Origin of the sequence: Streptomyces sp. TSRI0107 (genome assembly GCF_001905845.1) — a bacterium.
Classification (GTDB): Bacteria; Actinomycetota; Actinomycetes; order Streptomycetales; family Streptomycetaceae; genus Streptomyces.
This window is the reverse complement of record NZ_LIVZ01000004.1, coordinates 1-54,868: the sequence shown is the minus strand read 5'-3', so window position 1 is coordinate 54,868 and position 54,868 is coordinate 1. Positions and strand designations below refer to the sequence as shown.

Sequence of the window (54,868 nt, the reverse complement as noted above, 5' to 3'; positions counted from 1 at the left end):
TGGATTTACACGTTCCCCTGCTCTGTGCCCCTAATGTCCCCGGGTCTTGGAGGTGAGCCGCCGTGGCACTCTCGATTTCGGCGGTGGTGCTGCTGGCGATCATCGTCTTCCTGCTCATCAAGAAGTCAGGACTGAAGGCCGGGCATGCGGTGGTCTGCATGCTCCTGGGGTTCTACCTCGCCTCCTCGACGATCGCCCCGACGATCAGCGAGCTCACGACCAACATCGCCGGGATGATCGGCAGCATCAAGTTCTGACGCCCTTCTTGCGCCCTTAGGGTGGGCCTATGACGGACCTGCCCTCTCGGCGTCTGCTGCTGGTGCACGCGCACCCGGACGACGAGTCGATCAACAACGGCGCCACCATGGCGCGGTACGCGGCCGAGGGTGCCCATGTGACCCTGGTCACCTGCACCCTCGGCGAGCGCGGCGAGGTCATCCCGCCCGCGCTCGCGCATCTGACCGGCGCCGCCCTCGGCGCGCACCGGCTGCGCGAGCTGACCGCCGCCATGGCCGAGCTGGGCGTCACGGACTTCCGCCGGCTCGGCGGCGACGGCCGCTACGCGGACTCCGGGATGATGGGCATCCCCGACAACGACGACCCTGCCTGCTTCTGGCAGGCCGACGTCGACGAGGCCGCCGGACACCTCCTGAAGGTGATCCAGGAGGTGCGCCCCCAGGTCCTCGTCACCTACGACCCCCACGGCGGCTACGGCCACCCCGACCACATCCAGGCCCACCGCGTCGCCACGCGCGCCGTCGAGCTGGCCGACGAGGCCGGCTGCGCGCCCGCCAAGGTGTACTGGAACCGGGTCCCGCGCACGGTCGGCGAGGCCGCCTTCGCGCGCCTCCGGGAGGCACTGCCGGGCCTGTCCTTCGCCGAGGCCGGGGTCCTGGAGGACGTCCCGGGCGTCGTCGACGACGAGCGCGTCACCACCGAGATCGACGGCGGGGACACCCACGCCGCCGCCAAGGCCGCCGCGATGGCCGCGCACGCCACCCAGATCGAGGTGGACGGCGACTGGTTCGCCCTCTCCAACAAGCTGGCGCAGCCGGTGTTCCGCACCGAGTACTACGAGTTGGTGCGCGGAGAACGCGCGGGCGCGCGCGAGACCGACCTGTTCGCCGGGATCGATGCCGAGGAGGCGTCATGACGGACCGCGGCTCCCTGCTGGCCCAGCCCCTGACCCGCCCCTCCCTCGGGCGGATCGCCGCCCACCTGGGGCTCTTCCTGCTCGGCGTGGTGGTCGGCGGCGCCGGAGCGCTGGTGCAGGGCGGCTGGTTCCCCGCCGGGCTGCTGCTCGGCCTCGCGGGCGCGGCCGGGCTGTTCCTGGGCGGAGCGCGGGCCACCGGTGGCCGGGCCGGGGCCGTGTCGCCCGCCGCGGGCTGGCTGGTCGCCGTCGTCCTGCTCACCGCCAGCCGTCCCGAGGGCGACTTCGTCTTCGCCGCGGGGATCGGCTCGTATCTCTTCCTGCTCGGCGGCATGGCCTTGGCTGTGATCTGCGCCACCCTTGGTGCGGGGCGGCAACCTTCGGGGTCTTCCGTCCGACTTGGCAAGTGACGTACCACTTCGCTGTCAAGCCGACGTGCGAGTCCCGTGTGGTTTTCCCTGGCGGTCATGGGATAAGCGCCGGAAGTGGCCAGTATGGTGGTGCGCGCCGCCGAGCCTCCCCCAAGCACTCGACTCCGCTCGGGCAGGGGGGACCCCCATCTCGCAGTGTGAGGTAGTAGGTCGGGAACGGGCGGCGGAGCCAACCGGGAGAACCTGCCTTGAGTCGTGAAACTGACAGTCCGTCCTCCGGGCCCAACGGGCGCGGCGGAGCCGCATACCCCTCGGGCACGCCGCCGTACGGTACCCCCACGGTTTCCGACGGCGGCGCGGACGGGGGCCGTTCGGCCGCACAGCCGGAGGAACGCAAGACCGAGACCACGCTGACGACCCGGATCCGGATCAACATCCCCGGATCGCGGCCGATTCCGCCGGTCGTCGTGCGCAAGCCCGTCGCGGACGCCGAGTCCGCCGCGGCCGACGACACCGAGGCCGAGGCTCCGGCGCCGAGCGCCGCCACGGCCACGGGGACCGTCGAGCCTCCCGCCGAGCCCGCCCCGCAGGCCGAGGAGAAGACCAGCGACTGGTTCGCGCCCCGCAAGTCCGCCCAGGCCAAGGGCGGTCAGGGCGGCCCCGCCGCCAACGGTGCGAGCGCACCCGGCGGTTCGGGCGCGCCCGGCGCCGCCCCGGCCGGCGGCGCGCGGCCGGCGGCCGGCTCCGGCCGCCCCGGCGGTGTCGTCGGCTCCGTGAACGCGCCCGGCGGCAGCCGCCCCGGCGGCACCAACGGCTCCGGGCTGCCCGGCGCCACCGGCGGCCCCGTCGCGCCCGGCCACGGCGGCGGCACCGGCTCCTTCGACGTCACCGAGGCACTGGCGGCCGGCCCGCTGGGCAGCGGCTCGCGCACCGGCGAGACGCGCCGCGACGACCTGCCGTACTTCTCGGAGAACGCGCAGAACGGTCAGGCCTCGCGCAACGGCCAGTCCTCGCAAGGCACCCAGAACGGCCAGAACGGGCAGGCCGGTTACGGCGGACCCCGCGGCGGCGGCCCCAGCGGCCCCACCAGCGGCCCGGTCACCGGCGACGGCCCCGTCGTCCCGCCCACCGCCTTCACCGCCCCCAACCCGCTCGCCGGCGCCCCCGCCCCCGGCGGCGGCCTCAGCGACGACACCGCGATCCTCACCCCGCAGAAGCAGGTCCCCGAGCCCCCGGCCGGCGCCTCCTTCACCGCCCCGCACGACAACGTCTCCGGGCACACCGTCACCAGCGGCATCCCGGTCGTGCCGAGCCCCGACCACGACGCCGGGTTCCCGCCGGCCCGCTCCGGGGCGGCCCCGGCCGCGCCCAAGCCGCCGGCGCCCGCCGTGCCGGCCCAGCAGAGCGCCCCGGCCGCCGCGCCCCGCAAGAAGAAGGGCCGCAACAAGCTGGTGCTGCTCGGTGGCGGCGTGGTCGCCGTCGCCGGTGTCGCCTACGGCGCCGGCCTGCTGATGAACCACTCCGACGTGCCCAAGGGCACCACCGTGCTCGGCGTGGACATCGGCGGCGGCACCCGCGACGACGCCGTGAAGAAGCTCGACGAGGCCCTGAGCGACCGGGTCGACAACCCGGTGAAGCTGACCGTCGACGGCGACACGGTCACCCTCAAGCCGGACCAGGCGGGCCTGTCGTTCGACGCCCAGGCCACTGTCCGCGAGGCCGCGACCAGCGACTACAACCCGGTCTCCGTGATCGGCTCGCTCTTCGGCGAGCAGCGGGTCGTCGAACCGGTCATGCCGGTCGACGAGGAGAAGCTGCACTCCGCCCTGGAGGACGCGGCGGGCGGCGCCGGCAGCGCCACCGACGGCACGATCAAGTTCGTCTCCGGCAAGGCCGTGCCCGTCTACGGCAAGCCCGGCAAGGGCATCGACGTCGACAACGCCACCGACGCGGTCGCGAAGGCCTACCGGACCCAGGTGGAGACCGGCACCGGCGAGGCGGTCGCACTGCCGACCACCACCAGGCAGCCGACGGTCTCCGACGCCGAGGTCGACCGGATGATGAAGGAGTTCGCGCAGCCCGCGATGTCGGGCAGGGTCACGGTCCAGACCGACCCGGCGCACGCGATCCCCCTCAGCCCGGAGAACTCCCTCTGGAAGTTCCTCCGCGTGCAGGCCGTCGACGGCAAGCTGGTCGAGAACCCGGACCTCAACGCCCTCGAGGAGCTCTACGGCAGCACCTTCGACGGCGTCCTCATCACCCGCGGCACCGGCCAGAAGACCGAGGTGACCCCCCAGGACGTCTACCAGGCCCTGCGCACGGTCCTGACGAGCAAGACGAACAGGACGGCGGTCATCAAGACCAGCTGACGCGCGAAGACACAAGACGAGGGGCACCCCGCGAACGCCGGGTGCCCCTTGTCGCGCCGCACGGCGAGACGCCCCCTAGTTCAGCAGCGCCCGAGCGGCCCGCGCCTCCCCGAGAAGCCGTTCCCCGGCAGCCTCGTCCACCGCGGAGACGACTTCCGCGTACGCCTCCAACTCCTCGGCGCCCGCGGCGAACTCCCCGCGCTGCACCATCAGCCGGGCCCGCTCGTACCGCAGCCGCGCCGGGTGCGACGGCAGCAGCAGCGACAGCTCCACCGCCCACAGGGCCACGTCCGACCGCTCCGGACGCGCCGCGGCCCACGCCCGGACGTTGTTCAGGATCCGCAGGACCACCTCCGTCGCCGCCGCGGGCTCCAGCAGCGACGGATCGAGCGGCGCCCCCGTCGCGCCGACGACGAGCAGCTCCGCGTCCATCCCGGTCAGCACCCGCCCCCCGTCGAACGGGTCCACCAGCACCCGCTCCCCGGCCGTGCCGAACCCGACGACGAAGTGTCCCGGCAGCGCCACCCCGTACACCGGAGCCCCCGCCCGCCGCGCGACCTCCATCCACACCACGGACAGCAGGATCGGCAGCCCCCGGCGCCGCCGCAGCACCTCGTGCAGCAGCGACGACTCCAGCCGCCGGTAGTCCCCGGCGGTCCCGCGGAAGCCGAGCCGGTCGCCCAGCAGCTCCCGGGTCGCCTCGGCCCAGTCGCGTGCCCCGCCGGGCCGGAACGGCAGCAGCCCCGCCAGCCGGTCCAGCTCCATCTGCGCGCCGTCGATCCCCGCCTCGTCCAGCGCGGCGTCCCCGGACGCCGCGACCAGCAGGCACAGCAGGGCCAGATCGGGCCGCTCGGCCCGGGCCTCGTCGGCGAACCGCAGCCGCAGGTCGGCGGCCCGCTCGGGCGGCGGGGGGAACGGAGGAAGCAGCACGGCCCGCACCACCCCTCAGCCCCGCCCGGCGGCGGACGCGCCGTCCGCGGCCGGCTCCCGGTAGTGGTGGTAGGCGTGGTGCGCGGCGAACCCCAGCCCGCCGTACAGCGCCCGCGCCTCCGCGTTGTCCGTCTCGACCTGGAGCCACGCCGCGGAGGCGCCCTCCTCCAGGGCCCGCCCGGCGAGCGCGGCCATCACGGCGGTGGCCAGCCCCCGCCGTCGCAGCGCCGGATCGACCTCCACGGCGGCGAACCCGGCCCACCGCCCGTCGACCACACACCGCCCGATCGCGGCGGGCGGCGCGCCCGCCTCCGCGCCGGGCACGGTCGCGAACCACACGGACGGCCCTCCCCCACGCTCGGCTTCGCTCGCGCGGGGGGACCCCGCCCCCAGCACCCGCAGCGCCACCTCGCCGAGCCCCTTGCGCTGATAGCGGGCCAGCCACGCCTCGTCGGCCTCCCGCGACAGCAGCACCTCGGCGGTGACCTCCCGGTCCGCGACCGGCGCCAGGGAGGCGATCCACAGCTCGGCGGTCACCTCCCGCACCCAGCCGCGCTCCGTCAGCTCCGCGCACAGCAGCTCCTGCGTGCCCTCGGCGCCGGTGGCGGTCTGGACGTACGCGGGCAGGCCCCGGTCGCCGTACCAGCGCCGTACGGCGGTCAGGGCGTCGTCCAGGGGCATGCCGGGGTCGCCCAGGGGCAGCACCGAGTTGGCGCGCCGGGTGAATCCGGCGGCGGCCCGCAGCTCCCATTCACCCAGCCGCTCGCTCTCCACCGGACGCCACGCCCGCGCGGAGATCCGCGCCAGCTCCGGGTAGGTGGCGGCGGGGCCCCTGCGGCGGGCCGGGGCGGCGGGCACCACCTTGCCCGCGACCAGCGAGGATTCCGCGATACGGACGACTTCCCCGTCCCGCCGTGTGATCACGAGCACACCGTTGTCCCACGATGTGAGAACACCAACCGTGTCGGTGAATTTCTCCTCGGTGACCGCACTGGCGCTAGGGTGGCCAACGCGCCGTACGGAGACGCGTTTGCCCACGTCAGCAGCGGTGATACGGACCTCAAGGCGCCCTGCCGCAGAGATTTCCACAGGTCGGTTCACCCCTCCTGTTCGGATCTTGCCCAAGAACGGAGATACTAGGGGCGGGCATCGACGACGCCGCGCTCCCGCGCGCCAGGCGGCGGAGCCTGAGGAGGCCCGCCAGCGCCCTATCGAGGAGGAACGACAGCGTGACCTACGTCATCGCGCAGCCTTGTGTCGACGTGAAGGACAAGGCGTGCATCGAGGAGTGCCCGGTCGACTGCATCTACGAGGGCCAGCGGTCCTTGTACATCCACCCGGACGAATGCGTCGACTGCGGTGCCTGTGAGCCGGTCTGCCCGGTCGAGGCGATCTTCTACGAGGACGACGTGCCGGAGGAGTGGAAGGACTACTACAAGGCGAACGTCGAGTTCTTCGACGAGCTGGGTTCGCCCGGCGGTGCCAGCAAGCTCGGTCTGATCGAGCGCGACCACCCGTTCGTCGCCGGTCTGCCGCCGCAGGCCGAGTAACACCCGTGTCCGCCCCGGCGGACCGCCAGCAAGCGCCGCCTCGGTCCCGTACGGTCTGATCGCCCCGATCGCCGCACGGGACCGAGGCGTTTGCCCGACCGTTGAGAGTGAGCGAGAAACCGTGTCCGCAGTCTCCGACCTCCTGCCCACCTTTCCCTGGGACAAGCTCGCGCCCTACAAGAAGACGGCCGCCGCGCACCCCGACGGCATCGTCGACCTGTCCGTCGGCACGCCGGTCGACCCGGTGCCCGAGCTGATCCAGAAGGCGCTGGTCGACGCGGCCGACTCGCCGGGCTACCCGACGGTGTGGGGCACTGCGGAGCTGCGGGACGCGATCACCGGCTGGCTGGAGCGCCGGCTCGGCGCGCGCGGCGTCACCCACCACCACGTCCTGCCGATCGTCGGCTCCAAGGAACTGGTCGCCTGGCTCCCCACCCAGCTGGGCCTCGGCCCCGGCGACCGGGTCGCCTACCCGCGCCTGGCCTACCCGACGTACGAGGTCGGCGCCCGGCTGGCGCGCGCCGGGTACGAGGTGTACGACGACCCGACCGAGCTGGATCCGGCGGGCCTGAAGCTGCTGTGGCTGAACTCGCCGTCCAACCCGACCGGCAAGGTCCTCTCGAAGGAGGAGCTGACCCGGATCGTGGCCTGGGCCCGCGAGCACGGCGTGCTGCTGTTCTCCGACGAGTGCTACATCGAGCTGGGCTGGGAGGCCGACCCGGTCTCGGTGCTGCACCCGGACGTCAACGGCGGCTCCCACGAGGGCATCGTCTCGGTGCACTCGCTGTCCAAGCGGTCCAACCTGGCGGGCTACCGCGCGGCCTTCCTGGCCGGTGACCCGGCCGTGCTGGGTCCGCTGCTGGAGATCCGCAAGCACGGCGGCATGATGACCTCCGCGCCGACCCAGGCGGCCGTCGTGGCGGCCCTGGGCGACGACGAGCACGTGCGGGTGCAGCGGGAGCGCTACGCGGCCCGCCGCACCGCCCTGCGCGAGGCGCTGCTCGGCCACGGCTTCCGCATCGAGCACAGCGAGGCCAGCCTCTACCTGTGGGCGACCCGGGACGAGTCCTGCTGGGACACCGTGGCGCACCTCGCCGAGCTGGGCGTCCTCGTCGCGCCGGGCGACTTCTACGGCCCGGCGGGGGACCGGTTCGTACGGGTGGCGCTGACCGCCTCGGACGAGCGGGTCGCGGCCGCGGTGGCACGGCTGGCGCGCTAGGGGGCGTCTCGCCGACACGACGAAGGGGTCCGGGGACGAGTTCCCCGGACCCCTTCGCCGTACGTGCCGTACCGGCGTCAGCCGATGGGCAGGCCCTGCGTCGGCAGTCCGCCGCCCTTGGTGAGCGAGTCGGTGGGCAGGCCGCCCTTGGAGGCGGTCTTCGCGGTGTCGCCGACGATGTCCCCGGCGGAACCGGCCACGTCCCCGGCGGCCTTCTGCGCGGCCGGCGTGGCCTTCTTCGCGGCCTTGCCGGTGGTCTTGCCCGACTGCTTGACCGCCTTGCCGCCGGCCTCGCCCGCGAGCTCGGTGACGTTCTGGGCGGCGCCGTCGACGGTGGTGCCGACGTTCGCGCCGTCCAGGGCGGTCAGCCCGCCGAGGTTCGGCGTGGCCGGCAGCTCGGGGGCCGCGGAGGCGGCACCGGCCGCACCGACCACGGAGGCCGCTCCCGCAGCGGTGAGCAGCGCGGCACGGGCCATCCGGCGGGTCAGGGGGAGGGACATGATGCTCCTTCGACGGAGAAGAACGTGAACAGGACGTGCGCCGTGACTACCGCTCGACCCCCCGCCGAGGTTGCGCAGACCGAACGTAAAGAGTTGGCAATGCGTCGCATTATCGGCTGTGGATAAATGCGGACAAAGGGCCTGCGGTGCGAAAGTCCGCCGAATCCTTACAGCTCTTTGTTCCCAAGGGTTTCCACGGACACCGGGGTGACCGGGCGAAAACCTGCGCACACCGTCGTGCGCGCACCTCGCGCATTAGCCCGTCCGGGTGATGGCCCGTCTACTGCGCAGTGACGATCCGGACCGCGTCGGCGCCCTCGCCGCTCTTCGCGTCGGACTCCGGCCCCGTCGCGCGCCACTCGCTCCCGGTGGTCCCGGCGACCCACTCCCGGCCCGCGTACGAGACCCGCTCGATGTGCAGCGCCGAGGCGTTGGCCACCGCCCAGTGGGCCAGCTGCCAGCCCCGCTCCCGGCCGTCACCGGCCCCGCGCTCCGGGGCCACCGGCACGGTCACGGTCCGCCCGCTGGTCCGCGCGGTCACCGTCGGAGTCGGCGTCGCCGGCGCCGCGGCGCCCACCTCCGCGCCGGTCTCCTCCATCGCGTCCCGGCCGAAGTCCCGCACCAGCGCCGAACGCACCGCGTCCGGCCCGCTGACCCGGGTGGCGTCCGGGCGCCCCTCACAGGTCAGGGTGGCCTCGGCGCGGCCGGTGAGGGCGGCGGCGAGCAGCGTGGCGTCCGGCTCGTGCTTGGCGTACGCCTGCGGGAAGCCGCTGCGCTGCACCCGCTGGGCGGCGACGGTGAGCGGCAGCCGGGTGTAGCCGGGCACCTCGACCAGGTGGTCGTAGAACATGCCCGCCGAGTAGATCGGGTCCATGATCTGCTTCTCGGTGCCCCAGCCCTGCGACGGCCGCTGCTGGAACAGTCCGAGCGAGTCGCGGTCGCCGTGGTGGATGTTGCGCAGCGCCGACTCCTGGAGCGCGGTCGCCAGCGCGATCGTCACCGCCCGCTCGGGCAGCCCGCGCGCGGTGCCGACGGCGGTGATCGTCGCCGCGTTCACCGCCTGCTCCGGGGAGAACTCGTAGGACGCCCCGTCGCCCTTGCCGGACACCACCTTGCAGCCCGGACCGCCCGCACCGCCGGTGACGTACTGCACCACGAGATAGCCGGCGACGGCGAGCAGGACGACGAAGGCCGCCCCGAAACGCAGGAGTCGGCCACGACGCTTGGGAGAAGGGGACGGCTCTGGCACGCGTACAAGGTACTGGAGCCCGTGGGACATGAGATGCCCGGTGCGGCAGCGAGCCGCGGGCGCGACGGCCCCCGGGGCGGGAACGCTAGGGTCGGGGCATGGCCGATACCCCGCTTGACCTCACGCTGGACGCCGCGCGGCTGACCGCGCAGCTCGTCGACTTCCCCTCGGTGAGCGGCGGTGAGAAGCCGCTCGCGGACGCCATCGAGACCGCGCTGCGCGCCCTGCCGCACCTCACGGTCGACCGCTTCGGCAACAACGTCGTGGCGCGCACGGACCTGGGCCGGCCGGAGCGCGTGATCCTCGCCGGGCACATCGACACCGTCCCGATCGCCGAGAACGTGCCGTCCCGGCTGGACGAGGACGGCGTGCTGTGGGGCTGCGGCACCTGCGACATGAAGTCCGGGGTGGCGGTGCAGCTGCGCATCGCCGCGACGGTCCCCGCGCCCAACCGCGACCTGACCTTCGTCTTCTACGACAACGAGGAGGTCGCCGCCGACCTCAACGGCCTCAAGCACGTCTCCGAGGCCCACCCCGAGTGGCTGGCGGGCGACTTCGCGGTGCTGCTGGAGCCGTCCGACGGCCAGGTCGAGGGCGGCTGCCAGGGCACCCTGCGGGTGCTGCTGAAGACGTCCGGCGAGCGGGCCCACTCGGCGCGCGGCTGGATGGGCTCCAACGCGATCCACTCGGCCGCCCCGATCCTGCAGCGCCTGGCCTCCTACGAGCCGCGCTGGCCCGTCATCGACGGCCTGGAGTACCGGGAAGGCCTCAACGCGGTCTTCATCTCCGGCGGGGTGGCCGGCAACGTCATCCCCGACGAGTGCGTGGTGACCGTCAACTTCCGCTACGCGCCCGACCGCACCCCGGAGGAGGCGGTGGCCCACCTCCGCGAGGTGTTCGCGGACTGCGGGGTGACCGAGTTCGTGGTCGACGACCACAGCCCCGGCGCGCTGCCCGGCCTGTCCCACCCGGCCGCCGCCGCCTTCATCGAGGCGGTGGGCGGCACCCCGATGCCCAAGTACGGCTGGACGGACGTCTCCCGCTTCTCCGCGCTCGGCGTCCCGGCCGTGAACTACGGTCCCGGCAACCCGCACTTGGCGCACAAGCGGGACGAGCGGGTGGAGACCGCGAAGATCCTCGCGGCGGAGGAGCGGCTGGCGTCCTGGCTGACCGCCTGACCTGACCGGCTGACCGGCTGACCGCCTGACCCGACCGCCTGACCGCCTGACAGCCGCGGATCGCCCGCGGCGCTTTGTGGCGGACACGTCCACGTCCCCCCTCCGTAACCCGCGTAGATCTACGCTGAGACGGAAAGACGTGGCAACCGGAGGGAGCGCACATGGCTACCGGCAACCCTGAGGGCAAGAAGCAGCCGCCGGAGGAGCAGCGTCTCGGGCCGGTTCTGCGACGGCGGAGCCAGGTCACGGCGAGCACCACGGACCAGCGGCTGCTGGACGCGGGCGGGCCGTCCGACTGGGTGCACACCGACCCCTGGCGAGTGCTGCGCATCCAGTCGGAGTTCATCGAGGGCTTCGGCACACTCGCCGAACTCCCGCCCGCCATCAGCGTGTTCGGATCGGCTCGGACGCCGGCGGACTCGCCTGAGTACGAGGCGGGGGTGCGGCTGGGCCGCGGCCTGGTGGAGGCCGGCTTCGCCGTCATCACCGGCGGCGGGCCCGGCGCGATGGAGGCCGCCAACAAGGGCGCCTGCGAGGCGGGCGGGATCTCGGTCGGCCTCGGCATCGAGCTGCCCTTCGAGCAGGGCCTCAACCCCTACGTCGACATCGGGCTGAACTTCCGGTACTTCTTCGTCCGGAAGATGATGTTCGTGAAGTACGCCCAGGGGTTCGTGGTCCTGCCCGGTGGCCTGGGCACGCTCGACGAGCTCTTCGAGGCGCTCACCCTCGTCCAGACCCAGAAGGTCACCCAGTTCCCGATCGTCCTGTTCGGCACCGAGTACTGGGGCGGGCTGGTCGACTGGCTGGAGAACACGCTGATCGCCCAGGGGAAGGCCGCCGCGAAGGACCTCAGCCTCTTCCACCTCACGGACGACGTGGACGAGGCGGTCGCCCTGGTCTCGAAGGAAGCGGGCCGGTAACCCGCCCACGGTCGGCCCGCCCCGGTGGTCACGCCAGGCCGCGGCGGGCCACCGCCGGGGCGCGGTGCCCGGCGATCGACGCGACCATGTCCAACACCTGCCGGGTCTCCGCCACCTCGTGCACGCGGTACACCTGCGCGCCAAGCCAGGCGGACACCGCCGTCGTCGCCAGGGTGCCGATCAGCCGCTCCTTCACCGGGCGGTCCAGCGTCTCCCCGACGAAGTCCTTGTTGGACAGCGACACCAGCACCGGCCAGCCCGTCTCGGCCATCTCGCCGAGCCGCCGGGTCGCCTCCAGGCTGTGCCGGGTGTTCTTGCCGAAGTCGTGCCCGGGGTCGATGAGGATCGACTCCCGCGGGACGCCCAGCGCCGCCGCCCGCTCCGCCAGCCACACGGTCACCCGCAGGATGTCGGCCATGACGTCGTCGTACGTCACCCGGTGCGGACGGGTCCGCGGCTGTGCACCGCCCGCGTGCGTGCACACCAGCCCCACGCCGTAGCGGGCGGCGACCTCCGCGAGCCGCGGGTCCACGCCGCCCCACGCGTCGTTCAGCAGATCCGCGCCCGCCTCGCAGACGGCCTCGCCGACCTCGGCCCGCCAGGTGTCCACGCTGATCACGACGTCCGGGAAGCGCCGCCGCACCTCGGCCACGAAGCCGACCGTGCGCCGCGCTTCCTCCTCGGCCGTCACCTCGTCGCCGGGACCGGCCTTGACCCCGCCGATGTCGACGATCGCGGCCCCCTCGGCCACCGCCTGCTCCACGCGCGCCAGCGCGGGCTCGTCGCGGAACGTCGCCCCCTGGTCGTAGAAGGAGTCCGGGGTCCGGTTCACGATCGCCATGATCACCGGCTCGTGCGTGCCGAATTCACGCCTGCCCAGCCTGAGCATCCCCTGTGACCTCTCCTAGTGCGTCCCACGTACGTCGGGCCTTTCGGCCGCCTGCGACCTTAACCGTCAGACTCGCATGGCACGATCGGACCCTGACACATTCGACTCGACGCATCGGGCGGGACTCGTCCGACTCGACCGATCCGACCGTGGGGACCACAGCGATGGTTATGTTCTTGTTCCTGGTCGTCGCGCTCGCCGTGGTGGTCGCCGCGGTGACCCTCGCCGTGGTGGGCGGCGGCGAGCAGGCGCCGCTGCCGGACGCGGCACCCGAGCGGCTCTACGACCCGCTGCCCACGGACCGCCCCGTCACCCGCGCCGACGTCGACGACCTCCGCTTCCCGCTCGCCGCGCGCGGCTACCGCATGGCGGACGTCGACGACGCCCTGACCCGCCTCGCCGCCGAGCTCGCCGAGCGCGACGCGCGGATCGCCGACCTGGAATCCGCCCTGACCGGCGCCCGGGCCGCCGCCGACGGCGTCTCCATGGAGAAGCGGCGCGAGGAGGACGGCGACCGATGACCGACGGCATGTCCCTGACCGGCCCGGACGGGGCCCGCCGCTGCCCCTGGGCGCTGTCAGCGCCCGACTACCTCGCCTACCACGACGAGGAGTGGGGCCGCCCCGTCCACGGCGACGACGCGCTCTTCGAACGCCTCTGCCTGGAGGCCTTCCAGTCCGGCCTGTCCTGGATCACCATCCTGCGCCGCCGCCCCGGCTTCCGCGCCGCCTTCGCCGGCTTCCGGATCGCCGAGGTGGCCGTCTTCACCGACGAGGACCGGGAGCGCCTGCTCGCCGACCCCGGCATCATCCGCAACCGGGCCAAGGTCGACGCGACCCTCGCCAACGCGCGCGTGCTGGCCGGCTGGGACCCGGGCGAGCTGGACGAGCTGATCTGGTCGCACGCCCCGGACCCGGCCGGCCGCCCCGTCCCCAAGACGCTGGCCGACGTCCCGGCGGTCACCCCGGAGTCGACCGCCCTCTCCAAGGCCCTGAAGAAGCGGGGCCTGCGCTTCGTCGGCCCCACGACGGCGTACGCGCTGATGCAGGCGTGCGGCCTGGTCGACGACCACCTCGCCGACTGCACCGCACGCCGCGCCGGCTGACCGGGCCCGCTACCGGCCCAGGTACTTCGGCTGCTCCTTGTTCACGAACGCCCGCACCGCGATCGCGTGGTCCTCGGAGGCACCCGCCCGCGCCTGCAGCTCGTCCTCCTTCTCCAGCGCCTCCTCGAAGGAGTGGGTGAGCGCGTAGGCCATGGACTCCTTCAGCGACGCGTACGCCACCGTCGGCCCCGCGGCCAGCTCGCGCGCCACCTTCTCCGCCTCGGCGCGCAGCTCGGCGGCCGGCACCACCCGGTTGGCGATGCCCAGGTCGTAGGCCTCCTGCGCCTTGACGCTGCGCGGGAACAGCAGCAGGTCGGCGGCGCGGCCGGGGCCGACGACCCGCGGCAGGGTCCAGGAGATGCCGGAGTCCGCGGTGAGCGCGACGCCGGCGAAGGAGGTGTTGAAGGCCGCCGTGTCCGCGACCACCCGGTAGTCCGCGGCGAGCGCGAACCCGAACCCGGCGCCGGCCGCGACCCCGTTCACGCCCGCGACCACGGGCTTCGCCATGCCGACGAGCGCCCGCGCGATCGGGTTGTAGTGCTCCCGCACGGTGCTCATGGTCTGGCCCTCGCCCGCCTCCCGGTCGGCGGCCAGCAGCCCGATGTGCTCCTTGAGGTCCTGCCCCACGCAGAACGCCCGGTCCCCGGCGGCGGTCAGCAGCACCGCGCGGACGGCGTCGTCGGCCGCCGCGGACTGGACCGCGTCCCGGAGGGCGACCTTGGTCGCGATGTTCAGCGCGTTCATCGCCTCCGGGCGGTTCAGCGTGATCGTCGCGAGCCCGTCGCTCACCTCGTAGAGCACGGTGTCGGCCATGGCGTATCCCCTCCGGTACGGGTCCTGTGTCCGAAGGACAGCATGGCGGAGATCACCGGTCGCGCACGTGTGACCTGCGTCAAAGAAGCCAGGCGGGTTCCCGCTCGGCGGAACGGGCCCGCGGGGGGCGCAGTATCGCAGTCACATCGCCGAATTGAGTGGTTTTGCTCGGGCGCGTTGCCCAAGCGATGCCTACCGATGTTGGTCATCGGGTCGAGAGATGCGGGATAATGGCTTGGAAGCAATGTGTTCGATGCCGGTGTCGCGTGTCCCGCTCACGGATCGCGCGTGCCCCCCAGTGGGCCGTCGGCTTTGACGATGAGCTGGTTTCAGGAAGGGGAACGAGCATGGCGGCCATGAAGCCGCGGACGGGTGACGGCCCGCTCGAGGTGACCAAGGAGGGGCGGGGCATCGTCATGCGCGTTCCGCTCGAAGGCGGCGGTCGGCTCGTCGTCGAGCTGACCCCGGACGAGGCCGACGCGCTCGGCGATGCCCTCAAGAAGGTCGTGGGCTGACGCGCGCAAGCGACCATACCCTTTCGGCCGCCCCGGTACCGCACATGGTGCCGGGGCGGCTGCGTGTGCGGCACCTGTCCGCGGCAGTGCCTGCGGCGAGGCCTGCGGCACCCGTCTCTTACGGCGGTCGTAGGCTGGCTACCGCTTGACCGCGCACAGCAGTCCGTCCCCCACCGGCAGGAGGGACGACACCAGCTCCTGGCTCTCGCGCACCGCGCGCAGCAGCTCGCGCAGCCGCACCACCTCCGTGGGCTGCGGCCCGGAGTCCACCGTCCGGCCGTGCGCGAAGACGCCCTCGAACGCCACCAGCCCGCCGGGCCGCAGAAGGCGCAACGATTCAGCGAGGTAGTCCAGCACCTCGAGCCGGTCACCGTCGCAGAAGACGAGGTCGTAACCGGCGTCCGCGAGCCGGGGCAGCACATCCAGCGCGCGGCCCGGGATGAACCGGGCCCGGTTGCTGGCGAACCCGCAGGCACGGAACGCCTGCCGGGCGGACTGCTGGTGCTCCGGCTCCGGGTCGACGGTGGTCAGGACGCCGTCGGGACGCATCCCGTGCAGCAGATGGATCCCGGAGACCCCGGTGCCGGTGCCGATCTCCGCGACCGCCTTGGCGTCCACCGACGCGGCCAGCAGCCGCAGCGCGGCGCCCGTGCTGGGCGACACCGGGCGCAGCCCTGCCTCACGGGCGCGTTCGCGGGCCCAGTGCAGCGCTTCGTCCTCGGCGACATAGGCGTCGGCGAACGCCCAGCTCGTCTGCCGGTTGCCGGTAATGACCCTCTCCTGTCCCCACGGTTGCCTCGGCGTGACTGTATCCGTTGGCGCCGGGAACCCGCAGATGGGACCGGGCGTTTAGAGGGGTGGAGGACGGAGCGGGGGGACACAGTTGGATCACGATGACGAGCGGGACGCCGAGCAAGTGCTGACGCAGCCGTATGAGCCGTATCAGCCCAGATCAAATTCTCGTAAAACCGCTTATCCGGAGCTAACGGACGAGGTGGCTATGGTAGGGGCTCCACTGGACACCACCAGAGCCGACAGGGGAGGTGCGGCCGCGCCCGTGGACCGGGGAGGAGTGCTCCGGCGCTTCCTCGGCTCGGCAGGCAGGCCGAAATCCGTGAACGACACCGCTGCTGACCACAGTCACGCCGCTGACATCGCCCAGACCGCGACCTTCTCCACCGACGCGGACGGGCAGGCGTGGACTCCGCCCACCTGGGAGGAGATCGTCAGCACGCACAGCGGACGCGTCTACCGCCTGGCCTACCGCCTCACCGGCAACCAGCACGACGCCGAGGACCTCACCCAGGAGGTCTTCGTCCGTGTCTTCCGCTCGCTGTCGACCTACACCCCCGGCACGTTCGAGGGCTGGCTGCACCGCATCACCACGAACCTGTTCCTGGACATGGTCCGCCGCAAGCAGCGCATCCGCTTCGACGCCCTCGGCGAGGACGCGGCCGAGCGCCTGCCCAGCCGCGAGCCGTCCCCGCAGCAGGTCCTCAACGACGCGCACTTCGACGCCGACGTCCAGCAGGCCCTCGACACCCTCGCGCCCGAGTTCCGCGCCGCCGTCGTCCTGTGCGACATCGAAGGACTGTCGTACGAGGAGATCGCCGCGACCCTCGGCGTGAAGCTCGGCACCGTCCGCTCCCGCATCCACCGCGGCCGCTCGCAGCTGCGCAAGGCACTCGCGCACCGCTCGCCGGAGGCGCGGGCCGAGCGCCGCTCCTTCCTCGCCCGTGTCCCCGCGCTGGGAGGAGGGGGCGCGTCCGCGTGAGTGGATCATGGCCTGAACCTGCGCAGGGACACCTCGCAGAGCAGCACCTGGGAGACCGACTCGCCGCCCTGGTGGACGGCGAGCTCGGTCACGACGCACGCGAGCGCGTGCTGGCACACGTGGCGACCTGCCCGAAGTGCAAGGCGGAGGTGGACGCCCAGCGCCGCCTGAAGAACGTCTTCGCGGAAGTGGCCCCGCCACCGCCCTCCGAGAGCTTCCTGGCCCGGCTCCAAGGACTGCCCGCGGGCGGTGACCTCGACGGCGGCACCCCGTTCGGCGGGGGCGGCCCGGTCGGCGGCTTCTCCGGGCGGCCCGGCGCGGGAGGCGTCTTCGGGGTGAGGCGCGGCGGTGAGCGCTTCGAGTTCGACTATGTCCCCGCCGGACCGCACTCCTCGTCCGTCCTGCCGGAGACCGGACGCGGCTTCCGCATCCACGAAGTCGGCCGGCCCGACGCCGAGCGCGGTTCACGCGGGCGGCGGTTCGCCTTCGTCGCCGCCGGAGCGGTGTCGCTCGCCGCCATCGCGCTGGGCGGCGTCACCACCGGCGTCGCACCCGGCGACGCCGAGGCGCGCAACGGCTCCGGCAGCAATGTGACACCCCTGCGCTCGTCGGGCGCGGGCGCCACCTCGACGCCGGACAGCCAGCGGCGCCGGGCCCCCGGACCGCTGCTGGCGCAGGGCCAGGGCGGACGCCTGCTGGGCGAGACCCCGGCGGCACCGACCCAGGCGTCGGCCCCGCTGCTGCCCGGCGTCACGGGCCGTCGGCATGACTCGGGGCACGCGCTCACCGCCCCCATGGTGGCCGGTGCCGCGGCCATGTCCCCACTGATACGTCCGCTGAGCGCGACCCCGCCGATCAGCCTGACCGCGTGGTCCATGGCACCCGAGGCGACCGCCCCCGGCCTGCTCGCCGCGTCCCCCACGCCCGACCCGAGCGCCACCTCCGCGTCCGCCTCCCCGCGCACCCCCCGCTGACCGGCCTCTGCGGTTCGGCCCGCGAACCTGGTTGAATCCCGGGGAGGACCGCGCCCCGGCACGACCGGGCGCGGAGTCGACGAACCGCGGCCACCACCGACGAGCCGAGCCGCGGCCAGCTGTGGGGAGAGCATGAACGAGGGGAAGCCCACGCAGAGCCCTTCGGGTCGCACGGAGGACACGGTCACGCCGCCGGGCCCGCCGGACACGACCGACGGCGACTTCGAACTGGAACGCCCGGCGGGAACGCCGGGCGCCACTTCGGACGACGGCGACTTCGAACTGCGACGCCCGGAGGATCCGTCGCCGGCCGGCGCGCTGGCGGGCGCCGCGAACCCGGTCGTCCCCGGCGGGGCCCGCACGTCCGGCACGGAAGCGGGCACGCGTACGGCTTCCGCGCTGGGCACGGAGATATCGGCGACTTTCGACGCGGTTGGGGTGACGCGGGCACCCTCTGGTGAGGAGGTGGCCTCTGACGCGGTTGCGGCGACGCGGGTCGGCTCCGGTGAGGAGGTGGCCGCTGACGCCGTTGCGGTGGGGCGGGCTGGCTCTGGTGAGGAGGTGGCCTCTGACGCGGTTGCGGCGACGCGGGTCGGCTCCGGTGAGGAGGTGGCCGCTGACGCCGTCGTGGCGACGCAGGCCAGCTCCGGTGACGAGGCGTCCCCTGACGCTGTCGTGGTGGCGCGGGCCGGCTCCGGCGAGGCAGGCGGGGAGACGACCCGCTCCGCCACCCCCAGGCCCCTGCACGACCCCGACCCCTACGACACCCCGCCCTACGGCGAACCGGGCCCCTGGGCCCCGGCCCCGCCGGTACAGCACCCGGCGACGACCCCGGCCGGGGGCACCGCGATACCCGCCCCGCATCCGCAGGCCCCCCAGCCATCACCGCTCGCGCCGCCAGCCCCGGCCCCGGTCGGCCAGACCACCCCCGTCCCCGGCGCGACGCCGACACACGCCTTGCCGTCCACCCCGTCACCGGGCGCCCCGGGCACACCCGCCCCCGGCGGCCTCCACCCCGCCCCAGAGAGCGCCCCTGCCCACGAGCCGGCGGGAGCCCCCGGCACGCCCGCCTCCGGCAGCTCCCTTCCCCCCGTCGGCGCCGCCCCCGCGCCCGGGGTGTCGAGCACCCTGGCACCGGGCGCCCCCGGCGCCACCCCCGCGCACACCGTGCCCGCACAGCCGATCGCGGGCGCGGACGGGGTCTCCGCGCCCGCGCCCGGGGAGCACGCTTCCGCGCCCCCCGCCGACCCCTGGCACCGCTACGACCCCTGGGCTGCGGCCGGCGGGGCTGGTGGGGCGGCCGCTGGTGGCGCGCCGTTGCAGCAGAACGGGGCCGCGGTCCCCACCCAGCGGCAGCGTCGCAGGCAGGCCAAGCGGCTGCTGCTCGGCGCGGCGCTGGTGCTCGCGCTGGTGTCCGGCGGTATCGGCGGCGCCGTGGGGGCCTACCTGGAGCGCAACGGCGGCGTCGGACAGGTGGAGTTGCCGCAGGCCGGCAGCGAGCCCACGGGCCGGGCCGCCGACAGCGTCGCCGGGATCGCGGCCCGCGCCCTGCCCAGCGTGGTCACCCTGCACGTCTCGGGCAGCGACGCGTCGGGCACCGGCACCGGCTTCGTGCTCGACGACCGCGGCCACATCCTCACCAACGACCACGTGGTGGAGCCCGCCGGCGCGGACGGCGAGATAACCGTCACCTTCAACAGCGGCGTCACCGCCGAGGCCGAGGTCGTCGGCCAGGACAGCGGATACGACCTCGCCGTCGTCCGGGTGCGCGGCGTCAGCGGGCTCCGGCCGCTGCCCCTCGGCAACTCCGACAACGTCCAGGTCGGCGACCCGGTCGTGGCGATCGGCGCGCCCTTCGACCTGGCCGGCACGGTCACCTCCGGCATCATCTCGGCCAAGGAACGCCCCATCACGGCGGGCGGCGAGAAGGGCGACGGCAGCGACGTGTCGTACGTCGACGCGCTGCAGACCGACGCCCCCATCAACCCCGGCAACTCCGGCGGCCCCCTGCTCGACTCCCGGGCCCGGGTCATCGGCATCAACTCCGCGATCCGCTCCGCCGACGGCGGCGGCGACCCGGAAGGCGGTCAGGCCGGTTCCATCGGCCTCGGCTTCGCCATACCCATCAACCAGGGCAAGCGGGTCGCCGAGGAGCTGATCAACACCGGCAAGGCGACCCACCCGGTGATCGGCGTCACCCTCGACATGAACTACACCGGTGACGGCGCCCGCGTCGGCACCAAGGGCAGCGACGGCGGCTCCGCGGTGACGCCGGGCGGCCCCGGCGACCGGGCCGGTGTCGAACCCGGTGACGTCATCACCGAGGTGGACGGCCAGCGGGTGCACTCCGGCGAGGAACTGATCGTCAAGACGCGCGCGCACCGCCCCGGCGACCGGCTGGAACTGACCGTCGTACGGAACGGGAAGGAGCGGACGATCTCCCTGGTGCTCGGGTCGTCGGGGGACTGACCGGTAACCGGCCGGGAAGTGACAGGAACCTCACAGAACGGACGCCCGGCCCCGCCCACAAGGGCAGCAACCGGAAAACCGCTCACATACACACACTCGGGGGTCACGGGACGGTACCGGTCGGACAGGATCGGCGGGTACCGTGGATCCGGCCCGGACCACGGGAGGACATCGCAAGGAGCTTCAGGTGTTCAATGACATAGGACCGCTCGAGCTGGTGACGATCATCGTGCTCGCGGTGCTCGTGTTCGGTCCGGACAAGCTCCCGAAGGTCATCCAGGACGTGATGCGCACGGTCCGGAAGATCCGTGAGTTCTCGGAGAGCGCCAAGCAGGACATCCGGCAGGAACTGGGCCCGGAGTTCAAGGACTTCGAGTTCGAGGACCTGAACCCCAAGACGTTCATCCGCAAGCAGCTGGACAACGAGGACCTGGGGCTGAAGGAGCTGCGCAACGGCTTCGACCTGAAGAAGGAGATGGCCGAGGTCACGGACGCGGTCCACGGCCGCGACTCGGAGTCCTCGTCGTCCTCGTCCGCCACCTCCTCCTCGTCGTCCTCGTCCTCCGGTGGCCGCGTCGACATGACCAAGAAGCCCGACGCCCCGGACCACCGCACGCCGTTCGACGCGGACGCCACCTGATCCTCGCGCGCGGCGCGTCGCGCGCCCCGCGCACGGCTTGAACCCGGCCCCCGGGCGACCCACGCGCCGGGCGCATTCCCGGCTGCCCGGAGCGGTGTGGATATGCTGCCGAGTTGTTGTGCGGACCGTACGCAATCAAGGGACGCCGCCCGAAGGGGGGCGGGCCGCCCGGTCCGACGAGAGCTAGGAGGCGTCCGGGCACATGGAGACGACTAGTCGGTCAGTCGCGCAGACGCCGGCCGCGGAGGGCGGACAACAGGTCCCCTCCGCCCGGCGTACGGTCGACGGCTACCTGCGGGCGTCCTTCCCGTGGTACGGCCTCGACGAGGCATTCACGGGGCCGCGTTGGCTGATGCAGGTCGGCGCGGCGGCCGACGGAGCCGTGGAGCACGGTTCGATCGGTCATGGGGACGAGCCCTCGGTGCGGGGGGAGACGGAGGGGGAGGACCGGGAGCGGTTCGCGGTCGTGGTGACGGTCGCGGCGAACCCGGTGCGGCGCAGCGCGGACGGCACGGGCGTGCTGGAGGCCACCTCGGTGTCCTCGGCGGCCTGGCTGGCCGGTGTGGGGCTGCTGTCGTTCACCTGGCCCGGGCAGATGGACCACAGCCTGCGTGACGACTGGCTGGAGCAGCAGACCGAGACGGCGTGGGCCCTCGCCGACGACCTGGACGGCCCGGAGTGGTCGATGCTGTCCCTGCCGGTCGACGGCGTCCCCACGCAGTTCCACTACCGGGAGTCCGAGTTCGGCTGGGTGCTCGCGGGCTCCACGGAGCGGGGCGTCCACGTGGGCGCGTACGGGCGGGGGATGAGCGCGTACGGGCTCGGCTTCGCCGAGATCAAGGACATCTCGGCCTACGAGTAGGCCGACGAGCAGGGCCGGGCACGACGAAGGGGCGCCGCACGCCGCGGCGCCCCTTCGTGCGTGAGCGTGCCCGGAGCTCTAGAACTTGTTCTTCGGGGTGATCCCCAGGGACAGGCCCGAAAGACCCCGCTGGCGTCCGCCGAGCTTCCCCGCGATCGCGCGCAGGGCCGCGCCCGCCGGGGACTCCGGGTCGGTCAGGACGACCGGCCTGCCCTCGTCGCCGCCCTCACGCAGGCGGACGTCGATCGGGATGGAGCCGAGGACCGGGACGTTCGTACCCGTCGTACGGGTCAGGCCGTCGGCGACGAGCTGGCCGCCGCCCGTGCCGAAGACGTCGACCATCTCGCCGCAGTGCGGGCAGGGCAGGCCGGACATGTTCTCGACGACGCCGACGATCTTCTGGTGGGTCTGGACCGCGATGGAGCCCGCGCGCTCGGCCACCTCGGCGGCGGCCTGCTGCGGGGTCGTCACGACCAGGATCTCGGCGTTCGGGATCAGCTGGGCGATGGAGATGGCGATGTCGCCGGTGCCGGGCGGCAGGTCGAGGAGCAGGACGTCGAGGTCGCCCCAGTACACGTCCGCCAGGAACTGCTGGAGGGCGCGGTGGAGCATCGGGCCGCGCCAGACGACGGGGGCGTTGCCCGGGGTGAACATGCCGATGGAGATGACCTTCACGCCGTTCGCCGACGGCGGCATGATCATGTTCTCGACCTGGGTGGGCCGCCCGTCGGCGCCCAGCATGCGCGGCACGGAGTGGCCGTAGATGTCGGCGTCGACGACACCGACCTTCAGGCCGTCCGCCGCCATCGCCGCCGCCAGGTTCACCGTCACCGACGACTTGCCGACGCCGCCCTTGCCGGAGGCGACCGCGTAGACACGGGTGAGGTTGCCGGGCTTGGCGAAGGGCACCTCGCGCTCGGTCTGGCCGCCGCGCAGGGCCGTCGCCAGCTCCTTGCGCTGCTCGTCGCTCATCACGTCCAGCGTGACGTCGACCCGGGTGACGCCCTCGACGCGGGAGACCGCCTCGGTCACCCGCTGGGTGATCGTGTCGCGCATGGGGCAGCCCGACACCGTCAGGTACACGGTGACGGCGACCGTTCCGTCCGCGCCGATGTCCACCGACTTGACCATCCCGAGTTCGGTGATGGGTCGGTTGATCTCGGGGTCGTTCACCGTCGCCAGTGCTTCGCGCACCGCGTCTTCCGTAGCCATAAGGACGATGGTACGGCGCCGCACGGGGCCCCCGGGATGCCCGTCAGCGGTCGTCTACGTCACGTCCCGCCGACCGATCTGCCGGGAATACGTGGTGGCCGTCCTCCCGCCCGTGGTGGCCGTCGGTCCGTTCCTCCATCTCCTTCACCAGGTCCTGGAGCTCGGAGCGGATCCAGTCGCGGGTCGCGACCTCGCCGAGGCCGATCCGCAGGGCCGCGATCTCCCGGGTCAGGTACTCGGTGTCCGCGATGGACCGCTCGTTCTGCTTGCGGTCCTGTTCGAGGTTGACCCGGTCGCGGTCGTCCTGCCGGTTCTGCGCGAGCAGGATCAGCGGGGCGGCGTAGGAGGCCTGGAGCGAGAGCATCAGGGTCAGGAAGATGAACGGGTACTCGTCGAACCGCAGGTCGCGCGGCGCGGACACGTTCCAGAGCACCCACATGATGATGACGAAGGTCATCCAGACGATGAACCGGCCGGTGCCGAGGAAGCGCGCGATGCGCTCCGAGAGCCGCCCGAAGGCCTCCGGGTCCCACTCGGGCAGGATGCGCGGGCGCGGCGGGCGCGGCAGGTCCAGCCGGGCGCGCGGGCGGGTGGTGGCGGTGGCCCCGGCGGGCGCGCGCTCGCGGGCCGCCTCCCGGGACGTCTCGCGCTCAGGAGCCATGGGCGCCCGCCCCCTCGTCCAGATGGAACTCGGTCTCCCGCCAGTCCTCGGGCAGCATGTGGTCCAGTACGTCGTCCACGGTGACCGCCCCCAGCAGCGACCCGGACTCGTCGACCACGGGCGCCGCGACCATGTCGTACGTCGCGAAGAACCCGGCGACCACGGGCAGCGCGGCGTCCGGCGCGAGCGGCTGCAGATCGTCGTCGACGAGCGAGCTGACCAGGGTGAACGGCGGGTCGCGCAGCAACCGCTGGAAGTGCACCGTGCCCAGGTACTTCCCGGTCGGGGTCTCGTCGGGCGGCCGGCACACGTAGACCTGGGCGGCGAGGGCGGGGGAGAGGTCGCGGTTGCGGACCCGCGCGAGGGCGTCCGCGACGGTGGCGTCCGGGCGCAGCACGATCGGCTCGGTCGTCATCAGACCGCCGGCCGTGTGCTCCTCGTACGACATCAGGCGGCGCATGTCGGCCGCGTCGGCGGGCTGCATCAGGCTCAGCAGCCGCTCCTGCTCCTCCTTCGGCAGCTCGGCGAGCAGGTCGGCCGCGTCGTCCGGGTCCATCGCCTCCAGGACGTCGGCCGCGCGCTCGCCCTTCAGCTTGCCGAGGATCTCGATCTGGTCGTCCTCCGGCAGCTCCTCCAGGACGTCGGCGAGCCGGTCGTCGTCGAGGGCCGCGGCGACCTCGGCGCGGCGCTTGGGCGAGAGGTGGTGCAGGACGTTCGCCAGGTCGGCGGGGCGCAGCTGCTCGAAGGTGGCGAGCAGGTTCTCGGCGCCCTGCCCGTGCTCCTCCAGGGAGAACCCGGTGACCGCCGACCATTCGACGGTCAGCGTCTCGCCCTTGGCCCGGCGGAAGGCCCCGCCCTTGCGCCCCTTCCGTACGAACACCCGGTCGATCTCCCAGTCCCGGCGGGCCGGGAGCTGCTGCACCGACAGATCCAGGACGGTGACCTCCTCACCGTCCTCGACGAGCGTGACGCGCCGGTCCAGCAGCTCGCCGAAGACGAGCCGTTCGGTGGGGCGCTGCTCGAAGCGGCGGACGTTGAGCACGCCGGTGGTGATGACCTGGCCGGACTCGATGCCGGTGACCCGGGTCATGGGCAGGAAGATGCGCCGGCGGGTGGCGAGTTCGACGACCAGGCCCAGCAGCCGCGGTGGCCGCCGGGCGACCCGCAGCATCACGACGAGGTCCCGCACCCGGCCCACCTGGTCGCCGGCGGGGTCGAAGACGGCGATGCCGGCCAGGTGCGAGACGAAGATCCGGGGGGCGCCCGCTGCCATGTTCCGCACCTCCGCTTCCATCAGTCCGCTGTGTCCGGGTTGCCCGTTCGGGTGGGCTTCAGGCTAGCCCGTCCGGATCGGATACGCCCTGGTGAGCGGTCCGGACGATCTGGCTCCGTTCCCTCCTCCCGGCCCCGGTACTCTGCGGTACGCCGACCGGACCCCCGTCAGAAAGGCAGCCCCACCTGTGACTGCGATTCCCCCGGGCCGTACCCGCCGGGCCACGCTGGTGAGCGCGATCTGCGCGCTGGTGGTGACGGGCGTGGGGCTGACGGGATGCAGTAGCGAGGACCCGGACGCGGGCACCAACGGGGTGGGCAAGCTGACCCCCGAGAAGATCCAGGCGAAGACGCGCGCGGCCGCGGTGTCGGCCGAGGCGGTCCGGCTGTCCGGGACCGTCGTCGCCGGCGGCAGCACGTACAAGCTCGACATGCGGCTGAAGGACGACGGCGGCACCGGGTCCGTCACCGCGGAGGGCGCGGCGTTCGAGCTGCTGCGGATCGGTGAGCAGCTGTATCTGAAGGCGGACACCGCGTTCTGGGACCCGGAGGGCGGCGAGGGCGACGCGGCCGCCGCCGGCAAGCTCGACGGCAAGTACGTCAAGGTGCCCGAGGGCGACCCCTCCTACAAGCGGTTCAGCGGCTTCACCGACAAGGACGTCCTCCTCGACAGCCTGCTCACCCTGCACGGCACCCTGAAGAACGACGGCCGCCACGAGCAGTCCGGCGTGCGCACCGTCCGCATCACCGGCGACCAGGGCTCCGGCGGCACCCTCGACGTCTCCCTGGAGGGCAAGCCGTACCCGCTGCGGCTGGTGCGCGGCGGCGACGCGGGCACGCTGACGTTCTCGGCCTGGGGTGAGGACTTCGCCCTGAACGAGCCGAAGAAGAGCGAGACGGTGGACTACGGGCAGCAGCTGCCGACGTCGTAGCGCCGGCGCCGCCGACCTACTTGCGCTTGCGCCGCTTCATCAGCAGGCGGGGCAGCGCGGCGGGGATCGGCCGGCGGGTCGTTGCCGCGCTCGGCAGCGGGGCCTCGGCGAGCGAGCCCTCCGGCAGCGGCAGGACCGTCCCGGTCGGCTCCAGGCGCAGCACCCGGCACTCACGGCGCCAGCGCCCGGTCATCGCCTCGCCGTCGGGCGCGTTGAGCCGCTTGCCCTTCAGCTCGGCGACCGCCGCCTCCCACGCCTCGGAGTCCGGCGCCAGCTCCACGACCGTCGCGGTCCAGGCGACGACACGGCCGCCCTTGTCCTTGCTGCGCACGGTCACCTCGGCGGCGGCGCCGTCGGCCAGCCCCGGCAGCGGCTGCTCGCCCGGCCCGTCGCCGACCACGCAGGCGGCGCCCTCGTGCCAGGCGTGCCAGAGCGCGCGGACGGGCGCGCCGGGCCCCTGTACCCAGATGAGGCCGGACTTCTTCGTGGCCTCCTCGACGAGGGCCCGGTCGAGCAGCTCGGTTGTCATGGGCCCAGCCTATCCAGGCCGGGTCACAGCCAGCCGTTGCGCTTCAGGGTGCGGTGGATGCCGAGACAGATCATCGCGGTGATGCCGAGCACCATCGGGTAGCCGAACCTCCACCGCAGCTCGGGCATGTGGTCGAAGTTCATCCCGTACACACCGCAGACCATCGTCGGTACGGCGATGATGGCCGCCCACGAGGTGATCTTCCGCATGTCCTCGTTCTGCGCCACGGACGCCTGGGCGAGGTTGGCCTGGAGGATGGAGTTGAGCAGCTCGTCGAAGCCCATGACCTGCTCCTGCACCCGGGCCAGGTGGTCGGCGACGTCCCGGAAGTACTTCTGGATGTCCGGGTCGATCAGCCGCATCGGCCGCTCGCTCAGCAGCTGCAACGGCCGCACCAGCGGCGACACCGCCCGCTTGAACTCCAGCACCTCGCGCTTGAGTTGGTAGATCCGGCCGGCGTCGGTGCCGCGCGGGGTGCCCTTGCGGCCGGGCGAGAACACCTCGGTCTCGACCTCGTCGATGTCGTCCTGCACCGCGTCCGCGACGGCGATGTATCCGTCGACGACGTGGTCGGCGATGGCGTGCAGCACCGCCGAGGGGCCCTTCGACAGCAGCTCCGGGTCGTCCTGGAGCCGGTGCCGCAGCCCTCGCAGCGAGCCCTGGCCGCCGTGCCGGACGGTGATGAAGAAGTCCTGGCCGGTGAAGCACATCACCTCGCCGGTCTCGACGACCTGGCTGTTGGCGGTCAGCTCGTCGTGCTCGACGTAGTGGATGGTCTTGAAGACGGTGAAGAGGGAGTCGTCGTAACGCTCCAGCTTGGGCCGCTGGTGGGCCTGGACGGCGTCCTCCACGGCGAGCGGGTGCAGCCCGAACTCGCGGGCGATGCCGGAGAATTCGGCCTCGGTCGGCTCGTGCAACCCGATCCAGACGAAACCTCCGTCGCGGCGCACCTGGCGCATCGCCTCGTGCGGGGTGAGCGGCTGGGGCGTCTGGACGCGGGCGCCGTCGCGGTAGACGGCGCAGTCGACGACGGCGGAGGCGGTCGCCGGGTCGCGGGTGGTGTCGTAGCCGCCGGTGTCCTTGCGCAGCGCGGGGCGGGACGGGCGGACGGCGGCGCGCAGGTCGCGAATCATCGACATGGGCAGGCTCCTTCGCAACGGGCAACGAAAGACCGCCGACGACGGGTGGAACTACCCGGAATGAGGACGTTTTTTCACTGCGGATGTTTGGCACGTCCACAAAGCGGGGAGCACCGCACCGTCGCGGTGGCGAGCTTCGCTACTGAGTCAGCTGCTGATGCAGGCCAGACAGAACAGACAGATCAGACAAGGCGAAACGAAGTGCTCTTCCGGACGAAGACGCGCACGCGAAAGGCGGCAGCCAGCTAGAGCCAGAGCTACATCAGTGGCCGGAAGAGCGGGTGGTACTGCACGGTCGACTTCGATCCATGACAGCCCCACCTCCTCCGGTCGGTCCCTGGTGAGGGACGAGCCCAACCCCTATAAGGGTTCCCGTGGCGTCGGGACTTGACGCACACGTTGCCGCGTGCTGCCCGACCACCGGCCAAGAGTATCAGCCGACTGAAGTGTCAAGGCGCTGCTTTGCCCGGTCCTGACGAGTTCTATGCTCGCCGCATGGTTGATGTTCTTCCTCTGGTCGAGGCCCGGTTGCGCACCGCGCTCGGTGAGCCGGACGCCCGCGCGGCGGTCACCTTCCTCGGCACGGACCGCATCGAGGTGCTGCGCTTCACCGAGGGGGACATCGTTCGCTACGCGACCCTCGGCATGTCGGCCCAGCCCATGACCGATCCCACCGCCGTGGTCGCCGACCCGGTCAAGGGCCCCCGCGTCGAACTGGTGCTGTCGGTCCGCGCCGGGCTCGCCGACACCGACAAGGTGCTCCGCCCGCTGGCCGTGCTCGCCGCGTCCCCGCAGGTCGAGGGTGTGGTCGTGGCGCCGGGCGCGTCGCTGGACGTGGGTGAGCCGCTGTGGCCGGGCGCCCCGTTCACCTCGGTGCTGGTCGCCGAGCCCGGCGGCCTGGTCGAGGACCTGGAGCTGGACGCCCCGATGGACCCCGTACGGTTCCTGCCGCTGCTGCCGATGACCCCGAACGAGGCCGCCTGGAAGCGCGTGCACGGCGCGCAGGCGCTCCAGGAGCGCTGGCTGAACCAGGGGACGGACCTGCGTGATCCGCTCCGCACGTCCGTCCCGCTCGGGTGACGGATCTCACCAACCCCCGGTCCGGCCTGGTCAGTTGGCGAACGCCGACACCCCGTCCTCGCCGGCGTGCCGGGGCTGAGGCTCCTCGGCCTCGGTGACGAGGGCCTTGCGCCGTACGGCGACGACGACCGCGCCCGCCACCGCCGTGACCGCGGCGACCACGAACGGGATGTGGAGGTCGGTCCACTCCTCGATCTTCGGCGCGAGGTAGGGCGCGGCGGCCGCCGCGAACCAGCGCACGAAGTTGTAGCCGGCGCTCGCCACCGGGCGCGGGGCGTCCGAGACGCCGAGCGCCAGTTCGGTGTAGACGGTGTTGTTCACGCCGATGAAGGCGCCGGACAGGATGGTGCAGACGACGGCGGTGGTGTGGTCGCCGTAGCCGAGGACGAGTACGTCGGCGGCGAGCAGCACGAGTGAGCCGCCGAGCACCTTCAGCGAGCCGAACCGCGCCTGCATGCGCGGGGCCACGATCACCGAGAAGACGGCGAGCAGCACACCCCAGGCGAAGAACACGGCACCCGACTTGTACGGCGTCATGTCCAGCACGAACGGGGTGAAGGCCAGCACGGTGAAGAACGTGTAGTTGTAGAAGAACGCCGAGACCGCGGCCGTGGCCAGACCGCCGTGGCCGAGCGCCCGGATCGGGTCGAGCAGCGAGGTCTTGCGGGCCGGCCTGGGCTGTTCCTTCAGGAACGCCGTGATGCACAGGAAGCCGACCGCCATCAGGACCGCGGTGCCGAAGAACGGGTAGCGCCAGCTGGCGTCGCCGAGCAGGGCGCCCAGCAGCGGCCCGCAGGCCATGCCGAGGCCCAGCGCGGACTCGTACAGCAGGATCGCCGCCGCGCTGCCGCCGGCCGCCGCGCCGACGATCACCGCGAGGGCCGTCGAGACGAAGAGCGCGTTGCCGAGTCCCCAGCCCGCCCGGAAGCCGACGAGTTCGCCGACCGAGCCGGAGGTGCCGGACAGCCCGGCGAAGACCACGACCAGGGCGAGCCCGAGCAGCAGGGTCTTGCGGCCGCCGATGCGGCTGGAGACGAACCCGGTCACCAGCATCGCTATGGCGGTGATCAGGAAGTAGGAGGTGAAGAGCAGGGAGACCTGGCTGGCCGTGGCGTCGAGGCCCGCGGCGATGGACGGCAGGATCGGGTCGACGAGCCCGATGCCCATGAAGGCGACGACGGATGCGCCGGCCGTGGCCCACACGGCCTTCGGCTGCCGCAGGAGGCCATCCGCTCCCGCGTCGAAGGGGTCCATGGTCGCTCCAATCCGGACGGAGTCCGACGAGGAGATGGTTGGTGTATGCACATAGTAAGTTAGGGCGGCTAATTAATGTAACATACATCTAACTACTCCTGAGTAGACCCACAGGGGATTCCGTCCGGACGGGTGATCGTCCTTGACGTGGCGCAGCAGGGGTAGGACCGTGGGGCCCTATGAGGGGCGAACCCAGTTGCCCGAAGTGCGGTGGCCGGGTCAGGGCGCCCGGACTCTTCTCCGACTCCTGGCAGTGCGACGTGCACGGGGCGGTCTATCCGCTGCAGCCCGTGGTCCCGCCCAGCGTCGAGGCCCTTGCCGTCGCGGTGCGTCGCGCGCAGGTGCCGGTGTGGATGCCGTGGCCGTTGCCGATCGGCTGGCTCTACACGGGTGTGCTCTGCGCGGGTGACGACCGCAGCGGCGGCCGTGCCACGGCGCTGGCCTGCTCGGGGCCCAGTCCGCTCGGGGGTGTCGGTGAGCTGATCCTGGTGGCCGAGGAACTCGGCGTCGGCCTCGGCTCGCGCTACGCGGGCGTCGACGGGCCCGACCCCGGACCGTACGTGAACGTCGAGAAACCGCCGCAGGCCAAGGTGCTCGCCGCCGGCCGGCCCACCCCGCTCTGGCATGTCTCCGGCACCCCGGACGACCGTGCGGTGTTCGCCGGGGAGGCGCTGGGGCTGTGGCTGTGGGCCGTGATCTGGCCCGAGCAGACGGGCGTGATGATGTACGACGAGCTGGTGCTCACGGACCTGCGCGACGCCGGGGCGGAGATGGAGCTGGTGCCCTGCGGGGCGCTGTCGCCCCGCCTGCTCTCACCGTGACGCGGCCTGTTCTCGGCGTGACCGGCATCACCCGGCTGTAAAGGGCACTTCCGGGCTGCGGGTGTGACATGGGGGCATCGCCTCCCGCTATCCTTTGGGGTGTCCTTTCCGTCCCGTCACCGCCTGGAGTACGCGTCGTGCGCATAGACCTGCACTGCCACTCCACCGCGTCCGACGGCACGGACACCCCCGCCGAGCTGGTGCGCAACGCCGCCGCCGCGGGGCTGGACGTGGTCGCGCTGACCGACCACGACACGACCCGGGGGTACGCCGAGGCGATCGCCGCGCTGCCCGACGGGCTGACCCTCGTCACCGGCGCCGAGCTGTCCTGCCGGATCGACGGCATCAGCATGCACATGCTGGCCTACCTCTTCGACCCGGAGGAGCCCGACCTGCTCGCCGAGCGGGAGCTGGTGCGCGACGACCGGGTGCCGCGGGCCAAGGGCATGATCGGCAAGCTGAACCAGCTGGGTGTGCCGGTCACCTGGGAGCAGGTCGCCCGGATCGCCGGGGACGGCTCCGTGGGCCGCCCGCACGTCGCCACCGCGCTGGTCGAGCTGGGCGTCGTACCGACCGTGGGCGACGCGTTCACCCAGGACTGGCTGGCCGACGGCGGCCGGGCCTTCGTCGAGAAGCACGAGACCGACCCCTTCGAGGCCATCCGCCTGGTCAAGGCCGCGGGCGGGGTCACCGTGTTCGCGCACCCCGGCGCCGCCAAGCGCGGCCGTACGGTGCCCGAGTCCGCGATCGCCGAGATGGCCGCCGCGGGCCTGGACGGCATCGAGGTCGACCACATGGACCACGACCCGGACACCCGGGCGCGGCTGCGCGGCCTCGCCAAGGAGCTGGGCCTGCTGGTGACCGGCTCCAGCGACTACCACGGCAGCCGGAAGACCTGTGTGCTCGGCGAGTACACGACCGACCCCGAGGTGTACGGGGAGATCACCCGGCGGGCGACCGGGGCGTTCCCGGTGCCGGGCACCGGCGGAGCCGTCTGAGGGCGCATCGCGCCGCCCGCTCCTCACGCACGCCCACTTCCTCGTTTCAGCTCAGCGCAAGGCCTGTAGTTCCCGCATGTTCGACATCGCCGTCTTCGGCTCCCTGTTCCTGACCCTTTTTGTCATCATGGATCCCCCTGGGATCACCCCGATCTTCCTCGCCCTGACCGCCGGCCGGCCCGCCAAGGTGCAGAAGCGGATGGCCTTCCAGGCCGTCTGCGTGGCCGGCGGAGTCATCGCCGTCTTCGGTCTCCTCGGCCACCAGATCCTCAACTACCTGCACGTGTCCGTGCCGGCGCTGATGATCGCCGGCGGTCTGCTGCTCCTGCTGATCGCGCTCGACCTGCTCACCGGCAAGACCGACGAGCCCAAGCAGACCAAGGACGTCAACGTCGCCCTCGTACCGCTGGGCATGCCGCTGCTCGCCGGTCCCGGCGCGATCGTCTCCGTCATCCTCGCCGTGCAGAAGGCCGACAGCGTCGGCACCCAGGTGTCGGTGTGGTCGGCGATCCTCGCCATCCACGTGGTGCTGTGGCTGGTGATGCGGTACTCGCTGCTGATCATCCGCGTCATCAAGGACGGCGGTGTCGTCCTGGTGACCCGGCTCGCGGGCATGATGCTGTCCGCGATCGCCGTGCAGCAGATCATCAACGGCGTGACCCAGGTGATCAAGGGCGGCTGAGCGGCACGCGCACACAACAGAGCCCCGTACGGCAGTGGTGCCGTACGGGGCTCTCAAGCATGTGCGTCAGTTACGAGGCCGGGGTCTCGGCCGGGCGGATCCACAGGCGCTGGCCGATCGCGGCAGCCTGCTGAACGATCCGGTTGACGGAGGCGGCGTCCACGACGGTGGTGTCCACGGGCGTGCCGTCGATGTCGTCGAGTCGCAGAATCTCGAAGCGCATGGTGGCTTCTCCCTTCGTCTGGTCATCCTCCCTCAGGAGAACTACTGGTGGATGGCCCATGAGGCGACAGTGCCCCCTGTTCCATACCTATGCAACGCGGTGTCTGTTACAAACATTCCCTACGCTAAAGAAATTTTTCGAACAACTAATTACTGACGCGTAAGCAGTTGCTCGCGGATCATCCAGGACCGATCGGGACCGGTTGTGTTCGCAGCGTGACGAGCAGGACAATGGGTGTGATGAACGACGACCTCGCGGCCCTGTCCGCCCGCCTCGACCGCACGAACGAGCTGCTCCAGCGCATGCTCGCCGAGGTGGCGAAGACGCCCTCCACCCATGCGATCTTCGTCGACGCCGGGTACCTCTACGCCGCCGCGGGCCGACTCGTCGCCGGAACCGAGGACCGGCGCGCCTTCGACCTGGACGCCGAAGGACTCATCGACGCCCTGATCGACAGGGCCCGCACGATCTTCGCCGACAGCCGGCTGCTCCGCGTCTACTGGTACGACGGCGCCCGCCGCCGCATCCACACCGCCGAGCAGCAGACCATCGCCGAACTGCCCGACGTGAAGGTCCGGCTCGGCAACCTCAACGCCAACAACCAGCAGAAGGGCGTCGATTCCCTGATCCGGACCGACCTCGAATCCCTCGCCCGGCACCGCGCGATCAGCGACGCGGCCCTGCTCGGCGGCGACGAGGACCTGGTGTCGGCCGTCGAGGCGGCACAGGGGTACGGAGCCCGGGTGCATCTGTGGGGCATCGAGGCACCCGAGGGCCGCAACCAGGCCGAGCCGCTGCTCTGGGAGGTCGACAGCCAGCGCACCCTCGACCTGGAGTTCTTCAAGCCGTACGTCTCCCGCCGTACCGCCCCCGCCTACGAGACCACCGCCGCCACCCGCCCCACCAGGGAGGACGTCCGGTTCGTCGGCGCCCAGATCGCCGCGAAGTGGCTGGCCGCGCGAGGCCGCGAAGCCCTGGTCGAGCTGCTGCCCGGCCACCCCTACCTGCCCGGCTCGGTCGACCAGGACCTGCTCGTGGAGGCCGAGGGAATCCTCCAGTACTCCCTGCGCGGCCAGGCCGACCTGCGGCGGGCCCTGCGGGACGGGTTCTGGGAACACGTGCAGACGCAGTACTGACAGACGCAGTACTGACCGCTAAGCCGCGCGGTGCCGGTCCCAGAAATCGGCCACCGCGCGGGCCGTCGGCAGCGGACGGTCCAGGTTGGGGGAGTGCTCGGCGCCCGTCACGACCGTGCGGTGCGCGTCCAGACGCCGGGCCATGTCGTCCAGCAGCGGCACCGGCCAGGTCCCGTCCCTGGTACCGGACAGCACATGGCACGGCAGCCGTACGGCGGCCAGCTCGCCGACCCGGTCCGGCTCGGTGCACAACTGGTGTCCCGTCGCCATGAGCTGCGCGGGCGAATGCCCCAGCCAGCGGCGGCGCAACTGCTCCGGGCCGCCCAGCCCGCGAGCCGGTCCGCCCACGTCCTCCGGCGCGCCCATCGCCAGGATCGCCTCCCACACCTCGGCCATCGACGTCACGGCCAGCGCGTCCCGCAGCTGCCGCACACGCTGCCGCTGGGCCACCGAGATCTCGGCCGGGCCCGAGGCGACGAGGGTGAGCGAGGCGAAGGCGGACCGGTCGAGGAGAACGGCCGCGCGGGCGATCTGCCCGCCGAGGGAATGACCGAGGAGATGCACGGGAGCGCCCCCCGCGAGAGCGTCCGCCTGCGCCAGCACGTCCCGCGCCAACTCGCCCTGCGCGTATACCGATTCGTCGTCCACCGGCCCCTTCGACTCGAACTGGCCGCGCCCGTCCACGGCGATCGTCCGGTACCCGCGCACGGCCAGCGGCTCGTGCATCAGATGGAAGTCCTCCTTGCTCCCGGTGAACCCGGGCAGCAGCAGAGCGACCCCCCGCTGCTCGACACCGGAGGCCACGGGCACGTCCACGACGGCGAAGTCGCCGCGGGCGGTACGGAGGGGGTAGGCGCGGGCGCCCGGGGGAGGGGCGAGGGTGGTGGGGGTGGTCACGGGGGGAGGGTAGCGGGGCGGGGTGTACGGGCGGGGGCGTCCGCGGGACTTTCCAGCCGTTCCGGCTGCACTGGCTGGCTGTACTGGCTGTTTTGCCCCGGGAACGCCGACGGCCCGGCCCACACGGGGTGGGCCGGGCCGTCGTACGGCGTGATCAGCTCTCCGCGGGCTCCGCGGCAACCGTGGCCTTGCGGGCACGGCGGACCTTCGGCGCCGCCTCGGTGCCCTCGGCCGTGGCCGCGGCCTTGCGGGTGCGGCGCGGCTTGGGCTCCGGCTCCTGCGCGGCCTGCGCCGGGATCTCGGCGACCTCGGTGACCGTGCGTGCCGCGCTCGCCGCGGTCTTACGGGTGCGGCGGGTCTTCGGCTTCGCCTCGGCTTCCGGAGCGTCCGGGGTCTCCGCGGTGGCGGGGGCCTCGGCGGGCTCGGCGGCCTTGCGGGTACGACGGACCTTCGGCTTGGCCTCGGCGCCCTCGGCCGTGTCGACCGCGGCGGCTGCCGTGGTCTTGCGGGTGCGCTTGGGCTTGGTCTCCGGGGCCTCCGTCGCGGTGGGGGCTTCGGCCGGCTCGGCGGTCTTCCGCGTGCGGCGGGTCTTCGGCTTCGCCTCGGCGCCCTCCGCCGTGTCGACCGCTGCCTCGGCCGTGGCCGCCGCCTTACGGGTGCGGCGCGGCTTGGCCTCCGGCTCCTGCGCGGCCTGGGCCGGGATCTCGGCGGCGGGCGCCTCGACCGGCTCGGCGGCCTTGCGGGTACGGCGGGTCTTCGGCTTGGCCTCGGCGCCTTCTGCCGTGTCGACCGCGGCGGTTGCCGTGGTTTTGCGGGTGCGCTTGGGCTTCGCCTCGGCTTCCGGAGCGTCCGGGGTCTCCGCGGCGGCAGGGGCTTCGGTCGGCTCGGCGGTCTTCCGCGTGCGGCGGGTCTTCGGCTTCGCCTCGGCGCCCTCCGCCGTGTCGACCGCGGCGGCTGCCGTGGCCTTGCGGGTGCGCTTGGGCTTCGCCTCGGCTTCCGGAGCGTCCGGGGTCTCCGCGGCGGCAGGGGCCTCGGTCGGCTCGGCGGTCTTCCGCGTGCGGCGGGTCTTCGGCTTCGCCTCGGCGCCCTCCGCCGTGTCGACCGCTGCCTCGGCCGGGGCCGCCGCCTTGCGGGTGCGGCGCGGCTTGGGCTCCTCCGTGGCCTCGGCGACGGGGGCCGCCTGCGGCTCCGGTGCCGACTCGGTGGCCGTCGGCTCCACGGCCGTGACGGCGTCGGCGGACCGGCGGGTGCGGCGGCGGCGCGGCTTCGCCGGGGCCTCGGGGGCCTCCGGGGCGTCGAGCTCGACCGTGGCCGGGCCCTCCGCCGTGGCCACGGAGGTCTCCGCGGTCGTCGTCGCCTCGACCGGCGCGGCCGCGACAGCCTGCTCCGCCACGGCGCCACCGCGAGTGCGGCGACGGCGGCGCGGGGTGCGCGGCGCGGTGACCGACTCGGCGGAGTCGGAACCGGCCGCCGGGGCCTCCGGCGCGGTCGTCGCGGACGGCGCCTGGGCGGCGGCCGGGTCGACGGGGGACCCGTTGCGCGTACGACGGCGGCGGCGCGGCGTACGGGCCGTACGCTCGCGGTCGGCCGTACGGGACTCGTCGCGGTCGTCCCGGCGGCCGCCCCGGCCACCGCGTCCGCGGCTCGCACGGCCGCCCGGCTCGCCCAGGTCCTCCAGCTCCTCCGCGTCCAGCCCGGCGCGGGTGCGCTCCGAGCGCGGCAGGACACCCTTGGTGCCGGCCGGGATGCCGAGGTCCTCGAAGAGGTGCGGGGAGGTGGAGTAGGTCTCCACCGGGTCGTTGAAGTCCAGCTCCAGCGCCTTGTTGATCAGCTGCCAGCGCGGGATGTCGTCCCAGTCGACGAACGTGATCGCCGTACCCTTGGCGCCCGCGCGGCCGGTGCGGCCGACGCGGTGCAGGTACGTCTTCTCGTCCTCGGGCGACTGGTAGTTGATGACGTGGGTGACGCCCTCGACGTCGATGCCGCGCGCGGCGACGTCGGTGCAGACGAGCACGTCCACCTTGCCGTTGCGGAAGGCGCGCAGCGCCTGCTCGCGGGCGCCCTGGCCGAGGTCGCCGTGGACCGCGCCGGCCGCGAAGCCGCGGCGCTGGAGCTGCTCGGCGATGTCGGCGGCGGTGCGCTTGGTCCGGCAGAAGATCATCGCCAGACCGCGGCCGTCGGCCTGCAGGATGCGGGCGATCATCTCCGGCTTGTCGAGGGAGTGCCCGCGGTAGACGAACTGCTTGATGTTCGCGACCGTGGCGCCCTCGTCGTCCGGCGTCGTGGCACGGATGTGCGTGGGCCGGTTCATGTACCGGCGGGCCAGGCCGATGACCGCGCCCGGCATGGTCGCCGAGAACAGCATGGTCTGGCGCTTGGCCGGGAGCATGTCGATGATCTTCTCGACGTCGGGCAGGAAGCCCAGGTCGAGCATCTCGTCGGCCTCGTCGAGGACGAGGGCCTTGACGTGGCTCAGGTCCAGCTTCTTCTGGCCCGCCAGGTCGAGCAGCCGGCCGGGGGTGCCGACGACCACGTCGACGCCCTTCTTCAGGGCCTCGACCTGGGGCTCGTAGGCCCGGCCGCCGTAGATCGCGGTGACGCGCACGTTGCGCACCTTGCCCGCGGTCAGCAGGTCGTTGGTGACCTGTGTGCACAGTTCGCGGGTGGGGACGACCACGAGCGCCTGCGGGGCGTCGGTGAGGGCCTCGGGCTTCGCGCGGCCCGCCTCCACGTCGGCGGGGACGGTGACACGCTCGAGGAGCGGGAGGCCGAAGCCCAGCGTCTTGCCGGTGCCGGTCTTGGCCTGGCCGATGACATCCGTGCCGGCGAGGGCGACGGGGAGGGTCATCTCCTGGATGGGGAACGGGGTGACGATGCCGACGGCTTCCAGGGCCTCGGCGGTCTCGGGAAGGATCCCGAGCTCTCGGAACGTCGTAGTCAGGGTGCTGCCTCTTCTGTGTGGGCGGCGCGAGGCGAGCGCGGGGGTCGTGACAGACCGTGCCGGGGACGTCGGCTGCCTACGGGCGGGCCGTGGGGCACGGGACCGCGCCGACGCTCTAGCGCTCGAACCGCTGAGGGGTCCCTCCGATCGTCGTACGCACAGTGCCGTACGGTCAGGGAGGGCTGTCGGGTCGGAGCCGATCGGGCCACCGACCGGGCATCCTCATACGTGCGGCCTGTCGAGACACGTCGATATCAGCCGACGTATCAGCAGGCGCATTACCACCATACCCCGGATTCGCGCACATGCGATGGCCGATTCGGTCACGTAGTCGTCGTCACACTGGATGAGCAGTGACTTCCCCGGAGCGGCGAGCGGGCTATTGTGCGCTTCATGACCAGCTCTGACAAGCCTGCCAACGCCGCCGACACCTCCGAGAGCGCCGCACCCACCGGCGTCGCCGCCCAGGACTGGGCGACGGCCTCCGCCGATCCGCAGTACCGGGCCGCGGTCGTGGACCTGCTGGGCGCCCTGGCGTACGGCGAGCTCGCGGCGTTCGAACGGCTCGCGGAGGACGCGAAGCTGGCGCCGACCCTGGAGGACAAGGCGGAGCTGGCGAAGATGGCGTCGGCCGAGTTCCACCACTTCGAGCGGCTGCGCGACCGGCTCACCGGGATCGGCGAGGAGCCCACCGCGGCCATGGAGCCGTTCGTCGCCGCGCTGGACGGCTTCCACAAGCAGACCGCGCCCTCGGACTGGCTGGAGGGCCTGGTCAAGGCCTACGTCGGCGACTCGATCGCCAGCGACTTCTACCGCGAGGTCGCGGCCCGGCTGGATTCGGACACCCGCGAGCTGGTGCTGGCCGTGCTCGACGACACCGGGCACGCCGGGTTCGCGGTGGAGAAGGTGCGCGCGGCGATCGACGCGGACCCGCGCGTGGGCGGGCGGCTCGCGCTGTGGGCGCGGCGGCTGATGGGCGAGGCGCTGTCGCAGTCGCAGCGGGTGGTCGCGGAGCGCGACGCGCTGTCGACGATGCTCGTCGGCGGCGTCGCGGACGGGTTCGACCTGGCCGAGGTCGGCCGGATGTTCTCGCGGATCACCGAGGCGCACACCAAGCGGATGGCGGCGCTGGGGCTGGCCGCCTGAGCGTCAGCGGCGGCGGGCTCCATTGGGGTCTATTGGGGCTCGTCCCGGTCCTGGCGCCGCCGTCGGCGGCTGAGGCTCCTTCGTCGTGGCCGGACCCGGCGGCGGCTCAGGCCGTCGCCGAGTGCCGGCGGAGTCTTCCCGCCGGGCGGAGCAGCAGCGAGAGCGAGGCGACCGAGACGACGACCGCGCCGAGCAGCACCAGCAGGAAGCCGGCGGCGTCCACCGCGGTGCGGATGAGGAAGGCGCCGAAGAGGCCTCCTGCGACACCGGTCGACAGCACCAGGGGGCGGGCAGGCAGGCGGTGCGGCAGCCGGACCGCGTACGTCCACGCCAGGACGAGGCCGAGGAGCGCGGAGCTGAAGGCTTCCAAGAGCATGTAGGGGTCCTCCCACGTCGCCGTCCTGCCCTAACGGTCACAGCCCGTCATACCCCTGACCTGCGGAATGCAATCCTCCCGTGTGAAGGACTTGTGCGGTTTCCGTGCTTCGGGCGGCTGGTGCCGCGAGCGGCCCGCGCCCGCTGCCGCCGGGCATGCGTGAGGGCCCGCCGGGTGCGACACCCGACGGGCCCTCAGTTCTCGCTCGTGCGCCGCCTACAGCGCGCCGAAGCCCACCTTGCGCGGCGCCGGCTCGCCCAGCTCCACATAGGCGAGGCGGTCGGCCGGGACCAGTACCTTGCGGCCGTGCTCGTCCACGAGGCTCAGCAGCTGCGACTTGCCGGCCAGTGCCTCGGCCACCACGCGCTCGACCTCCTCGGCACTCTGACCGCTCTCCAGAACGATCTCGCGGGGCGCGTGCTGCACGCCGATCTTGACCTCCACGGCTATGTCCCTCCGAACGGTCAGTGTTGCGCGGGCGTCCGCGCCGTACCCAGCACACATTAGCCCGGTGAGGGGACGCGCACGCTCCGCGCGAGAACGCCGGTAGCGAACAGCGGACGGGAACAAAAACGCGCACCCGCCCGCGCACCGGTCCGCCGTGTCAGTGCTGCGGCTGCTCCGTGCCGTGCAGCGGGAAGCCCGCGATGCCCCGCCAGGCCAGTGAGGTCAGCAGCTGCACCGCCTGGTCGCGCGGGACGCTGCGGTCGCTGTGCAGCCAGGAGCGGGCCACCACCTGGGCGAGGCCGCCGAGGCCGGAGGCGAGCAGCATCGACTCCGCCCGGGAGAGACCGGTGTCCTCCGCGATGACGTCGCAGATCGCCTCCGCGCAGTCGTTGGTGACCTTGTCGACGCGCTCGCGCACGGCGGGCTCGTTCGTCAGGTCCGACTCGAAGACCAGGCGGAAGGCACCGCCGTCGTCCTCGACGTACGCGAAGTACGCGTCCATCGTCGCCCGTACGCGCTGCTTGTTGTCGGTGGTCGACGCCAGAGCGCTGCGCACGGACTGGATCAGGGACTCGCAGTGCTGGTCCAGCAGTGCGAGATAGAGGTCGAGCTTGCCCGGGAAGTGCTGGTAGAGCACCGGCTTGCTGACGCCGGCGCGTTCGGCGATGTCGTCCATCGCGGCCGCGTGGTAGCCCTGTGCCACGAAGACTTCCTGAGCGGCGCCCAGCAGCTGGTTCCGTCGGGCACGGCGCGGCAGGCGCGTACCCCGCGGGCGTGCCGCCTCTGTCTGCTCGATGGCTGTCACGCCGCCTCCCAAAATCGTCCACATGCGGTGTGCGCCGCGCCGCCATCGTACTTTTCGGTAACCGTGTCGTGCGCGGTGCGAGCGCAGAATTTCACGTACCGGACGGTGGCGATAGCCGCGCAAAAGGTTTCGATGAGATGCAGACCGGGCAAAAAATGTCCCCGTTCCTGGTCAGCGGTGCTCGCGTTGCTCCGGCGCGGAGCCGGATCACCGGTAGTCGTCCTCGTCGAGCCGGACCACGCGGGTCTGCTCGACGAGATCCGCCTCGTTGGCGCGGTCGGGGTCGAGGCCGGTCAGCGGGTCGTCGCGGTCCGGCTTGACGTCCGTGTGCTGCTCCGCCGCGTCGCCCTCGGGGGCCTCGACGTCGAACTCCCGGGCTTCCTCGCCGTCACCGTTCTCGAACGTCTCGGGGTCTGTGGGATCTACGGCCATGGTGGGCTCCCTTCCTACGAACGTCCCTGAGATGAGCAGGGGCCACACGCGGGTGCCCTCTGTACGAGCCTAGGAGACACCCGATCCGGACGCTATGCGATCCGCGTCCGGATCGTCACTCGGTGCGCATCGGCCGTCCCACTGCCGGAACGGCGCCGCTCTCTCGGAGTATTATCTGACCGCTGTGACGGCGAACACAGGAACTGCTACGTGATCACCTCGTAACATTGCCGCATGTCTTCGACCGAGCCAGCCTTCGTGCCGACTGCCAACGTGCTCCCGAAGGTCGCGCCCGTGCGGGTCGCGGAGGGCGAACGGCTCAGGTCGGTCCAACTGCCCGGCATCACCCTCAAGGTGCGTTCCCGGCCGCCCGCGCGTGAAGGACTCCCGCCCGCGCTCTACGTCCACGGCCTCGGCGGCTCCTCGCAGAACTGGTCCGCGCTGATGCCGCTGCTGGCCGACGTCGTCGACAGCGAGGCCGTCGATCTGCCGGGCTTCGGCGACTCCCCGCCGCCGGACGACGGCGACTACTCCGTCACCGGGCACGCCCGCGCGGTCATCCGCTACCTCGACTCCGCCGGCCGCGGCCCCGTGCACCTCTTCGGCAACTCCCTCGGCGGTGCCGTCACCACCCGGGTCGCCGCGGTGCGGCCCGACCTCGTCCGGTCGCTCACGCTCGTCTCCCCCGCGCTGCCGGAACTCCGGGTCCAGCGCACCGCCGTCCCCACGGCGCTGCTGGCGCTGCCCGGGGTGGCCGCACTGTTCACCCGCATCACCCGGGAATGGTCGGCCGAGCAGCGGGTCCGCGGAGTGATGGCGCTCTGCTACGGAGACCCCGGACGGGTCACGCCGGAAGGCTTCCGCAACGCGGTCGAGGAGATGGAGCGACGGCTGAGACTGCCGTACTTCTGGGACGCGATGGCGCGCTCCGCGCGGGGCATCGTCAACGCCTACACCCTGGGCGGGCAGCACGGGCTGTGGCGCCAGGCCGAGCGGGTGCTCGCGCCGACCCTCCTCATCTACGGCGGCCGCGACCAGCTCGTCGGCTTCCGCATGGCCCAGCGGGCCGCCCGCGCCTTCCGCGACGCCCGGCTGATCACGCTGCCGGACGCCGGGCACGTGGCGATGATGGAGTACCCCGAGACGGTGGCGGCCGCCTTCCGCGACCTGCTGGCCCAGGAGGCCGCCGGCGACTCCGCCGCGTCCGTGAGCGCGGGGAGCTGAGACGCGACGTGGGACGCCACAGCCGCCGCGGTCCGGCACCGAAAGGTGAGAGCACGGGCGCAAGCGGTACGGGAAGGCGACGGGCCGGGGGGTCCGCGGGTACGGAGGGCTCACGGCGGGGGATTCCCGAGGGGGCGTCCGGGCATGGGGGTCAGGGCTTCCCCGAGGGGACGCCTCCGCACGGCACGCCCCGGTTCCCTGACGGCACTCCGGCGCATGGCATGCCCCGGTTGCCCGACGGCACTCCGGCGCACGGCATGCCTCAGTTCCCGGACGGTACTCCCGCGCGCGGTGTTCCTCAGTTCCCCGACGGCACTCCCGCGCGCGGTGTGCCCCGGTTCTCCGGCGGCACTCCCGCGCACGGCACGCCCCACGTTCGTGGCGGGCATCCCGAGCAGCGGGAACCCGGTGGCGGATGGGGGGAGTTGCGGGGTCCCGCAGATCCGGCCGGGACCGGCACCGGGATCGGGGCCGGGCCGGGTGCGGGGTCACGGCGTCCGGGGTCGCGGCGAGGGCGGCAGGCCGGCCCCCGGCAGGACTACCTGGACGCCTTCGACGCGGACGACGACGTCTTCACGCCCCTCACCCCGGCCGCCGACCCGTACGCCTCGTTCACCCGCTGGGACGCCACCGCCCCCGATCCCGAGGCCGACGACGCCCCGCCGCCCGGTGAGCAGGGGCGCGGCGACGGCAAACGTGCCGGTGGCGGTGGCAAGGGACGGGCGTTCACCGGCATCGCGGCCGCCGCCGTGACCACCGTGCTGGCCGTGGTGGTCGCGGGCCAGGTCGCCGACGGGGGCGACAGCGGCGCCGTACGGCCGGAGGCGGCCGTCGACCAGGCGCGGGAGTCCCGCGACCCCGCCTCGCGCGGGGAGGGGCGGCCGACGCCGAGCGGTGCGCCGGCGCCGCCGGTGCAGCTGACGTACGCCCAGAAGATGGCGAAGACGTACCCGATGAACCCGTCGCTCGACGGTTCCGGGAAGTTCGAGGCGGTCGCCGGGATCGACAAGGCGCCGGGGACCGGGCAGAAGTACACCTACCGGGTGGACGTGGAGAAGGGGCTCGGGCTGGACGCCGAGCTGTTCGCGCGGGCCGTGCATCTGACCCTCAACGACGACCGCAGCTGGGCGCACAACGGCGCCCGTACCTTCGAGCGCATCCACTCCGGCGAGCCCGACTTCGTGATCACCCTCGCGAGCCCCGGCACGACCGCCGACTGGTGTGCCAAGTCCGGCCTGGACACCACGGTCGACAACGTCTCGTGCGACTCCGCGTCCACCGAACGCGTGATGATCAACGCCTACCGCTGGGCGCAGGGCTCGACGACGTACGGCCAGGACGAGATACACGCCTACCGGCAGATGCTGATCAACCACGAGGTCGGCCACCGGCTCGGCTACTCCCATGTGACCTGCGACAAGAACGGCGACCTCGCTCCGGTGATGCAGCAGCAGACCAAGTTCCTGGAGTACGGCGGCATCCGCTGCAAGCCCAACCCCTGGGCGTATCCGCAGAGCTGAGCACCGAGTGCCGGTCATCTCCTAGCGCGGCCGAACGCGGCCCGCACGGGAAAGTTACGACCGTTCACCCCTTTTGGTGGCGCGATGGACAACCGTCCGTCGCGCCACCGGCTTGTCCGCATACGTTCGTCCCGCTGCGAGCCGCCGGGTGACGGCGGCTCCCCACAGGGAGATCGGGGGTGCACTCGTGCGCATCGGACTGCTTACGGAGGGTGGCTACCCGTATGTGAGCGGTGACGCCAGGCTCTGGTGCGACCGGCTCGTGCGCGGGCTCGGGCAGCACGAGTTCGACGTCTACGCGCTCAGCCGCAGCGAACGGCAGGAGGACGAGGGCTGGGTCCCGCTTCCGCCGCAGGTCGGCAGGGTCCGTACGGCGCCGCTGTGGACCGCCGAGGACCACGGCGCCGGATACGGGAGGCGCGCGCGCCGGCGCTTCCAGGAGGCGTACGGCGATCTGGCCGCCTCTCTGTGCGCCGGTCCCGCGGACGTCGCGGGGCGCCCGGAGGAGGCTTCCGCCACTGAGGCGGACCGTTTCGCCAACGCGCTCTACGGGCTCGCCGAGCTGGCCCGCGAGGAGGGCGGGCTGGTCGGCGCACTCCGCTCCGAGAGCGCCGTACGCGCACTGGAGCGCGCCTGCCGCGCGCCCGGCGCGTCACAGGCGGCGCGCGAGGCGGGCGTGCCAGACCTGCTCGGCGTCGCCGCGCACCTCGAACGCGCCCTGCGCCCCCTCTCGCTCGACTGGTACGAGGACGACGGCCTCGGCTCGGTCGACCTCTGCCACGCGGCGTCCGGCGGCGCGGCCGCCCTGCCCGGGCTGCTCGCCCGGCACTTCCACGGCGTACCGCTGCTGGTCACCGAGTACGGCGTGCGGCTGCGCACGCACTACCTGGCCGCGCCGGAGTCCACCGGGTCCGCGCCCGCCGTCCGCGCGCTGGTCGCCGCCTTCCACGGCCGGCTCACCGCCGAGATCTACCGTCGCGCCGAACGCGTCACCTCCGGCAACGCGCACGCCCGGCGCTGGCAGGAACGCTGCGGCGCGGACCGGGCCAAGCTGCGCACCGTCCACCCCGGCATGGACGCCGCCCCCTTCGCTGAGGTGGGGGAGGCGCCGGAGAACGCCGACCCCGACACGCTGGTCTGGGTCGGCCGGATCGAACCGGCCAAGGACCTGGTCTCCCTGCTGCACGCCTTCGCCGAGGTCCGCAAGGAGGAGCCGACGACCCGCCTGCGGATCATCGGCGCGCCCGTCGGGCCGGAGGGCGCGGCCTACCTCGCCCACTGCGGGGCGCTCGCCGCCCAGCTCTTCCCCGACGAGGCGGCGGGACCGCACGCCGTCGGCGACAACCCGGTCTCCTTCGAGGAGATAGGCGGCCCCGAGACGCCGACGCCCGCCGAGGCGTACGCGTCCGGTGCCGTGACCGTGCTGTCCAGCGTCGTCGAGGGCTTCCCGATCAGCCTCGTCGAGGCCATGCTCTGCGCCCGGGCGACCGTGTCCACGGACGTCGGCGCGGTCGTCGAGGTCATCGGCGGCACCGGGCTCGTGGTGCCACCGCGCAACCCGCGGGCGCTCGCGAAGGCGTGCGTGGCATTGCTGCGCGACCCCGAGCGCCGTGCGCGCCTGGGGGCCGCGGCGCGCGCCCGCGCACTCGAACTGTTCACCGCCGAGCAGAACATCGCGGCGTTCCACGGCCTCTATCTCGAGATCGTCGCGCGGTGCCCGGTCCGGCGCGTCGTCCTCGACGGCGCCGGCGAATTGCTGCCGTTCGCCGTGCCCGCCGAGGCCCGCGTGGCGGGCCGCTGGACGGCTCCGACGGGCGTGCCCGGCCTGTCGCCGGCGTCCGCGGGCTCCTCGGTGCCTTCGGTGCCATCGGTGCCATCGGTGCCATCGGTCCGCCCGGTGTCCGCCGTCGCCCCGGTTTCCGAGGTCTCCCCGGTGTCCGCTGTGAAGGGGATGCGATGAGCGATCTCGACCTGGAGCGCGGGCACTCCGTGGACGGGCCGTACCCCGTCGACGGGTGGTACCAGGCGGCGGACGGGCAGCCTTCGGGCAAGCCGGCAGCCGCCGCTCCCCGCCGAGGCACGGCCGACCCCGTCAAGGCCCTGATGCACCGGCACCGCGAGCTGTGCGAGCGGGCCGTGGACCCGCTGGAGATCGCTGCCGGCCTGGAGGCGCACGGCATCACCGACCGGACCGCCGCCCGCTTCCGCCACCGGGACGTCTTCTCCCTCGCCGAGGAGATGTACGCCCGCGTCCCACGGAACGCCGACACGCCCGCGCCCCCGGCGCCGCCCGCGCCGTCCTCCGGGATGCGCGGGGACTGGGCCGTCCGCACCCTGCTGCCCGGCGTCGCCTGTGCGGCCGCCCTCGCCGGACTGCGCCACACCCACGGCCAGGCCCGCCTCGCCGTGGCCGCGGTGGGTCTCCTCGCCGTGGCCCTCGCCGTGCGCGTGGCCCTGACCCGCGGACCGCTCGGCGCGCACCGCCCCGGACCGGCGTCCGCGCCCCGCGCCGCCGCCGTCCGCGTCTGGACCTGGTGGCTCCTCGCCTACGCCGTCCTCGGCGACGGCCTGCTGACCACCGCCGCCACCGGAGGCCCCGACGCCCTGCCGAGCGGCACCCCCGACACCTCCTGGCCGGTCGACACCGCCGCCCTCGTGGCCCTCACCCTGTCCTGCGCCCCCGCCGCCTGGAGCGCCCACTTGTTCACCGCCGGCGCCCGCCGCAGACTGACGGCCAGCCGCGGCCTGGAGGAGTTCACCACCGCCGTACGACCGCTGCTGTTCGGCGCGTTCGTGCTGTACCTGGCCGCCCTCGCGGGCCTGCACGTCCTCGCGGCCACCGTCCTGGACGAGCCCGCCGCCCATGCGCAGATCCTGACCCTGGGTGCCCTGCTGCTGCTCGCCCGCCTGCTCGCCGCACACGGTTTCACCCACGCCCCGGCGCTGGTCCTCGGCGCCACCGCGGCAGCCGAGGCCACGGCGGCGGCCTCCCTGTTCGCCGCCCGCCTCCCGGGCTGCGGCTTCCTCGCCACGCCCGTACAGAGCGTCATGGACGCCTGGGGGCCCGGCGGCGTACCGGCGCTGGTCTGCGGAGCCGGCGCGCTGACGCTGCTGATCCACGCGAACCGCACCCTCGTCCGCGCCTCGGCCCACGCCCGGAGGGACGCCCGATGCTGACCGCCGCCCCGCACCCGGCGCGGCCCGGCCGCGCCGCCACCCCGAACCATCCATCCGCCGCGGGCGGCCGGCCAGGCCGCCGCAGGCACCCGCACCACGCCCTCGAAGGAGAACACCAGATGACCACCTCCCGACCCGGAATCCCCGGAGCGCCCGGAGCCACCGGCGCGTTCGGTGTTCCGTCCGGAGCGAACGGAACCACCGGCGTGATGGGCGCCACCGGCGTGACCGCAGCGACCGGAGCCGCCGGCGCCAGTGCGTCCCGTGCCGTCCAGGTGATCGACGCGCGCACCCCGGGAGTCGCCCGATGAGGGTTCTGCTGATCGGAGCCAACGGATACCTCGGCCGCTACGTCGCCGACCGGCTGCTCGCCGACCCGGCCGTCCAGCTCACCGCGCTCGGCCGCGGCGACGACGCCGACGTCCGCTTCGACCTCGCGTCCGGCAGCCCCGGCGCGCTCACCCGCTTCCTCGACGCGGTCCACCCCGGCGTCGTCATCAACTGCGCGGGCGCCACCCGGGGCGGCGCCCGCGAGCTCACCCGCCACAACACGGTCGCCGTCGCCACGGTCTGCGAGGCCCTGCGGCGCAGCGGCTGCGGCGCCCGGCTGGTGCAGATCGGCTGCTCCGCCGAGTACGGCCCCAGCCAGCCCGGCTCCTCCACCGCCGAGGACGCCGTCCCGCGCCCCGGCGGCCCGTACGGCGTCAGCAAGCTCGCCGCCACCGAACTCGTCCTCGGCTCCGGCCTGGACGCGGTCGTCCTGCGCGTCTTCTCCCCGGCCGGACCCGGCACCCCCGCCGGATCACCGCTCGGCCGCCTCGCCGAGGCGATGCGCCGGGCCATGCAGACCGGCGACGGCGAGCTCAAGCTCGGCGGCCTCGGCGTCCAGCGGGACTTCGTCGACGTCCGTGACGTGGCCCGCGCGGTGCACGCCGCCTCGCTCTCCGCCGCCCAGGGCGTCATCAACATCGGCTCCGGCCGTGCCGTACGGCTGCGGGACGCCGCCGCGACGCTCGCCCGCGTGGCCGGTTACGGCGGCGCACTCCACGAACTCGACGGCCCTCCCGGCCCGCTCCGCCCCGCCATCGGGCATCCGCGCCCCGAAGCCCTCGCACACCACCGCGGTGAAGCCCTCGGGCACCACCGCGGCGACTCCGACCACCCGCCGCACGCCGCTCCCGTCGCCTACCCGTACCCAGACGGCTGCGGCAGCTGGCAGCAGGCCGACGTCCGTACCGCCCGCGACCGGCTCGGCTGGCGGCCCCGGATCAACCTCGAGGAGTCCCTGGCCGACATCTGGATGGAGGCGGCATGCCGCATCTGACCAGCGCCGCGGCGACCGCGTCGGGGACCGGCGTCCGCACCGGCCTGGGCGTCCCCGGCTACGCCCACCCGCTGCTGGCGCCGGCCGAGTGGGGCGAGCTGACCCGCCCGGGCACGCCCCTGGACTGGGTCGTCCTCGACGTCGCCGCCGGCCCCGGAACCCGTCCCGACCCGCACTGCCTCCAGGCGGCCGCGCGGCTGCGCGGCGCGGGCGTCCGTGTCCTCGGCCGTCTGGATGCCGTCCACGGCGCCCGCGACTTCGGCGAGACGATCACCGACGCCCACCGCTACCTGGACTGGTACCAGGCCGACGGCTTCCTGCTGGACCGCTGCCCGACCGACCGCGTCTCGCTCCCCGAGACACGCCGGACGGTCACCACACTCCGGACGCTGCGCGACGATGCCCACATCGTCCTGGGTCACGGCACCCACCCGCATCCCGGCTACGCCGAGAACGCCGACCAGCTCGTGACCTTCTCCGGACCCTGGAGCGACTACCGCTGGTCGCAGGCGGCGGCCTGGACCGCCGACTATCCGCCCGAGCGCTTCTGCCACTTCGTCCACGGCATCCCGGGCGGCCATCTGGACGAGGCGCTGCGCATCGCCCGCTGGCAGGGAGCGGCCACGATCTGGTTCACCGACCGCACGGATCGCGGCGGACGAACCGACCCGTGGGAGACCATGCCCGGCTACTGGGACGAAATCGTCTCGCGGATCGGAACAGGTGTCTCGGAATGAAAAAGGCCATGGCAGTGTTACGGCAAGAACAACCGTACTGATTGACCGACCAACGGAGTCCCCGTGTCGCTGCCACCCCTGGTCGAGCCGGCTTCTGAGCTCACCGTAGACGAGGTCCGCAGGTACTCCCGCCACCTGATCATCCCCGATGTCGGGATGGACGGGCAGAAGCGGCTGAAGAACGCGAAGGTGCTCTGTGTGGGCGCCGGCGGCCTGGGCTCGCCGGCCCTGATGTACCTGGCCGCGGCGGGCGTGGGCACGCTCGGCATCGTGGAGTTCGACGAGGTCGACGAGTCGAACCTGCAGCGCCAGATCATCCACAGCCAGTCCGACATCGGCCGCTCCAAGGCCGAGTCCGCGCGCGACTCCGTCCTCGGCATCAACCCGTACGTGAACGTGATCCTTCACGAGGAGCGGCTCGAGGCCGACAACGTGATGGACATCTTCAGCCAGTACGACCTGATCGTCGACGGCACGGACAACTTCGCCACGCGCTACCTGGTCAACGACGCCTGCGTGCTGCTGAACAAGCCGTACGTGTGGGGTTCGATCTACCGCTTCGACGGCCAGGCCTCCGTGTTCTGGTCCGAGCACGGCCCCTGCTACCGCTGCCTCTACCCGGAGCCCCCGCCCCCCGGCATGGTCCCCTCCTGCGCCGAGGGCGGCGTCCTGGGCGTGCTCTGCGCGTCCATCGGCTCCATCCAGGTCAACGAGGCCATCAAGCTCCTCGCCGGCATCGGCGAGCCGCTGGTCGGCCGACTGATGATCTACGACGCCCTGGAGATGCAGTACCGCCAGGTCAAGGTCCGCAAGGACCCCAACTGCGCGGTCTGCGGCGAGAACCCGACCGTCACCGAGCTCATCGACTACGAGGCCTTCTGCGGCGTCGTCTCCGAGGAGGCCCAGGCGGCGGCCGCCGATTCGACGATCACTCCCAAGCAGCTCAAGGAGTGGATCGACGACGGCGAGAACATCGACATCATCGACGTCCGCGAGATCAACGAGTACGAGATCGTCTCGATCCCCGGCGCCCGCCTGATCCCGAAGAACGAGTTCCTCATGGGCACCGCCCTGGAGAACCTGCCGCAGGACAAGAAGATCGTCCTGCACTGCAAGACGGGCGTCCGCAGTGCGGAAGTCCTCGCGGTCCTCAAGTCCGCCGGCTTCGCCGACGCCGTCCACGTCGGCGGCGGCGTCATCGGCTGGGTCAACCAGATCGAACCGCACAAGCCGGTCTACTGATCACCGGTCCCGCTGACGAGCGGGACTGACGAAGCCCACGGCTCTGACCAGTTCAGATGCCGTGGGCTTCTGTCGTTGCCGGTCGGTCTCGGGTGCCAGCGCGAGATCCGTTTATGCGTCAGCCAAGCGGAATTGGACGATGGCAATATCATCGGCGGGAACGATGTCGGGGTAGTGGTACCGCAGCCTGTCGTGCAGTTCTTCGAGATCGCGGAACCCGTCAGCGATGGCGTCCTGTTCGGTCAGCTCGTCGACCCTTTTCGAGATGATCTGCGTTACGACGCCCTGTAGCACCACCTCCTCATCCAGCTCGAAGACCATGTTGACCGGCCCGGTGGCAACCGGATCACGGAAGCGAACGGTCGTCGTCTTCCGCCCGGTGCGGACGGCGTCGAGATAGTCCCGATGGAAATACAAGGACTGCCTCGCCGTCGCAGGGCAGCCCGGTTCAGCGGAAGCGGCCTGATCGGCCCACACATAGCTGTGCGGTAGGAGGCCCGCTATGCCGATGCTGCGGACCCCGTCGGCCGTGGGCACCAGGACGCGTATGCCTGGATGGTGGTCGAGCAGGACTTGTCGATCACGGCCACACGGCGCGAGCACACCGCGGCCCCTGTCGCCGACAGCAACAATGGTGGTTAGCTCACGTGCTCCTGCCGCACGGGCATGCCCCAGTGCCACGAGCTCTGCACACGGTCCGCCAGTGAAGTGGTAGAGGTTGATGCCACCGAACATCCGTCCTCGCGCATCCCGGACAGCGGCGCCAACCGTGTGCACCTCCCCGTCGCCATTGGCCTTCACAATGCGCTGGGCGAACTCGACCAGCTCCAGGTCTTCTTCTGTCGGCAATTGCAGGGTGCTGTCCACGCCCAGCACCCTACGGCCGGCACCGCTCGTCAGCGAGACCGGTGATCAGAGAAGCCCACGGCTCTGACAAGCTCAGATGCCGTGGGCTTCTGTCGTCGCAGGTCGGCGACGGGCTGGCATCCCGGACACGAGGGGGAAGACATGGCACTGGGACGCAAGGGATTGCGGCGCATAGTCGTCGACGGCATGGTCTACCGCTGGCGGCTGCGCCGCAGGCCCACGTACAGCCAGGCTCTCTGCTGGTCGCCGTGCACTTACGCGGTGGTCCGCCGACAGCACACCTAGGCGGCCTTGGACCGCGCCGCGCGCGTGCCCGGGGCGGGTGCCTGGGGCGCGTCTGCGTCCTCGGTGGAGAAGATCTCGTCTTCTCCGAAGTCCGGGGCCTGGAACGGGTTCGTCGCCGGAGGGGGCGACGCTGCGGTGGAACGGCGGGGTTGCCCTTCCAGCGCGGAGAACAGGGACGTCGGGTCGATGAGAGGTCTGCCTTTCGTTACAGGTCCCTGAGGGACCTGGCGTGCCATGACCGGGCACGACGGTTTCCTACAGCTTGGTCATCTTGGCGTAGGGGCTCAGGATCCGCTTCTGCGCCGAGCCGAAATCCACGAGCGCCGCGATTCCGTCCTCGATGCCGACCACCCGGCCCAGGCCGTACACGTCATGCGTGACCTGGTCGCCCATGGCGAAGTGCTTGGGAGCCGGCGCGACCGGGGCCTTGAAGGGGCTGGTGGGCAGATGACGCTTTGGTGCCGAAGGCTTTGTCATAGCTCAGTATGAGCCCACGTGTGTCCTGCTTGCTGTGGCCATTGGCACAGATCCGGACGGCAGCGACCACGCCACGCCGCTGACCTGGTGTTTCGAGAGCCACGGTGAGGCGAAACTCGCCATTGCCGGCCCGCCCGTGCGAGCCGGCGGCCGACGGGGTCAGGAGCAGACCGTGCCGTCCTTCGGCGGCGTGCCGTCCAGCAGGTAGGTGTCCACCGCCGAGTCCACGCAGTCGCTGCCGCTGCCGTAGGCGCCGTGGCCCTCGCCGTTCCAGGTGAGGACGACACCGACGTCCTTGCCCAGCTCGTCCGCCATCCTGCGGGCGCCTTCTACCGGGGTCGCCGGGTCGCCGGTATTGCCGACGGTGAGGATCGGGGGCGCGCCGGGAGCGCTCACCTCCGGGGTGTCGTGCTGCCCGGCCACCGGCCAGTCGTGGCACCAGCCCGCCGTGTCCCAGCCGAGGAAGGCGCCGAAGACGGGCGAGATCTTCTCGAACTCGGGCAGGAGCGCCTTCGTCTGTGCGGGTGTCGGGCGCTGACGGTCGTCGAGGCACGATATGACGCGCTGGGAGTGGGTCGTGGTGCCGTAGTTGCCCGACGCGTCGCGCTCGTTGTAGCCGTCGGCCAGCGCCAGCAGCTCGGAGCCGTCGCCTTCCTCGGCCGCCTCCAACGCGCTGGTCAAGGCGGGCCAGCCGTCCTTGCTGTAGAGCGGCAGCACGATGCCGGTCACCGCGAGGGTCTGGGTGAGCTTCCGGTCGGGGGCGGAGGTGGGCAGCGGTTCGGCGTCGATCCGGTCCAGCAGGTCCGCTATCTTCCGGGTGCCCTCCGCGGGGTCCTGGCCCGTCGACTCCAGGTAGTCGTTCAGCGCGCGCTGGAAGCCCAGCGCCTGGTTCTTGGCGTGGCCGACGGTGTCGGCACTGGGGTCGACGACCGCGTCCAGGATCATCCGCCCCACCTTCTTCGGGAACAGGTGGGCGTAGACGCCGCCGAGTTCGGTGCCGTAGGAGATGCCGAAGTAGTGCAGCTTCTCGTCGCCGAGCACCTGGCGCATCAGGTCCATGTCGCGGGCGGTGTCGGTGGTCGAGACGTGCGGCAGCAGCTTCCCGGCGGCCTTCTGGCAGCCCTTGCCGAAGTCGGCGGCGTCCTGGAAGTACGCCTTCTCCTCGGCCGCGGTGTCGGGGGTGGCGTCCACCTTCGCCTCGGCGGCCTGGATCTCCTCGTCGTCGCGGCAGCGCACGCCCTCGCTGGCGGCGACGCCGCGCGGGTCGAAGCTCACCAGGTCGTACCGCTCGTGCAGCGTGGAGACAGTGGAGGCGTACGACGGCATCATCGAGACCCCGGAGCCGCCGGGCCCGCCGAAGTTGAACAGCAGCGAGCCGATGCGGTCGTCGCCGGTGGCCTCGGCCCGTATCAGCGCGACGCCGATCGTCTCGCCCTCGGGCTTGTCCCAGTCCAGTGGCACCTTCAGCGTGGCGCACTGCCACTCGCCGCCGGGTGCCGACGCCTCGTCGGTGGCCTCGCAGCGCCCCCAGTCGAGCTTCTGCGACGCCAGCGAGGAGTTCGAGGACGGCGAGCTGTCCCCGTTCTTCCCGGACTGTGCGTCGCCGGACGAGTCGTCGCACCCCGACACCAGCAGTGCGGCGGTGGCGCCGAGCGCCGCCCACCGTACGAAACGAGCCATGGACGCATCCCCCCTCGCAGGCCTCCGCCGCTCGCCGGCGAATGGCTGTCAGGCCATGTTAGGCATAACCCGCCCAGACCGTCGCAGGCTGTGGATAACGTTCTGACCTGCGGGTTCGACGCGATCCGTGGGGCGCTAGGAGCAGACCGTGCCGGCCGTCGGCACCTTCCCCTCCAGCAGATAGCCGTGCACCGCGTCCTGCACGCACCTGTTCTTGCTGTCGTACGCCCCGTGCCCCTGCCCCTTGTACGTCAGCTCCACACCGACGCCGGGACCCAGCGCCCGCACCATCTTCCGGGTGCCCTCGTACGGCGTGGCCGGGTCACCGGTGTTGCCCACGACGAGGATCGGCGCGGCGCCCGGCGCGCTCACGTCGGGGTGGTCGGCGGCGCCCGGCACCGCCCAGTCGGTGCAGCTGAGCATGCCCCAGGCGAGGTAGTCCCCGAAGATTGGCGAGGCCGCCCGGAACGCGGGCAGCTTCTCCTCCACGTAGGCGGGGGTGTACCGCGGCTTGTCGTCGGCGCAGTTGATGGAGACGTTGGCCGCGGCGAGGTTGCTGTACTCGCCGTTGGGGCTGCGTCCGTTCATCGAGTCGGACAGCATCATCAGGATCTCCCCGTTCCCGTCGTACGCCTGCTCCAGGCCCTCGGTCAGGTACTCCCAGAAGTCCTGCGAGTACAGCGCCTGCGCGATGCCGCCGGTCGCGGCGGTCTGGGTCAGCCGGCGCGGGAAGATGCCCTCGATGGGCTTGCTGTCGAGGTCTTTCAGGAACGTGGCGATCCGCTTCTCGACGTCCTCGGCGGTGTCCCCGATCGGGCAGGGCTCCTCCTTCGACACGCAGTCCTCGGCGAAGTTGCCGAGCGCACGCTGGAAGCCCCGGGCCTGGCCGAGCGAGCCCTGCTCGGGGGTCTCCGTCGGGTCGACGACGGCGTCGAAGACGGCGCGGCCCACCTTCTTCGGGAACAGGTGGGCGTAGACGCCGCCGAGTTCGGTGCCGTAGGAGATGCCGAAGTAGTGCAGCTTCTCGTCGCCGAGCACCTGGCGCATCAGGTCCATGTCGCGGGCCGCGTCGGTGGTGAGCACGTGCGGCAGCATCGTCTTGGAGTTCTTCTCGCAGGCCGAGTTGAAGCCGCGGACGTTGTCCACCAGTTCGGTGCGCTCGGCGGCGTCGTCGGGGGTCGCGTCCTGCTGGAAGTACGCGTCGAGCTGCTGGTCGTCCTCGCACAGCACGGGGTCGCTGCGGCCCACCCCGCGCGGGTCGAAGCTCACCAGGTCGTAGCGGGTGCGCAGGGTCGCGTATTCGTTGCCGAAGGCGGGCAGCGTGGTGACGCCCGAGCCGCCGGGGCCGCCGAAGTTGAAGATCAGCGAGCCGATGCGGTCGTCGCCGGTGGCCCTGACCCGGATCAGCGCGAGCCCGATGGTGTCGCCGTCCGGGTCGTCCCAGTCGCGGGGCGCCTTCATGGTGGCGCACTGCCACTCCCCGTTGTCCGGCAGCGGCGACGGGGAGTCACCGCCGCCCTCCGCCTGCGACGGCGCCGGGCACTCCTCCCAGGTCAGCTCCTGCCGCGTCAGGTCCTCGTCCTCGGCCTCGTCGTCGCCGCACCCCGCGAGCAGGGAGGTCAGCAGCAGGGCGGAGGCGGTCAGGGTGGCGGCGCGCAGCAGGGCGGGGTTCGGCATGTCCCCATCCTGCGGCGGCACCCGGCGGGGCGCTCGGGCGCGGGCCCGTACGAGGTACGCGCGCGTGGGGACGCGGGGCGCGGCCGTACCCGTGCGCGCCGGGCCCGGTCGTGGAAGTCTCGCCTGCGTGCCGGCGCCAGGGCCTAGGGCGTGTCCGCAAAGTGGTTGGCGCGTTGGTCTGTTCGTGGTGCGTCGTCA

At 72.5% G+C, this 54,868-nt stretch carries 56 protein-coding genes; 32 read left to right on the top strand and 24 right to left on the bottom strand.

The annotated features are described in order from the left end of the window. The first annotated feature begins 62 nt into the window (after positions 1-62). The 4 genes from AMK31_RS10600 to AMK31_RS10580 all read left to right on the top strand — a co-directional run bounded on the left by AMK31_RS10600 (position 63) and on the right by AMK31_RS10580 (position 3,890). Positions 63-257 (top strand): hypothetical protein, encoded by a 195-nt coding sequence (locus AMK31_RS10600; RefSeq protein ID WP_073940199.1) that lies wholly within the window; start codon positions 63-65, stop codon positions 255-257. 29 nt (positions 258-286) lie between these two features. After that, complete coding sequence (gene mshB / locus AMK31_RS10595) at positions 287-1,153, top strand: N-acetyl-1-D-myo-inositol-2-amino-2-deoxy-alpha-D-glucopyranoside deacetylase (protein WP_073940198.1); 867 nt, start codon at positions 287-289, stop codon at positions 1,151-1,153. Further along, positions 1,150-1,560, top strand: coding sequence for a DUF6113 family protein (locus AMK31_RS10590; RefSeq protein ID WP_073940197.1), 411 nt, complete (start codon positions 1,150-1,152; stop codon positions 1,558-1,560). Before mshB ends, AMK31_RS10590 begins: the two co-directional genes overlap by 4 nt. Positions 1,561-1,769: 209 nt before the next feature. Further along, entirely contained in the window at positions 1,770-3,890 is a 2,121-nt protein-coding gene (locus AMK31_RS10580; RefSeq protein WP_198948464.1) for a hypothetical protein, read from the top strand. A gap of 75 nt (positions 3,891-3,965) precedes the next feature. Here the strand turns inward: AMK31_RS10580 and AMK31_RS10575 are convergent, their stop codons facing one another. Beyond that, positions 3,966-4,817, bottom strand: coding sequence for a transglutaminase-like domain-containing protein (locus tag AMK31_RS10575; protein WP_073940744.1), 852 nt, complete (start codon positions 4,815-4,817; stop codon positions 3,966-3,968). Between the two features lie 18 nt (positions 4,818-4,835). After that, positions 4,836-5,909: a GNAT family N-acetyltransferase gene (locus AMK31_RS10570; RefSeq protein WP_073940194.1), complete on the bottom strand. Its 1,074-nt coding sequence runs from the start codon at positions 5,907-5,909 to the stop codon at positions 4,836-4,838. 140 nt (positions 5,910-6,049) lie between these two features. Between AMK31_RS10570 and fdxA the strand changes: the two genes are divergently transcribed. Further along, the gene (fdxA, locus tag AMK31_RS10565) at positions 6,050-6,370 is read left to right on the top strand and encodes a ferredoxin (protein ID WP_073940193.1); all 321 of its coding nucleotides are present in this window, start codon (positions 6,050-6,052) and stop codon (positions 6,368-6,370) included. A gap of 121 nt (positions 6,371-6,491) precedes the next feature. After that, a complete protein-coding gene (locus AMK31_RS10560; protein ID WP_073940192.1) occupies positions 6,492-7,589 on the top strand; it encodes a bifunctional succinyldiaminopimelate transaminase/glutamate-prephenate aminotransferase in 1,098 nt (365 codons plus the stop codon). Between the two features lie 77 nt (positions 7,590-7,666). Here the strand turns inward: AMK31_RS10560 and AMK31_RS10555 are convergent, their stop codons facing one another. Then, a complete protein-coding gene (locus AMK31_RS10555; protein WP_073940191.1) occupies positions 7,667-8,089 on the bottom strand; it encodes an ATP-binding protein in 423 nt (140 codons plus the stop codon). A gap of 280 nt (positions 8,090-8,369) precedes the next feature. Beyond that, the gene (locus tag AMK31_RS10550) at positions 8,370-9,338 is read right to left on the bottom strand and encodes a heavy metal transporter (RefSeq protein ID WP_073940190.1); all 969 of its coding nucleotides are present in this window, start codon (positions 9,336-9,338) and stop codon (positions 8,370-8,372) included. 98 nt (positions 9,339-9,436) lie between these two features. Between AMK31_RS10550 and dapE the strand changes: the two genes are divergently transcribed. Continuing rightward, positions 9,437-10,516, top strand: coding sequence for a succinyl-diaminopimelate desuccinylase (dapE, locus tag AMK31_RS10545; RefSeq protein WP_073940189.1), 1,080 nt, complete (start codon positions 9,437-9,439; stop codon positions 10,514-10,516). 161 nt (positions 10,517-10,677) lie between these two features. Next, positions 10,678-11,436 (top strand): TIGR00730 family Rossman fold protein, encoded by a 759-nt coding sequence (locus tag AMK31_RS10540; RefSeq protein ID WP_073940188.1) that lies wholly within the window; start codon positions 10,678-10,680, stop codon positions 11,434-11,436. A 28-nt stretch (positions 11,437-11,464) separates the two neighbouring features. Here AMK31_RS10540 and folP read toward each other — a convergent pair whose 3' ends face one another. Continuing rightward, positions 11,465-12,325 carry a dihydropteroate synthase gene (gene folP / locus AMK31_RS10535; RefSeq protein WP_073940187.1) on the bottom strand — a complete coding sequence of 287 codons (861 nt, stop codon included), beginning with the start codon at positions 12,323-12,325 and terminating at the stop codon, positions 11,465-11,467. A 170-nt stretch (positions 12,326-12,495) separates the two neighbouring features. Here folP and AMK31_RS10530 point away from each other — a divergent pair, with 170 nt between their 5' ends. Both AMK31_RS10530 and AMK31_RS10525 read left to right on the top strand, forming a co-directional pair. Further along, positions 12,496-12,846 (top strand): DivIVA domain-containing protein, encoded by a 351-nt coding sequence (locus AMK31_RS10530; RefSeq protein ID WP_198948482.1) that lies wholly within the window; start codon positions 12,496-12,498, stop codon positions 12,844-12,846. Then, complete coding sequence (locus AMK31_RS10525) at positions 12,843-13,430, top strand: DNA-3-methyladenine glycosylase I (protein ID WP_073940185.1); 588 nt, start codon at positions 12,843-12,845, stop codon at positions 13,428-13,430. The genes AMK31_RS10530 and AMK31_RS10525 overlap by 4 nt, the downstream gene beginning before the upstream one ends. A 9-nt stretch (positions 13,431-13,439) precedes the next feature. Here the strand turns inward: AMK31_RS10525 and AMK31_RS10520 are convergent, their stop codons facing one another. Beyond that, positions 13,440-14,243 carry an enoyl-CoA hydratase/isomerase family protein gene (locus tag AMK31_RS10520; RefSeq protein WP_073940184.1) on the bottom strand — a complete coding sequence of 268 codons (804 nt, stop codon included), beginning with the start codon at positions 14,241-14,243 and terminating at the stop codon, positions 13,440-13,442. A gap of 347 nt (positions 14,244-14,590) precedes the next feature. Between AMK31_RS10520 and AMK31_RS10515 the strand changes: the two genes are divergently transcribed. Then, positions 14,591-14,758: a DUF3117 domain-containing protein gene (locus AMK31_RS10515; RefSeq protein WP_003966491.1), complete on the top strand. Its 168-nt coding sequence runs from the start codon at positions 14,591-14,593 to the stop codon at positions 14,756-14,758. 138 nt (positions 14,759-14,896) lie between these two features. Here the strand turns inward: AMK31_RS10515 and AMK31_RS10510 are convergent, their stop codons facing one another. Next, positions 14,897-15,595 carry an O-methyltransferase gene (locus AMK31_RS10510; protein WP_073940183.1) on the bottom strand — a complete coding sequence of 233 codons (699 nt, stop codon included), beginning with the start codon at positions 15,593-15,595 and terminating at the stop codon, positions 14,897-14,899. 163 nt (positions 15,596-15,758) lie between these two features. Between AMK31_RS10510 and sigE the strand changes: the two genes are divergently transcribed. The 5 genes from sigE (at position 15,759) to AMK31_RS10485 (ending at position 21,477) form a co-directional block, all read left to right on the top strand. Next, a complete protein-coding gene (gene sigE / locus AMK31_RS10505; protein ID WP_241842615.1) occupies positions 15,759-16,532 on the top strand; it encodes an RNA polymerase sigma factor SigE in 774 nt (257 codons plus the stop codon). 71 nt (positions 16,533-16,603) lie between these two features. Then, positions 16,604-17,506, top strand: a complete 903-nt coding sequence (locus AMK31_RS10500; protein WP_385312959.1) for an anti-sigma factor family protein — start codon at positions 16,604-16,606, stop codon at positions 17,504-17,506. Positions 17,507-18,247: 741 nt separating this feature from the next. Next, on the top strand, positions 18,248-19,975 hold the full coding sequence (locus AMK31_RS10495; RefSeq protein ID WP_443333942.1) for a trypsin-like peptidase domain-containing protein: 1,728 nt from the start codon (positions 18,248-18,250) through the stop codon (positions 19,973-19,975). 187 nt (positions 19,976-20,162) lie between these two features. After that, positions 20,163-20,615: a sec-independent translocase gene (locus tag AMK31_RS10490; protein ID WP_073940180.1), complete on the top strand. Its 453-nt coding sequence runs from the start codon at positions 20,163-20,165 to the stop codon at positions 20,613-20,615. 202 nt (positions 20,616-20,817) lie between these two features. Further along, positions 20,818-21,477, top strand: a complete 660-nt coding sequence (locus AMK31_RS10485) for a hypothetical protein (RefSeq protein WP_073940179.1) — start codon at positions 20,818-20,820, stop codon at positions 21,475-21,477. A 78-nt stretch (positions 21,478-21,555) separates the two neighbouring features. On the opposite strand, the gene AMK31_RS10480 is transcribed toward AMK31_RS10485, so the two are convergent. Genes AMK31_RS10480 through AMK31_RS10470 form a run of 3 tightly spaced genes read right to left on the bottom strand, consistent with a single transcriptional unit; the run spans position 21,556 to position 24,623 of the window. Then, on the bottom strand, positions 21,556-22,689 hold the full coding sequence (locus AMK31_RS10480) for an Mrp/NBP35 family ATP-binding protein (RefSeq protein ID WP_073940178.1): 1,134 nt from the start codon (positions 22,687-22,689) through the stop codon (positions 21,556-21,558). A gap of 43 nt (positions 22,690-22,732) precedes the next feature. Beyond that, positions 22,733-23,350 (bottom strand): DUF1003 domain-containing protein, encoded by a 618-nt coding sequence (locus AMK31_RS10475; RefSeq protein WP_073940177.1) that lies wholly within the window; start codon positions 23,348-23,350, stop codon positions 22,733-22,735. Then, a complete protein-coding gene (locus AMK31_RS10470) occupies positions 23,340-24,623 on the bottom strand; it encodes a magnesium transporter MgtE N-terminal domain-containing protein (protein ID WP_073940742.1) in 1,284 nt (427 codons plus the stop codon). The genes AMK31_RS10475 and AMK31_RS10470 overlap by 11 nt, the downstream gene beginning before the upstream one ends. A gap of 187 nt (positions 24,624-24,810) precedes the next feature. On the opposite strand from AMK31_RS10470, the gene AMK31_RS10465 reads away from it, so the two are divergent. Next, entirely contained in the window at positions 24,811-25,554 is a 744-nt protein-coding gene (locus AMK31_RS10465; RefSeq protein WP_079186798.1) for a hypothetical protein, read from the top strand. A gap of 16 nt (positions 25,555-25,570) precedes the next feature. On the opposite strand, the gene AMK31_RS10460 is transcribed toward AMK31_RS10465, so the two are convergent. Next, positions 25,571-26,083: a hypothetical protein gene (locus AMK31_RS10460; RefSeq protein ID WP_073940176.1), complete on the bottom strand. Its 513-nt coding sequence runs from the start codon at positions 26,081-26,083 to the stop codon at positions 25,571-25,573. A gap of 23 nt (positions 26,084-26,106) precedes the next feature. Next, positions 26,107-27,222: a magnesium and cobalt transport protein CorA gene (locus AMK31_RS10455; protein ID WP_073940175.1), complete on the bottom strand. Its 1,116-nt coding sequence runs from the start codon at positions 27,220-27,222 to the stop codon at positions 26,107-26,109. A gap of 495 nt (positions 27,223-27,717) precedes the next feature. On the opposite strand from AMK31_RS10455, the gene AMK31_RS10450 reads away from it, so the two are divergent. After that, the gene (locus AMK31_RS10450; RefSeq protein ID WP_073940174.1) at positions 27,718-28,302 is read left to right on the top strand and encodes a suppressor of fused domain protein; all 585 of its coding nucleotides are present in this window, start codon (positions 27,718-27,720) and stop codon (positions 28,300-28,302) included. 30 nt (positions 28,303-28,332) lie between these two features. On the opposite strand, the gene AMK31_RS10445 is transcribed toward AMK31_RS10450, so the two are convergent. Next, entirely contained in the window at positions 28,333-29,556 is a 1,224-nt protein-coding gene (locus AMK31_RS10445; protein WP_073940173.1) for an MFS transporter, read from the bottom strand. A gap of 179 nt (positions 29,557-29,735) precedes the next feature. Here AMK31_RS10445 and AMK31_RS10440 point away from each other — a divergent pair, with 179 nt between their 5' ends. The 3 genes from AMK31_RS10440 (at position 29,736) to AMK31_RS10430 (ending at position 32,057) form a co-directional block, all read left to right on the top strand. Further along, a complete protein-coding gene (locus tag AMK31_RS10440; protein ID WP_073940172.1) occupies positions 29,736-30,377 on the top strand; it encodes a DUF6758 family protein in 642 nt (213 codons plus the stop codon). A gap of 137 nt (positions 30,378-30,514) precedes the next feature. Next, on the top strand, positions 30,515-31,375 hold the full coding sequence (locus AMK31_RS10435) for a PHP domain-containing protein (protein WP_073940171.1): 861 nt from the start codon (positions 30,515-30,517) through the stop codon (positions 31,373-31,375). Positions 31,376-31,451: 76 nt separating this feature from the next. Beyond that, positions 31,452-32,057, top strand: a complete 606-nt coding sequence (locus tag AMK31_RS10430) for a MarC family protein (protein WP_073940170.1) — start codon at positions 31,452-31,454, stop codon at positions 32,055-32,057. 70 nt (positions 32,058-32,127) lie between these two features. Here the strand turns inward: AMK31_RS10430 and AMK31_RS39750 are convergent, their stop codons facing one another. Continuing rightward, positions 32,128-32,280, bottom strand: a complete 153-nt coding sequence (locus AMK31_RS39750; RefSeq protein ID WP_107468578.1) for a hypothetical protein — start codon at positions 32,278-32,280, stop codon at positions 32,128-32,130. 239 nt (positions 32,281-32,519) lie between these two features. Here AMK31_RS39750 and AMK31_RS10425 point away from each other — a divergent pair, with 239 nt between their 5' ends. Next, positions 32,520-33,416 (top strand): NYN domain-containing protein, encoded by an 897-nt coding sequence (locus AMK31_RS10425; protein ID WP_073940740.1) that lies wholly within the window; start codon positions 32,520-32,522, stop codon positions 33,414-33,416. Positions 33,417-33,434: 18 nt separating this feature from the next. Here AMK31_RS10425 and AMK31_RS10420 read toward each other — a convergent pair whose 3' ends face one another. Further along, positions 33,435-34,313, bottom strand: a complete 879-nt coding sequence (locus AMK31_RS10420; RefSeq protein ID WP_073940169.1) for an alpha/beta fold hydrolase — start codon at positions 34,311-34,313, stop codon at positions 33,435-33,437. A 154-nt stretch (positions 34,314-34,467) separates the two neighbouring features. Further along, a complete protein-coding gene (locus AMK31_RS10415; protein ID WP_073940168.1) occupies positions 34,468-37,161 on the bottom strand; it encodes a DEAD/DEAH box helicase in 2,694 nt (897 codons plus the stop codon). Between the two features lie 486 nt (positions 37,162-37,647). Between AMK31_RS10415 and AMK31_RS10405 the strand changes: the two genes are divergently transcribed. Further along, complete coding sequence (locus AMK31_RS10405) at positions 37,648-38,400, top strand: ferritin-like fold-containing protein (protein ID WP_073940739.1); 753 nt, start codon at positions 37,648-37,650, stop codon at positions 38,398-38,400. 106 nt (positions 38,401-38,506) lie between these two features. Here AMK31_RS10405 and AMK31_RS10400 read toward each other — a convergent pair whose 3' ends face one another. The 4 genes from AMK31_RS10400 to AMK31_RS10385 all read right to left on the bottom strand — a co-directional run bounded on the left by AMK31_RS10400 (position 38,507) and on the right by AMK31_RS10385 (position 40,460). After that, a complete protein-coding gene (locus AMK31_RS10400; protein WP_073940166.1) occupies positions 38,507-38,776 on the bottom strand; it encodes a hypothetical protein in 270 nt (89 codons plus the stop codon). 216 nt (positions 38,777-38,992) lie between these two features. Beyond that, positions 38,993-39,220 carry a DUF3107 domain-containing protein gene (locus tag AMK31_RS10395; RefSeq protein ID WP_073940165.1) on the bottom strand — a complete coding sequence of 76 codons (228 nt, stop codon included), beginning with the start codon at positions 39,218-39,220 and terminating at the stop codon, positions 38,993-38,995. A 160-nt stretch (positions 39,221-39,380) separates the two neighbouring features. Continuing rightward, on the bottom strand, positions 39,381-40,028 hold the full coding sequence (locus tag AMK31_RS10390; RefSeq protein WP_073940164.1) for a TetR/AcrR family transcriptional regulator: 648 nt from the start codon (positions 40,026-40,028) through the stop codon (positions 39,381-39,383). 207 nt (positions 40,029-40,235) lie between these two features. Beyond that, positions 40,236-40,460, bottom strand: a complete 225-nt coding sequence (locus tag AMK31_RS10385; RefSeq protein WP_073940163.1) for a hypothetical protein — start codon at positions 40,458-40,460, stop codon at positions 40,236-40,238. A gap of 234 nt (positions 40,461-40,694) precedes the next feature. Between AMK31_RS10385 and AMK31_RS10380 the strand changes: the two genes are divergently transcribed. The 8 genes from AMK31_RS10380 (at position 40,695) to moeZ (ending at position 49,684) form a co-directional block, all read left to right on the top strand. Then, positions 40,695-41,684 carry an alpha/beta fold hydrolase gene (locus AMK31_RS10380; protein ID WP_073940162.1) on the top strand — a complete coding sequence of 330 codons (990 nt, stop codon included), beginning with the start codon at positions 40,695-40,697 and terminating at the stop codon, positions 41,682-41,684. An 8-nt stretch (positions 41,685-41,692) separates the two neighbouring features. Continuing rightward, complete coding sequence (locus AMK31_RS10375) at positions 41,693-43,204, top strand: DUF3152 domain-containing protein (protein ID WP_073940161.1); 1,512 nt, start codon at positions 41,693-41,695, stop codon at positions 43,202-43,204. A 187-nt stretch (positions 43,205-43,391) separates the two neighbouring features. Then, on the top strand, positions 43,392-45,164 hold the full coding sequence (locus tag AMK31_RS10370; RefSeq protein ID WP_073940160.1) for a DUF3492 domain-containing protein: 1,773 nt from the start codon (positions 43,392-43,394) through the stop codon (positions 45,162-45,164). Beyond that, complete coding sequence (locus AMK31_RS10365) at positions 45,161-46,381, top strand: hypothetical protein (RefSeq protein ID WP_073940159.1); 1,221 nt, start codon at positions 45,161-45,163, stop codon at positions 46,379-46,381. The genes AMK31_RS10370 and AMK31_RS10365 overlap by 4 nt, the downstream gene beginning before the upstream one ends. Positions 46,382-46,500: 119 nt before the next feature. Next, positions 46,501-46,692 carry a hypothetical protein gene (locus AMK31_RS10360; RefSeq protein ID WP_073940158.1) on the top strand — a complete coding sequence of 64 codons (192 nt, stop codon included), beginning with the start codon at positions 46,501-46,503 and terminating at the stop codon, positions 46,690-46,692. After that, on the top strand, positions 46,689-47,705 hold the full coding sequence (locus AMK31_RS10355) for an NAD-dependent epimerase/dehydratase (protein WP_073940157.1): 1,017 nt from the start codon (positions 46,689-46,691) through the stop codon (positions 47,703-47,705). The genes AMK31_RS10360 and AMK31_RS10355 overlap by 4 nt, the downstream gene beginning before the upstream one ends. Continuing rightward, positions 47,693-48,442 carry a spherulation-specific family 4 protein gene (locus tag AMK31_RS10350; protein ID WP_073940156.1) on the top strand — a complete coding sequence of 250 codons (750 nt, stop codon included), beginning with the start codon at positions 47,693-47,695 and terminating at the stop codon, positions 48,440-48,442. The genes AMK31_RS10355 and AMK31_RS10350 overlap by 13 nt, the downstream gene beginning before the upstream one ends. Positions 48,443-48,505: 63 nt before the next feature. After that, positions 48,506-49,684, top strand: a complete 1,179-nt coding sequence (gene moeZ / locus AMK31_RS10345) for an adenylyltransferase/sulfurtransferase MoeZ (RefSeq protein ID WP_073940155.1) — start codon at positions 48,506-48,508, stop codon at positions 49,682-49,684. Between the two features lie 111 nt (positions 49,685-49,795). On the opposite strand, the gene AMK31_RS42295 is transcribed toward moeZ, so the two are convergent. Beyond that, entirely contained in the window at positions 49,796-50,551 is a 756-nt protein-coding gene (locus tag AMK31_RS42295; RefSeq protein ID WP_198948463.1) for an ASCH domain-containing protein, read from the bottom strand. A gap of 141 nt (positions 50,552-50,692) precedes the next feature. On the opposite strand from AMK31_RS42295, the gene AMK31_RS40650 reads away from it, so the two are divergent. Further along, positions 50,693-50,836 (top strand): hypothetical protein, encoded by a 144-nt coding sequence (locus AMK31_RS40650; RefSeq protein WP_158074533.1) that lies wholly within the window; start codon positions 50,693-50,695, stop codon positions 50,834-50,836. Positions 50,837-51,091: 255 nt separating this feature from the next. On the opposite strand, the gene AMK31_RS10330 is transcribed toward AMK31_RS40650, so the two are convergent. The 3 genes from AMK31_RS10330 to AMK31_RS10320 all read right to left on the bottom strand — a co-directional run bounded on the left by AMK31_RS10330 (position 51,092) and on the right by AMK31_RS10320 (position 54,670). Next, on the bottom strand, positions 51,092-51,313 hold the full coding sequence (locus AMK31_RS10330) for a hypothetical protein (RefSeq protein ID WP_073940153.1): 222 nt from the start codon (positions 51,311-51,313) through the stop codon (positions 51,092-51,094). A gap of 159 nt (positions 51,314-51,472) precedes the next feature. After that, positions 51,473-52,993: an alpha/beta hydrolase gene (locus AMK31_RS10325; protein WP_073940152.1), complete on the bottom strand. Its 1,521-nt coding sequence runs from the start codon at positions 52,991-52,993 to the stop codon at positions 51,473-51,475. Positions 52,994-53,128: 135 nt separating this feature from the next. Further along, positions 53,129-54,670 carry an alpha/beta hydrolase gene (locus AMK31_RS10320; RefSeq protein WP_073940151.1) on the bottom strand — a complete coding sequence of 514 codons (1,542 nt, stop codon included), beginning with the start codon at positions 54,668-54,670 and terminating at the stop codon, positions 53,129-53,131. Between the last annotated feature and the right edge of the window lie 198 nt (positions 54,671-54,868).

Excerpts from the sequence above, each read along its gene's own strand:
- AMK31_RS10590 (WP_073940197.1), top strand. The coding sequence starts at position 1,150 with ATGACGGACCGCGGCTCCCTGCTGGCCCAGCCCCTGACCCGCCCCTCC.
- AMK31_RS10460 (WP_073940176.1), bottom strand. The coding sequence starts at position 26,083 with ATGACAACCGAGCTGCTCGACCGGGCCCTCGTCGAGGAGGCCACGAAG.
- AMK31_RS10455 (WP_073940175.1), bottom strand. The coding sequence starts at position 27,222 with ATGTCGATGATTCGCGACCTGCGCGCCGCCGTCCGCCCGTCCCGCCCC.
- AMK31_RS10515 (WP_003966491.1), top strand. The coding sequence starts at position 14,591 with ATGGCGGCCATGAAGCCGCGGACGGGTGACGGCCCGCTCGAGGTGACC.
- AMK31_RS10350 (WP_073940156.1), top strand. The coding sequence starts at position 47,693 with ATGCCGCATCTGACCAGCGCCGCGGCGACCGCGTCGGGGACCGGCGTC.
- AMK31_RS10485 (WP_073940179.1), top strand. The coding sequence starts at position 20,818 with ATGGAGACGACTAGTCGGTCAGTCGCGCAGACGCCGGCCGCGGAGGGC.
- AMK31_RS10380 (WP_073940162.1), top strand. The coding sequence starts at position 40,695 with ATGTCTTCGACCGAGCCAGCCTTCGTGCCGACTGCCAACGTGCTCCCG.
- folP (WP_073940187.1), bottom strand. The coding sequence starts at position 12,325 with ATGCTCAGGCTGGGCAGGCGTGAATTCGGCACGCACGAGCCGGTGATC.
- dapE (WP_073940189.1), top strand. The coding sequence starts at position 9,437 with ATGGCCGATACCCCGCTTGACCTCACGCTGGACGCCGCGCGGCTGACC.
- AMK31_RS10540 (WP_073940188.1), top strand. The coding sequence starts at position 10,678 with ATGGCTACCGGCAACCCTGAGGGCAAGAAGCAGCCGCCGGAGGAGCAG.
- sigE (WP_241842615.1), top strand. The coding sequence starts at position 15,759 with ATGGTAGGGGCTCCACTGGACACCACCAGAGCCGACAGGGGAGGTGCG.
- AMK31_RS10405 (WP_073940739.1), top strand. The coding sequence starts at position 37,648 with ATGACCAGCTCTGACAAGCCTGCCAACGCCGCCGACACCTCCGAGAGC.
- AMK31_RS39750 (WP_107468578.1), bottom strand. The coding sequence starts at position 32,280 with ATGCGCTTCGAGATTCTGCGACTCGACGACATCGACGGCACGCCCGTG.
- AMK31_RS10525 (WP_073940185.1), top strand. The coding sequence starts at position 12,843 with ATGACCGACGGCATGTCCCTGACCGGCCCGGACGGGGCCCGCCGCTGC.
- AMK31_RS10355 (WP_073940157.1), top strand. The coding sequence starts at position 46,689 with ATGAGGGTTCTGCTGATCGGAGCCAACGGATACCTCGGCCGCTACGTC.
- AMK31_RS10425 (WP_073940740.1), top strand. The coding sequence starts at position 32,520 with ATGAACGACGACCTCGCGGCCCTGTCCGCCCGCCTCGACCGCACGAAC.
- AMK31_RS10480 (WP_073940178.1), bottom strand. The coding sequence starts at position 22,689 with ATGGCTACGGAAGACGCGGTGCGCGAAGCACTGGCGACGGTGAACGAC.
- AMK31_RS10415 (WP_073940168.1), bottom strand. The coding sequence starts at position 37,161 with ATGACCCTCCCCGTCGCCCTCGCCGGCACGGATGTCATCGGCCAGGCC.
- AMK31_RS10530 (WP_198948482.1), top strand. The coding sequence starts at position 12,496 with ATGTTCTTGTTCCTGGTCGTCGCGCTCGCCGTGGTGGTCGCCGCGGTG.
- AMK31_RS10445 (WP_073940173.1), bottom strand. The coding sequence starts at position 29,556 with ATGGACCCCTTCGACGCGGGAGCGGATGGCCTCCTGCGGCAGCCGAAG.
- AMK31_RS10325 (WP_073940152.1), bottom strand. The coding sequence starts at position 52,993 with ATGGCTCGTTTCGTACGGTGGGCGGCGCTCGGCGCCACCGCCGCACTG.
- AMK31_RS10400 (WP_073940166.1), bottom strand. The coding sequence starts at position 38,776 with ATGCTCTTGGAAGCCTTCAGCTCCGCGCTCCTCGGCCTCGTCCTGGCG.
- AMK31_RS10320 (WP_073940151.1), bottom strand. The coding sequence starts at position 54,670 with ATGCCGAACCCCGCCCTGCTGCGCGCCGCCACCCTGACCGCCTCCGCC.
- AMK31_RS10475 (WP_073940177.1), bottom strand. The coding sequence starts at position 23,350 with ATGGCTCCTGAGCGCGAGACGTCCCGGGAGGCGGCCCGCGAGCGCGCG.
- AMK31_RS10440 (WP_073940172.1), top strand. The coding sequence starts at position 29,736 with ATGAGGGGCGAACCCAGTTGCCCGAAGTGCGGTGGCCGGGTCAGGGCG.
- AMK31_RS40650 (WP_158074533.1), top strand. The coding sequence starts at position 50,693 with ATGGCACTGGGACGCAAGGGATTGCGGCGCATAGTCGTCGACGGCATG.
- AMK31_RS10430 (WP_073940170.1), top strand. The coding sequence starts at position 31,452 with ATGTTCGACATCGCCGTCTTCGGCTCCCTGTTCCTGACCCTTTTTGTC.
- mshB (WP_073940198.1), top strand. The coding sequence starts at position 287 with ATGACGGACCTGCCCTCTCGGCGTCTGCTGCTGGTGCACGCGCACCCG.
- AMK31_RS10450 (WP_073940174.1), top strand. The coding sequence starts at position 27,718 with ATGGTTGATGTTCTTCCTCTGGTCGAGGCCCGGTTGCGCACCGCGCTC.
- AMK31_RS10555 (WP_073940191.1), bottom strand. The coding sequence starts at position 8,089 with ATGTCCCTCCCCCTGACCCGCCGGATGGCCCGTGCCGCGCTGCTCACC.
- AMK31_RS10360 (WP_073940158.1), top strand. The coding sequence starts at position 46,501 with ATGACCACCTCCCGACCCGGAATCCCCGGAGCGCCCGGAGCCACCGGC.
- AMK31_RS10365 (WP_073940159.1), top strand. The coding sequence starts at position 45,161 with ATGAGCGATCTCGACCTGGAGCGCGGGCACTCCGTGGACGGGCCGTAC.
- AMK31_RS10470 (WP_073940742.1), bottom strand. The coding sequence starts at position 24,623 with ATGGCAGCGGGCGCCCCCCGGATCTTCGTCTCGCACCTGGCCGGCATC.
- AMK31_RS10385 (WP_073940163.1), bottom strand. The coding sequence starts at position 40,460 with ATGGCCGTAGATCCCACAGACCCCGAGACGTTCGAGAACGGTGACGGC.
- AMK31_RS10330 (WP_073940153.1), bottom strand. The coding sequence starts at position 51,313 with ATGACAAAGCCTTCGGCACCAAAGCGTCATCTGCCCACCAGCCCCTTC.
- AMK31_RS10520 (WP_073940184.1), bottom strand. The coding sequence starts at position 14,243 with ATGGCCGACACCGTGCTCTACGAGGTGAGCGACGGGCTCGCGACGATC.